53 protein-coding genes (2 of these 53 running past the window's edge) are annotated in these 57671 nt (G+C 74.4%); 32 read left to right on the top strand and 21 right to left on the bottom strand.

The features are described from left to right. The 14 genes from K329_RS0118200 to K329_RS0118265 form a co-directional block, all read left to right on the top strand. On the top strand, positions 1–59 hold the end of the coding sequence (locus tag K329_RS0118200) for a plantaricin C family lantibiotic (protein WP_028474165.1). 100 nt of this gene lie to the left of the window's left edge; 59 of the gene's 159 nt are visible here — the last part of the coding sequence; the start codon falls outside the window, past its left edge; its stop codon occupies positions 57–59. A gap of 65 nt (positions 60–124) precedes the next feature. Then, positions 125–289, top strand: a complete 165-nt coding sequence (locus K329_RS31315) for a class II lanthipeptide, LchA2/BrtA2 family (RefSeq protein ID WP_169721616.1) — start codon at positions 125–127, stop codon at positions 287–289. An 89-nt stretch (positions 290–378) separates the two neighbouring features. Then, positions 379–3318, top strand: coding sequence for a type 2 lanthipeptide synthetase LanM (gene lanM / locus K329_RS0118210; protein ID WP_028474166.1), 2940 nt, complete (start codon positions 379–381; stop codon positions 3316–3318). Further along, positions 3315–5429 carry a peptidase domain-containing ABC transporter gene (locus K329_RS27830; RefSeq protein ID WP_052337086.1) on the top strand — a complete coding sequence of 705 codons (2115 nt, stop codon included), beginning with the start codon at positions 3315–3317 and terminating at the stop codon, positions 5427–5429. Before lanM ends, K329_RS27830 begins: the two co-directional genes overlap by 4 nt. A gap of 9 nt (positions 5430–5438) precedes the next feature. Continuing rightward, positions 5439–8192: a DUF4135 domain-containing protein gene (locus K329_RS0118220; RefSeq protein ID WP_028474167.1), complete on the top strand. Its 2754-nt coding sequence runs from the start codon at positions 5439–5441 to the stop codon at positions 8190–8192. Further along, a complete protein-coding gene (locus K329_RS27835; RefSeq protein WP_052337087.1) occupies positions 8189–9190 on the top strand; it encodes an LLM class flavin-dependent oxidoreductase in 1002 nt (333 codons plus the stop codon). Before K329_RS0118220 ends, K329_RS27835 begins: the two co-directional genes overlap by 4 nt. Further along, on the top strand, positions 9187–10134 hold the full coding sequence (locus tag K329_RS27840) for an ATP-binding cassette domain-containing protein (protein WP_052337088.1): 948 nt from the start codon (positions 9187–9189) through the stop codon (positions 10132–10134). The genes K329_RS27835 and K329_RS27840 overlap by 4 nt, the downstream gene beginning before the upstream one ends. Next, positions 10131–10934, top strand: a complete 804-nt coding sequence (locus tag K329_RS29845; protein ID WP_028474168.1) for a hypothetical protein — start codon at positions 10131–10133, stop codon at positions 10932–10934. The genes K329_RS27840 and K329_RS29845 overlap by 4 nt, the downstream gene beginning before the upstream one ends. A gap of 99 nt (positions 10935–11033) precedes the next feature. Further along, a complete protein-coding gene (locus tag K329_RS0118240; protein ID WP_052337089.1) occupies positions 11034–12410 on the top strand; it encodes a M20/M25/M40 family metallo-hydrolase in 1377 nt (458 codons plus the stop codon). Continuing rightward, the gene (locus K329_RS27850; RefSeq protein WP_245596598.1) at positions 12407–13918 is read left to right on the top strand and encodes an MFS transporter; all 1512 of its coding nucleotides are present in this window, start codon (positions 12407–12409) and stop codon (positions 13916–13918) included. The genes K329_RS0118240 and K329_RS27850 overlap by 4 nt, the downstream gene beginning before the upstream one ends. Before the next feature lie 23 nt (positions 13919–13941). After that, positions 13942–14535 carry a DnaJ family domain-containing protein gene (locus K329_RS27855; RefSeq protein WP_052337090.1) on the top strand — a complete coding sequence of 198 codons (594 nt, stop codon included), beginning with the start codon at positions 13942–13944 and terminating at the stop codon, positions 14533–14535. A 99-nt stretch (positions 14536–14634) separates the two neighbouring features. Then, on the top strand, positions 14635–15741 hold the full coding sequence (locus K329_RS0118255) for an HpcH/HpaI aldolase/citrate lyase family protein (protein WP_028474170.1): 1107 nt from the start codon (positions 14635–14637) through the stop codon (positions 15739–15741). Position 15742: 1 nt separating this feature from the next. After that, the gene (locus tag K329_RS0118260; protein ID WP_028474171.1) at positions 15743–16630 is read left to right on the top strand and encodes an HpcH/HpaI aldolase/citrate lyase family protein; all 888 of its coding nucleotides are present in this window, start codon (positions 15743–15745) and stop codon (positions 16628–16630) included. 193 nt (positions 16631–16823) lie between these two features. After that, positions 16824–18830 (top strand): hypothetical protein, encoded by a 2007-nt coding sequence (locus K329_RS0118265; RefSeq protein WP_028474172.1) that lies wholly within the window; start codon positions 16824–16826, stop codon positions 18828–18830. Positions 18831–18848: 18 nt separating this feature from the next. Here the strand turns inward: K329_RS0118265 and K329_RS27860 are convergent, their stop codons facing one another. The 6 genes from K329_RS27860 to K329_RS0118295 all read right to left on the bottom strand — a co-directional run bounded on the left by K329_RS27860 (position 18849) and on the right by K329_RS0118295 (position 23451). Next, positions 18849–19880: a M48 family metallopeptidase gene (locus K329_RS27860; protein WP_043644168.1), complete on the bottom strand. Its 1032-nt coding sequence runs from the start codon at positions 19878–19880 to the stop codon at positions 18849–18851. A gap of 43 nt (positions 19881–19923) precedes the next feature. Then, a complete protein-coding gene (locus tag K329_RS0118275; protein WP_028474173.1) occupies positions 19924–20814 on the bottom strand; it encodes a universal stress protein in 891 nt (296 codons plus the stop codon). Next, positions 20811–22280 carry an amino acid permease gene (locus tag K329_RS27865; protein ID WP_043644171.1) on the bottom strand — a complete coding sequence of 490 codons (1470 nt, stop codon included), beginning with the start codon at positions 22278–22280 and terminating at the stop codon, positions 20811–20813. The genes K329_RS0118275 and K329_RS27865 overlap by 4 nt, the downstream gene beginning before the upstream one ends. 111 nt (positions 22281–22391) lie before the next feature. Beyond that, on the bottom strand, positions 22392–22688 hold the full coding sequence (locus K329_RS27870; protein ID WP_043644174.1) for a hypothetical protein: 297 nt from the start codon (positions 22686–22688) through the stop codon (positions 22392–22394). Further along, the gene (locus K329_RS0118290; RefSeq protein ID WP_211225904.1) at positions 22685–23041 is read right to left on the bottom strand and encodes a transcriptional regulator; all 357 of its coding nucleotides are present in this window, start codon (positions 23039–23041) and stop codon (positions 22685–22687) included. The genes K329_RS27870 and K329_RS0118290 overlap by 4 nt, the downstream gene beginning before the upstream one ends. 2 nt (positions 23042–23043) lie before the next feature. Continuing rightward, positions 23044–23451, bottom strand: coding sequence for a hypothetical protein (locus K329_RS0118295; RefSeq protein WP_028474175.1), 408 nt, complete (start codon positions 23449–23451; stop codon positions 23044–23046). A gap of 109 nt (positions 23452–23560) precedes the next feature. Here K329_RS0118295 and dtd point away from each other — a divergent pair, with 109 nt between their 5' ends. The 3 genes from dtd (at position 23561) to K329_RS0118310 (ending at position 26143) form a co-directional block, all read left to right on the top strand. After that, positions 23561–23992 (top strand): D-aminoacyl-tRNA deacylase, encoded by a 432-nt coding sequence (gene dtd, locus K329_RS0118300; protein WP_028474176.1) that lies wholly within the window; start codon positions 23561–23563, stop codon positions 23990–23992. A 427-nt stretch (positions 23993–24419) separates the two neighbouring features. Then, positions 24420–25649 (top strand): S1 family peptidase, encoded by a 1230-nt coding sequence (locus K329_RS0118305; protein WP_157571820.1) that lies wholly within the window; start codon positions 24420–24422, stop codon positions 25647–25649. 170 nt (positions 25650–25819) lie between these two features. Continuing rightward, positions 25820–26143 (top strand): hypothetical protein, encoded by a 324-nt coding sequence (locus tag K329_RS0118310; protein ID WP_028474178.1) that lies wholly within the window; start codon positions 25820–25822, stop codon positions 26141–26143. On the opposite strand, the gene K329_RS29850 is transcribed toward K329_RS0118310, so the two are convergent. The 5 genes from K329_RS29850 to K329_RS0118335 form a co-directional block, all read right to left on the bottom strand. Continuing rightward, entirely contained in the window at positions 26095–27849 is a 1755-nt protein-coding gene (locus K329_RS29850) for a sigma-70 family RNA polymerase sigma factor (RefSeq protein WP_028474179.1), read from the bottom strand. The genes K329_RS0118310 and K329_RS29850 overlap by 49 nt on opposite strands. 240 nt (positions 27850–28089) lie before the next feature. Beyond that, entirely contained in the window at positions 28090–29037 is a 948-nt protein-coding gene (locus K329_RS0118320; RefSeq protein WP_043644177.1) for an ABC transporter substrate-binding protein, read from the bottom strand. A 66-nt stretch (positions 29038–29103) separates the two neighbouring features. Further along, positions 29104–29901, bottom strand: a complete 798-nt coding sequence (locus K329_RS27880) for an ABC transporter permease (RefSeq protein ID WP_084541563.1) — start codon at positions 29899–29901, stop codon at positions 29104–29106. After that, positions 29898–30566 carry an ABC transporter permease gene (locus tag K329_RS0118330; RefSeq protein WP_043644180.1) on the bottom strand — a complete coding sequence of 223 codons (669 nt, stop codon included), beginning with the start codon at positions 30564–30566 and terminating at the stop codon, positions 29898–29900. The genes K329_RS27880 and K329_RS0118330 overlap by 4 nt, the downstream gene beginning before the upstream one ends. An 11-nt stretch (positions 30567–30577) precedes the next feature. Then, positions 30578–31624 carry an ABC transporter ATP-binding protein gene (locus tag K329_RS0118335; RefSeq protein ID WP_028474182.1) on the bottom strand — a complete coding sequence of 349 codons (1047 nt, stop codon included), beginning with the start codon at positions 31622–31624 and terminating at the stop codon, positions 30578–30580. Positions 31625–31836: 212 nt separating this feature from the next. Between K329_RS0118335 and K329_RS0118340 the strand changes: the two genes are divergently transcribed. Then, positions 31837–33300: an aromatic amino acid lyase gene (locus tag K329_RS0118340; protein WP_052337091.1), complete on the top strand. Its 1464-nt coding sequence runs from the start codon at positions 31837–31839 to the stop codon at positions 33298–33300. A gap of 175 nt (positions 33301–33475) precedes the next feature. On the opposite strand, the gene K329_RS0118345 is transcribed toward K329_RS0118340, so the two are convergent. Further along, the gene (locus K329_RS0118345; RefSeq protein WP_084541427.1) at positions 33476–34054 is read right to left on the bottom strand and encodes a cysteine dioxygenase; all 579 of its coding nucleotides are present in this window, start codon (positions 34052–34054) and stop codon (positions 33476–33478) included. After that, entirely contained in the window at positions 34051–35010 is a 960-nt protein-coding gene (locus K329_RS0118350; protein ID WP_245596599.1) for an amidohydrolase family protein, read from the bottom strand. Before K329_RS0118350 ends, K329_RS0118345 begins: the two co-directional genes overlap by 4 nt. A 147-nt stretch (positions 35011–35157) precedes the next feature. Here K329_RS0118350 and K329_RS0118355 point away from each other — a divergent pair, with 147 nt between their 5' ends. Further along, positions 35158–36192 carry a LacI family DNA-binding transcriptional regulator gene (locus tag K329_RS0118355; protein ID WP_028474186.1) on the top strand — a complete coding sequence of 345 codons (1035 nt, stop codon included), beginning with the start codon at positions 35158–35160 and terminating at the stop codon, positions 36190–36192. Here the strand turns inward: K329_RS0118355 and K329_RS27885 are convergent. Next, the gene (locus K329_RS27885; RefSeq protein ID WP_245596600.1) at positions 36155–37624 is read right to left on the bottom strand and encodes an aromatic amino acid lyase; all 1470 of its coding nucleotides are present in this window, start codon (positions 37622–37624) and stop codon (positions 36155–36157) included. The two genes, K329_RS0118355 and K329_RS27885, sit on opposite strands and share 38 nt — an antisense overlap. A gap of 4 nt (positions 37625–37628) precedes the next feature. Beyond that, entirely contained in the window at positions 37629–38660 is a 1032-nt protein-coding gene (locus K329_RS0118365; protein WP_043644186.1) for an ornithine cyclodeaminase family protein, read from the bottom strand. Between the two features lie 62 nt (positions 38661–38722). Between K329_RS0118365 and K329_RS27890 the strand changes: the two genes are divergently transcribed. Both K329_RS27890 and K329_RS0118375 read left to right on the top strand, forming a co-directional pair. Further along, positions 38723–39610, top strand: coding sequence for a MurR/RpiR family transcriptional regulator (locus tag K329_RS27890; protein WP_052337092.1), 888 nt, complete (start codon positions 38723–38725; stop codon positions 39608–39610). A 60-nt stretch (positions 39611–39670) separates the two neighbouring features. Continuing rightward, positions 39671–40333, top strand: coding sequence for a TlpA family protein disulfide reductase (locus tag K329_RS0118375; protein ID WP_028474188.1), 663 nt, complete (start codon positions 39671–39673; stop codon positions 40331–40333). Here the strand turns inward: K329_RS0118375 and hutU are convergent. Beyond that, positions 40311–42017 carry a urocanate hydratase gene (hutU, locus tag K329_RS27895; RefSeq protein WP_052337093.1) on the bottom strand — a complete coding sequence of 569 codons (1707 nt, stop codon included), beginning with the start codon at positions 42015–42017 and terminating at the stop codon, positions 40311–40313. The two genes, K329_RS0118375 and hutU, sit on opposite strands and share 23 nt — an antisense overlap. Next, positions 42014–43606 (bottom strand): histidine ammonia-lyase, encoded by a 1593-nt coding sequence (gene hutH / locus K329_RS0118385; protein WP_052337094.1) that lies wholly within the window; start codon positions 43604–43606, stop codon positions 42014–42016. Before hutH ends, hutU begins: the two co-directional genes overlap by 4 nt. 98 nt (positions 43607–43704) lie before the next feature. On the opposite strand from hutH, the gene aac(3) reads away from it, so the two are divergent. The 7 genes from aac(3) to K329_RS27905 all read left to right on the top strand — a co-directional run bounded on the left by aac(3) (position 43705) and on the right by K329_RS27905 (position 50054). Further along, positions 43705–44541: an aminoglycoside 3-N-acetyltransferase gene (gene aac(3) / locus K329_RS0118390; protein WP_043644190.1), complete on the top strand. Its 837-nt coding sequence runs from the start codon at positions 43705–43707 to the stop codon at positions 44539–44541. 65 nt (positions 44542–44606) lie between these two features. After that, positions 44607–44813 (top strand): twin-arginine translocase TatA/TatE family subunit, encoded by a 207-nt coding sequence (locus K329_RS0118395; RefSeq protein ID WP_028474191.1) that lies wholly within the window; start codon positions 44607–44609, stop codon positions 44811–44813. Between the two features lie 45 nt (positions 44814–44858). Beyond that, positions 44859–45611, top strand: a complete 753-nt coding sequence (locus K329_RS27900) for an alpha/beta fold hydrolase (RefSeq protein ID WP_052337095.1) — start codon at positions 44859–44861, stop codon at positions 45609–45611. 310 nt (positions 45612–45921) lie between these two features. Further along, positions 45922–47118, top strand: coding sequence for an MFS transporter (locus tag K329_RS0118405; protein ID WP_028474192.1), 1197 nt, complete (start codon positions 45922–45924; stop codon positions 47116–47118). Positions 47119–47222: 104 nt separating this feature from the next. After that, positions 47223–48344, top strand: coding sequence for a ferredoxin reductase (locus K329_RS0118410; protein ID WP_028474193.1), 1122 nt, complete (start codon positions 47223–47225; stop codon positions 48342–48344). A gap of 10 nt (positions 48345–48354) precedes the next feature. Further along, on the top strand, positions 48355–49602 hold the full coding sequence (locus K329_RS0118415; protein ID WP_028474194.1) for a fatty acid desaturase family protein: 1248 nt from the start codon (positions 48355–48357) through the stop codon (positions 49600–49602). Then, the gene (locus K329_RS27905; protein ID WP_043644193.1) at positions 49599–50054 is read left to right on the top strand and encodes a hypothetical protein; all 456 of its coding nucleotides are present in this window, start codon (positions 49599–49601) and stop codon (positions 50052–50054) included. Before K329_RS0118415 ends, K329_RS27905 begins: the two co-directional genes overlap by 4 nt. 12 nt (positions 50055–50066) lie before the next feature. Here the strand turns inward: K329_RS27905 and K329_RS0118425 are convergent, their stop codons facing one another. Further along, positions 50067–50630: a carboxymuconolactone decarboxylase family protein gene (locus tag K329_RS0118425; protein WP_028474195.1), complete on the bottom strand. Its 564-nt coding sequence runs from the start codon at positions 50628–50630 to the stop codon at positions 50067–50069. 172 nt (positions 50631–50802) lie between these two features. Between K329_RS0118425 and nhaA the strand changes: the two genes are divergently transcribed. Then, the gene (gene nhaA / locus K329_RS0118430; protein WP_211225905.1) at positions 50803–52050 is read left to right on the top strand and encodes a Na+/H+ antiporter NhaA; all 1248 of its coding nucleotides are present in this window, start codon (positions 50803–50805) and stop codon (positions 52048–52050) included. Between the two features lie 44 nt (positions 52051–52094). Next, positions 52095–52868, top strand: coding sequence for an IclR family transcriptional regulator (locus K329_RS0118435; RefSeq protein WP_028474197.1), 774 nt, complete (start codon positions 52095–52097; stop codon positions 52866–52868). On the opposite strand, the gene K329_RS29855 is transcribed toward K329_RS0118435, so the two are convergent. Next, a complete protein-coding gene (locus K329_RS29855; protein ID WP_084541429.1) occupies positions 52828–53730 on the bottom strand; it encodes a class I SAM-dependent methyltransferase in 903 nt (300 codons plus the stop codon). The genes K329_RS0118435 and K329_RS29855 overlap by 41 nt on opposite strands. A 391-nt stretch (positions 53731–54121) precedes the next feature. On the opposite strand from K329_RS29855, the gene K329_RS0118445 reads away from it, so the two are divergent. After that, complete coding sequence (locus K329_RS0118445) at positions 54122–55558, top strand: HNH endonuclease signature motif containing protein (protein ID WP_028474198.1); 1437 nt, start codon at positions 54122–54124, stop codon at positions 55556–55558. Between the two features lie 173 nt (positions 55559–55731). Here the strand turns inward: K329_RS0118445 and K329_RS0118450 are convergent, their stop codons facing one another. After that, positions 55732–56622, bottom strand: a complete 891-nt coding sequence (locus K329_RS0118450; protein ID WP_028474199.1) for a PhzF family phenazine biosynthesis protein — start codon at positions 56620–56622, stop codon at positions 55732–55734. Positions 56623–56716: 94 nt separating this feature from the next. Between K329_RS0118450 and K329_RS29860 the strand changes: the two genes are divergently transcribed. After that, positions 56717–57517, top strand: a complete 801-nt coding sequence (locus K329_RS29860; RefSeq protein WP_052337097.1) for a response regulator transcription factor — start codon at positions 56717–56719, stop codon at positions 57515–57517. A gap of 29 nt (positions 57518–57546) precedes the next feature. Here K329_RS29860 and K329_RS31990 read toward each other — a convergent pair whose 3' ends face one another. Beyond that, a protein-coding gene (locus tag K329_RS31990; RefSeq protein WP_043644197.1) for a peptidoglycan-binding protein crosses the window boundary here: on the bottom strand, positions 57547–57671 show its final stretch. It continues 823 nt past the right edge of the window; the window shows 125 of its 948 coding nt (coding positions 824–948); its start codon lies off the right edge, out of view; its stop codon occupies positions 57547–57549.

The following is a 57671-nucleotide window of genomic DNA, read 5'->3' on the forward strand; positions in this document are numbered from 1 at the left end:
ACGGCAACACCGGCGGTTGGTGCACGTTGTCGCAGGAGTGCATGAGCTGGTGCCCCTGAGCACCGGTCTCGCACACCGGCGGACGACATCACCCCTGCACCACCACCCAGAGAGGAACACCGTCATGAGCAAGAACCTGGAGCTCGGTCGCTACACCGACGACGAGCTCGTCGAGATCACGGAGGGAGACGCCCACGGTGGGGGAACCCCCACGATCGTGATCAGCGTCGTCTCGGCCTACGTCTCGACCAACACCTGCCCCACCACGTCCTGCACGGACGAGTGCTGAGGCTCGGCTCGAACTGATCGGCGATGCCGGCCGGTGTGGTGGGCCCCCACCACACCGGCCGGCTCCAATTTCACGAAGAGGGACATCCCATGACCGCCATGCTGTACCCGGAACTGACCTCGAGCGAGGTCCACGAGATCATCGAGCCGCTCGCCGAGCTCGCGCTGGAGCTCCCCGCACACCACGTGCTGGACCGGATCGGCAGCGCCGAGGTGCCCCTCTCGGAATTCGGCGCCGGCGCCGAGTCCTACACGTTCGGACGCGTCTGCGAATACGTCTCCGCTCGCGTGTGGGACGAATTATGGGAATCCGATCTCGACGTGCACGTCGCCGACGTCGACGCATTCCGCGCGGATATCGAGGTCATTCTCGTCCGCGATTTCTTCGGCCTGGCGGTGCGTCCGCTGGCCGCCATGCTCGAGCCCCGCGAGGGAGCCGACTCCCGCGTGCTCTACCAGGAGTTCTGCCGCGACCTGCTCGGCTCGTCGCTGCGCGACCTCGCGACCGCCCACCCCCTCACCTGGGGCCGGGCCGGCCTGCGCCTGGAGCGGCGCATGGCCGCGGCCGTGGAGACCGTCCGCCGCCTCGTCGCGGACGCCGCCGACCTGGAGCACGAGCTGGGCCTGGCCCCCGGCCGGATCGCCACGCTCGGCCTCGCGGGCGACACCCACGCCGGTGGCCGCTCCGTCTCGGTCGTCGGCTACGACCACGGCGGACGCGTCGTCTACAAGCCGCGTCCGGTCGACGCGGAGGCGGCGTACGCCGACCTCGCCCGCCACTGGAACGAGCGTGCCGGCACCCGCCTCGGCTCCGTCCGGGTGCTCGCCCGCGACGGCTACGGCTACGCCGAGTTCGCCACGGTCGACCCCGACGTCGAGCCCGACCTGACGGCGATCGGCGAGCTCGCCGCCGTGCTCTACTCCCTCAACGCCCGCGACATGCACTTCGAGAACATCCTCGCCACCCGCGAGGGGCCGGTGCCGGTCGACCTGGAGACGCTCCTCCACCCCCAGCGCCACAAGGCCCGCGGCCTGGTCGAGACCGACCTCAGCGCCTACCGCAAGATGGACACGTCCGTCTTCGCCATGGGCGTGCTGCCGATGATCATGGCCCGCGCGGACCGCGACGGCTACGTCGACGTCGGGTTCATGGGCGGCGGCGAGGCCCGCGGCTCCGGCCCGTTCAAGCGGTTCAGCGTCGAGCACCCCTTCCGCGCCGAGGTGCGGGTGCGGTGGGACCGGAGCGTCGCCCCCGAGCCGCAGCGCCGCGAGGAGCTGCCGGAGGCGGCGCACGCCCGCACCCGCGCCGCCATCACCGAGATGGTCGACGGGTTCACCCGGTCGTACCAGCAGATCGCCGACGACCGCGAGGCCTTCTTCGCCGCGGTGGTCGAGCGCTTCGGCACCGCCCGCCTGCGCTACGTGCACAACGCGACGGTCCAGTACGAGCAGGCCCTGCGCACCCTCACGGGCGCCCAGGCCGGGGCCGAGATGGAGCTCGCGGCCAGCCTCCTCAAGCGCATCGCGATCGCCAGCCGCGGCGCCGACCACCGTCTGGTCGCTTCCGAGTGCGAGCAGATGTGGACGACCGACGTCCCCTACTTCCTGGTGCGCGCCGACGAGCAGCACCTGACCGAGGCGCACGACGACACGCCCGTCGCCGACCTCGGGCGCAGCCCGCTCACCCAGCTGCGGGCGAAGATCGACCGCCTCGGCGAGCGCGACCTCGCCCAGCAGGTGAACCTGATCCGCATCGCGCTCAGCGCGAAGCTGCCCGACCCGCACGGGATGTACGACTCCGCGGAGGTCTTCGGCCGGGCCCCGGCCCGCCGTACCGAGCGCGGCGCCCTGCGCGACGCCGCCGTCCGGCTCGCGACCTCCATCGCGGACGAGAAGGTGGAGGACCGCTACCCGCACCTCCCCCACACCTGGATCGGGCCGGTCGCCTCGTCCGACAGCGAGCGCCCGTGGCCGCCCGGCGTCCTCGGCTACGACCTCTACACCGGCCGCACCGGGCCCGCCCTCGCGCTCGTCGCGGCGGGGGCCGCCCTCGGCGACGACGCCCTCGTGCGGGCCGGCCGCGCCGTGTTCGACCCGGTCGCCCAGATCATCGCCGCCGACTCCTACGAGTCCCGCAGCCTGGCCGCGGCCGGCGTCGGCGCCTACAACGGGTTCGCCGGTGCGACGTGGGGCCTCTGGCAGGCCGGGCGTCTCACCGGGGACGCCGCCCTCCAGGACGCCGCGGGCGCCGCCCACGGCCTGCTGCCCCACGGCGAGGTCGCGGACGGGTGGTTCGACATCGTCTCCGGCGGCGTCGGCCGCTGGCTGGTGCTCGGCGACGGCTCCGGGCCGGCCGGCCCCGCGCCCCAGCTCGTGGCCGCGCTCGACCACGCCCTCGCCTCGGACCTCCCCGGGCGCCTCGAGGCGTCGGGGTTCGCCCACGGCGTCTCCGGCCTCCTGTTCTTCGCCGCCCGCGCCCACGCCGTGACCGGCCTGCCGGCCGCCCGCGCCCTGGTGGAGCGCTCCCACGCGCAGCTGCTCGCCGGGTTCGGCGCCACCGGCTTCCCGCTCCGCACGAACCGCCGCGGCGTCGAGAACCACACCGACAGCTGGTGCAACGGCAGCGCGGGCACGATCGTCGCCCTCGCGGAGGCCGTGCGGGCCGGGGTGCTGCCCGACGACGCGCTCGACGCCCCGCTCGAGGGCCTGCGCGCCAGCCGCGTGGCCACCTCGCTCACGCTGTGCCACGGCGCGCTCGGGCTCCACGACGCGCTCGCCCAGGTGGGTGGCACCGCGGCCGCCACCGCGGAGGAGCTGCGGCTCGACCTCGAGGGCCTCGTGACCCCGGCACTCGTCGACGAGCGCCTGGCCGACCAGATGATCCGCTACAACCAGGGCCCCGGCCTCATGACCGGACGCTCGGGCGTGCTGTGGCACCTCGTCGACCGCCTGGAGCCGGGCCTGCTGCCCTCGCCCCTCGCGTTCGCGTCCGGGATCCAGACCGGGATCCAGACCGGGATCCAGCGATGAGCCGGGTGCCGACCACGCTCCAGGTCACGCAGACGGAGTGCGGTCTCGCGGTCGCCCGCTCGGCCCTCGCCCACCACGGGCGGGACCTCTCGGTCACCCAGCTGCGCGAGGTCGTGGAGCCCGGACGCGACGGTCTGGGCATGCGTCAGATCAAGGCGCTCCTCGAGCAGCAGGGGATGGACTGCACGATGGTGCGGGTCCGCCACGTCGACGGGCTCCAGGCCCTGCCCGCGCCGTTCATCGCCCACTGGAAGGGCTTCCACTTCGTCGTCGTCGAGTCCGTCGGCCGACGCGGCGCGGTGATCATGGACCCGATGGTCGGGCGCGTCCACGTCTCCGCCGAGGAGCTGGCCGAGAACTTCACCGAGTACGCGCTCACGCTGACGCCCGGCGAGGACTTCGAGCGGCACCGCCGCCCGGTCGCCTCGGCCTGGCGCGGCAAGCCGCTCGTCCCCGAGGCCTCCACGGGCGGGTTCGTGCTGCTCGGCGTGATGAGCCTCCTGGCCTTCGCGTTCACCTTCGCCATCCCGGTCACGACCCAGAAGCTGGTCGACCGCATCGCCGGCCCCGACTTCGGGCTCGGCGCCGCCCTCGGCGTGGTGGGCATCCTGGCGCTGGGCTACTCCGCCGTGCAGGTCGTGCGGGCGTACGCCGCGACCCACCTGGTGCGACGGGTGAGCTGGCAGCTGCTCGACAAGGCCTTCTCCCACATGCTCAAGCTGCCGCTGCGCTACTTCATGGTGCGGCCGCCGGGCGAGCTCATGTACCGCCTCAACAGCCTCAACCAGGTGCGCGACATCATCGCGACCCGGCTGATGCAGGGCGCGATCGACCTGCTGACCTCGCTGGTGCTGGTCGCCTACGTCTTCTGGGTCTCCGTGCCGCTCGGCCTGGTCGTGCTCAGCTGCTACGTCTTCATCGTCGCCCTGCTCGCCGCCAGCAAGAAGCTGATCCGCTCCGCCACCGACGACGAGGTCCACCACGCCGCCAAGGTCCAGAGCATCCAGCTCGACGCCACCGTCTCGGTCGCGAACCTGAAGATCGGCGGCTACTCCGACTCCTTCCTCGACGAGTGGCGCACGAGCTACCGCAAGATGCTCGACGCGATGACCCGGCGCATGCGGATCCAGCAGGCCTGGGTCGGCTCCCCGGTCGGCACCATCCAGGCCCTCGGCCCGCTCACCGTGATGCTGATCAGCCTCACCTGGGTGCAGTCGGGCACGGTCACGCTCGGCGAGGCCGTCTCGGTCCAGGGCGTCGCCGCCCTCGTCTTCGGCCTGGGCATGGCGGTCTACCAGGCCGTCATGGAGGTCTCCGTCGCCTCGCGCTACCTCGAGCGCTCGGAGGACATCTACGACTACGCCGAGGAGGAGGACACCGGCACGCGCCGCGACCTCGCCGCCGGCAGCCTGGTGCTCGACAAGGTCGGCTACAAGTACACCGACCACGCCGAGGACGTGCTCCGCGAGGTCTCCCTCGACATCGCCCCCGGCGCCAAGGTGGCCCTCGTCGGCGAGTCCGGCTCGGGCAAGACCACGCTCGGCAAGGTGCTCTGCAGCCTCTACGCCCCGACGTCGGGCTCCGTCACGTACGGCGGGGTGCCCCGCGACGACTACTCGCTCGCGGCGCTCCGCTCGCACATCGGCTACATCCCGCAGGAGGGCTACCTCCACAACAAGACGATCGTGGAGAACCTGGTGCTCGGCACCGACCTCGACGAGGCCTCGGCCATCGACGCGGCCCGCGCCCTGCCCTTCCTGGGCTTCATCGACGACCTGCCGATGGGCTACCACACGGTGGTGTCCGAGATGGGCACGAACTTCTCCGGCGGCCAGCGGCAGCGCGTCGCGATCGCGAAGGCGCTGCTGCGCCGCCCGCGGATCCTCGTGCTCGACGAGGCGACGTCGGCGCTCGACAACGAGAACCAGCGCCTCGTGCACGAGCAGATCGCCGGCATGAGCTGCACGCAGATCGTGATCGCCCACCGGCTCTCGACGGTGGTCGACGCCGACCAGATCATCCTGCTCGAGAACGGGCAGGTCACCGAGGTCGGCACCCACCTGGACCTGACCGCCAGGGACGGCGCCTACGCGCGCATGTTCCTCAGCTGAGGAGTGACCATGGACAAGATCACCGAGACCGTGGTGGCGTCGTACGACGACGTCGTGCGCACCCACGCCGGCCACGACCGTGACGGGGTCCCCGCCGCCGTCGTCGCCGAGGCGACCCGCGCCCTGCTCTTCCACCGGGTGACCACGATCGTGCCGCGCGTCATGGTGGTCGACTTCCACGCGTTCCGCGAGGCCCGCGGGCTGCCCGCCGATCCGGACGCGACCCTGGCGACCGACGCCTACCTCGAGGCGTTCGGCCCGGACGAGCTCGAGCGCTGGTTCACGACGTACCCCGTGCTGCGCACCATGCTCGACCGGGTCGCGCACAACACCGCGAGGTTCGTGGGCGAGGTGGCCGACCGGTTCGTGGCGGACCGCGAGGCCCTGGTCGCCCACGGGCTCCTCGACGCCGACGCCGGCGACGTACGACGCCTCGTGCCCTTCGACTCCGACCCCCACAAGGGCGGGACGATGGTGATGGGTCTCGACCTCGCCTCGGGCGAGCGGCTCGTGCACAAGCCCCGGAGCATGGCCGGCGAGGAGGCCCTGCGGGAGTGCGTGCGCCTCGTCGCGGAGGGCCTGCCCCACGACCTCGACGGCGTCGTGCCGCTCTCGCTGGACCGCGGCGCCTACGGCTGGCAGCAGCACGTGGCCGCCCGCGCCGCCCGCGACACCGCCGACGCCGCCGCCTACTACTGGCGCTTCGGCGCGCTGGCCGCCCTCCTGGGCGCCGTGGGCGCGACCGACCTCCACGAGGAGAACGTCGTGGCGGCGGGCGACCGACCGGTGCTGATCGACCTGGAGACGATGCTGCACGCCGAGAACGCGCTGGGCGCGCGCGACATCTCCGACGCCCTCGGCGACCGGGTCCGCCTCTCGGTCGCCGGCACCCTCCTCTTCCCGCAGCGCATGCCGAGCGGGCCCTACTCGGTCGTGCTCGGCGGCGTCGGCATCCCGTACGACCAGGAGTCGTCGCGCACGGAGTTCGTCGTCGTCGACGCGGGCACCGACGCGGTCGACATCGCCCGCCGCACCTACCGGTTCCTGCGCCGCCAGCACGTCCTGGCGCGCGCCGACGGCGTGGTCACCAGCGTGCTCGACCACTACGACGCCCTCGAGGCCGGCTTCGTCGCGGGCTACCGCCAGGTGCTCGCCCGCCGCGACGAGGTGCTCGCGGCCCTCGACGCCCGCCCCCTCACCCTGCGCCAGATCATCCGGCCCACCGGCTCGTACGCCCGGCTCCTCAGCGCCGCGACCCACCCCGACCTGCTCGCCGACCCGGCGGAGTTCGAGCGCTTCCTCGCCCGGGTGCGGCCCCCGCTCGGCCTCCGGCTGCCGCAGGTCGTCCCGTTCATCGAGCAGGTCGAGCGGGAGTCGTTGCGGGAGGGCGACATCCCCTACTTCAGCGTCGACAGCCGCGACTACCGGCTGCGCAGCGACGACGAGCTCTCCGTGCCGTTCACCGACCACACCCCCATCGACCGCGCCCGGCTCGGCCTCGCGCTGATGGACGAGGACCAGCTGCTCTTCGAGCGTCTCGTCATCGAGGACGGGATGTCGGAGATGCGCCGGCTGCGCGGCGAGTCCCCGGACCGCGACACCGCCCCGGCGCCCCTCGCCGACCTGGTCGGCGACACGCTGGACTGGCGCGGCGTCCGCGACGTCCTGCGCCGGGTCGCCGTGCGCAGCGCCGGCGTCGACGGCGAGCAGCAGGGCTGGATCACCGGGCTGCACGCCGACGTCCTGCCCACGTACGACGTCGGCTCGGCCGTCTCGCTGCACGACGCCGGCGGCATCGGGGTGTTCCTGCACCGCGCGGCCGCGGTCGCGCCGGACGCGCTCGTCGCGGCGGAGGTCGCGCGCGTCGACCGGGGCCAGGAGGCCCTCGTGCGCCGCTACCGCGAGTCGCTCCAGCAGCTGCCGTTCTCGGTCGTCTCCGGCCTGGCGTCGCTCACGTACGCCGGGGCGGGCCGCAGCCACGACCTCTCCGCGCTCGTGGCTCTGGTCAGTGACCTGGGCACCCGCGACGAGCCGGTCGACCTCGAGCGGCTCGCCGTCGACGACCTCACCCGAGGGCTGCCCGGCACGGGCCTGCTCCTCGCGAGCGACGGCGCCACGCCCCCCGACGTCCTCGGGCGCGTGCTCGACCTCACGGAGCAGACCGGCATCGACGGCCGCGCGTCGTACGACCTGGCGCACGGCACCCTGGGCGTCCAGTGGGCCCGCCACCGGATGGGCCGGCGGCTCGGCCTCGACGCCGTCGCCACGGCCGCGGCCCGCCGGGTGGTCGAGATCGCCGCGGAGCCCACGCCCCCGTCGTACCGGGGCTGGTGCTCGGGCGCCGCGGCGCTCGCCCTCGTGCTCGCCGAGACCGCACCGACCCACCAGGACGAGGGCCTCGTGCGGCGCCTCGCCGAGCGGGCCGTCGCCCCGGCCGGCGGAGGCCACGACGGTCCCGTCGACCTGAGCGTCTGCCACGGCGCCGCCGGGGTCGTGCAGGTGCTCCTCCAGGTCACCCAGCACCTCGACGCCCCGTGGGCCCTCGAGCTGGCGCAGGAGGAGTGGACCCGCAGCCTGGCCCGCGCCCGCACCGTCGGCTTCTTCACCGGCGACCGCGCCAAGACCGCCGTGCTCGGCTACTTCCACGGCTGGGCCGGCATCGCCGACACGGCGCTCCTGCTCGAGGAGGCGACCGCCGGACGCCGCGGCTGGGTCCCGGCCTCGCTCGCCCTCCCCACCTTCTCCACGGGGAGCCTGCGATGACCGTCTCCGTCATGCACGGCGCCCAGGTCGACGTCGCCGGCCTCGAGCCGCTCGCGCGGGTCGCCACCCTCGCCGAGGAGCGCGACCGGCGCCTCTGGCTGGGGCAGTCGTTCCAGCTCGACTCCCACGACGCGCTGAGCGCGCTGGCCGGCCGCGGCCACCGCGTCGAGACCGGGCTCGCCGTGGCGGTCGCGCCGCTGCGCACCCCGTTCGACGCGGCGCTGCGGGCCCGCTCGGTCGCCGCCCTCACGGGTCGGTCGATGACCGTCGCCTACGGCATCGGCACCATGAGCGCCGCGCGGTCGCTGCGCGGCGAGCCGCTGGAGCGGCCGGGCAGCTACGTCCGCGACTACGTGCGCGACGTGCGGAGCCTCCTGGACGGCGACGCCGACCAGCCGATGCTGCCCTACCCGATGGACGCCCCGCGCGTCGACGTCGGCTGCGGGGTGCTGCGCCCGCGGATGGCCCGGCTGGCCGGCCAGGTCGCCGACTTCGCGGTCACCTGGATGGTGCCGCTGCCCTACCTGGAGAGCGCGGTGCTGCCCGGCCTCGCGCGCGGCGCCGCGGAGGCCGACCGCGACCGCCCGCGGCTGGTGAGCGTGCTGCAGTGCGCCGTCGCCCGACCGGGTCGGGTGCCCCCGCGCCTCGCCGCGATCGCCTGCGGCACCCACCTCGGGCTCCCCCACTACCGCGCGATGCTCACCGACGCCGGGCTCGCCCTCGACGGTCACCGGGGCCACGACCTGCGCGCCGCGCTCGAGGCGGGGCTGTTCGCGTACGGCGCCCCGGCCGACGTCGCCGACGTGGTCGCCGCCCACCTCCGGGCCGGGGTCGACGAGGTCGTCCTCAACGTCGGGTCGGTCGCCCTCGAGCACGGCGCCGACGCGGCCGTCGTCGACCTCGCCGAGATCCTCGACGCCACCGACGCCCTCACCGACCCCGCCCACGGTGGGAGGACCACGCCCCGGCCGCTCGCGACCACCGGGGGCACCGCATGACCGCCCCGCACCTGGAGGTCCGCGGCCTGACGAAGCGCTACGGGCACCGCACCGTGCTCGACGACGTGAGCTGCTCGGTGCCGGCCGGCACGCTCGTGGGCCTCCTGGGCCCGAACGGGTCGGGCAAGACGACGCTGCTCCGGGTGCTGCTGGGCCTGGAGCGCGCGACGCGCGGGGAGGCGCTGGTGAACGGTCGTCCCCTGGCGCGGGTGGCCGACCCGGCCCGCCACGTGGGGGCGCTGCTCGACTGCACCTGGTTCCACCCCCGCCGTACCGGCCGCGACCACCTGCGCTGGATGTCCGAGGCGGCGGGCGTGCGTCGTACCCGGGTCGACGAGGTCCTGGAGCTGACCGGCCTCGCCGACCACGGCCGCGACCCCGTCGGCTCCTACTCCCTCGGCATGCGCCAGCGGCTCGGGATCGCCGGCGCCCTGCTCGGCGACCCCGACGTCCTGGTGTTCGACGAGCCGTTCAACGGGCTCGACCACGCCGCGACGCGGTGGCTCGCCGAGCTCGTCGCCGAGCGGGTCGCCGCCGGCGGCATCGTGGTGATGTCGTCGCACCAGCTCGCCGAGCTCGACCCCCTCGTCGACCGCCTGCTGGTGCTGGGCCGGGGCCGCCGGCTCTTCGACGGCCCCGTCGGCGACGTCGTCGCCGGCCTGACGTCGGAGGTGCTGGTGCACCCGTTGACGCCCGAGCGCGACCACGACGCCATCCGCCGCGCGGCCGAGACGGCCGGGCTGCTCGCCCGTCCGGACGCCGACGGCACCTGGACCTTCCCCGGCGCCACCGTCGAGACCGTCTCGACGACGCTCGCCGACGCCGCCGTCCCCGTGCGGCACATCGAGCAGCGCGGCGCCGGGCTGAGCGACGCCTACGAGCGCCTGGTGCAGGGGCAGTCGTTGCCCGGCACCCCCGTCCGCACCGGAGGAGGCACCCGATGACCGGTCTGCTGCGCGCCGAGCTCACGAAGGCGCGGTCGACCCCGCTGCTCGTCTGGACCGTGGGTCTCGCGCTCCTCCTGCCCCCGCTGCTCGCGGCGCTGCTCGGGGGCGCCATGGGTTCGCGCGAGTCGTACTGCGCCCGCAACAGCTGCGACAACGTGCTCGCACCGCCCGACGCGACCGTCGCGACGATCGGCGTGCTCGGCGACGGCATCCCCGGGGGCGCCCTCACGGTGCTCACGGCCTTCGCGGCGGCGCTCCTGCTGGTCGAGCTGCGCTACAACACGCTGAGCACCGCCTTCCTCGTGACGAGCCGCCGCACCCACGTGGCCGTGGCGAAGGTCGTGCTCCTGGTCGCGGTCGCGGTCCCGGTCGTCTTCGTGGCCACGATGGCCTCGGGCGTGGTGTTCGACCGCGTCGCGGGGCCTGCCGCCGCACGCGTCTCGCCGTTCTCCGCGGCCTCGTTCGACGTGGCCGCCCGCACCACGTCCGTGGTGGTGGCGTTCGCCCTGATGGCCTTCGGGATCGCGGCCCTCACCCGCCACATCTGGGTCACCGCGGCCGTCGTGGTGGCCTGGCCGAACTTCCTCGAGCCGCTGCTGCCGATGGTGCTCCCCGGCGGCGACGAGGTGGCGGCGTACCTGCCCTTCGCCAACGCCCGCCACTTCGTGGGCATCGAGGGCGGTCCCGTCACGTGGAGCCCGCTGGTCAGCGGCGCGTACGTCGCCCTGCTCGCCGTCGTGCTGCTGGTCGCCGGGGTGGCCCGGCTGTCGCGGGTCGACCTGCCGCGCTCGCCCTGAGGGACCCTCGACGGGGTCTTTGCCCGAGGGGCCTGCGGCCGTCCCCGGCGAGCGGTACGGTGCCGCCGGGAGCAGGCGGCGCACGAAGGGGAGCACCACGTGACGGAGCAGGACCAGGCGCGACGAGCCGCCGAGCAGGACCCGGTGGTGACCGCGCTGCGGGCGCTCGTGCGCGTGCCCAGCGTCTCCGACCGTGACCCCGCGCAGGTCGACACCGCGGTCTTCGACGAGCTGCTCGCCGAGCTCGCCCGGCAGTTCCCGCTCGTGCACGAGCGGCTCGAGGTCACCCGCATCCCGACCCACGCGCTGCTGCTGCGCTGGCGCGGCCGCACCGACGCCGACCCGGTGGTGCTGATGGCCCACCTCGACGTGGTGCCCGTCGACGGCGAGGCGCCCTGGACCCACCCGGCGTACGACGCCGTGCTCGCCGACTCCCCGGAGGGCCTCGCGGTCTGGGGCCGCGGCACGCTCGACGACAAGGGCTGCGTGGTCGGCATCTGCGCCGCGGTCGAGCGGCTGCTCGCCGCGGGCGTGACGCCCGAGCGCGACGTCTGGCTGTCGTTCGGGTGCGACGAGGAGGTCTCCGGGACCTCGGCCGTGGCCGCCGTCGACCACCTGCGCGCCGCGGGCGTGACGCCCTGGTTCGTGCTCGACGAGGGCGGCGCGATCGCGGGCAGCGCCTTCCCGGGCGTGGCGGCGCCCGTCGGCGTCGTCGGGGTCACCGAGAAGGGCACCTCGTTCTTCGAGCTGCGCGCCGAGGGCCGGGGCGGGCACGCGTCCACCCCGGCGAGGAACGGCCCGACCGCCCGCATCGCGCGGGCCGTCGTCCGCCTCGACCGCTCGTCGCTGCCGGCCTCACTGCCGGGCCCGACGGTCGAGCTGCTCCGCCGGCTCGCGCCCCACGCCCCGCTGCCGCTGCGCTCGCTGATGGCGGCCGCCTCCGGACGCCTCGCCCCGGTCGTCACCCGCGCCCTCGTCGCGGCCGGGCCCGAGCCCGCTGCCATGACCCGCACGACGCTGGCCCTCACCACGCTGAGCGGCTCCCCGGCCCACAACGTCATCGCCTCCACGGCCACCGCCGGCGTCAACGCGCGGATCATGGTGGGCGACACGGTCGCGAGCGTCACCGAGCACCTGCGGCGCACCATCCGCGACGACGGGGTCGAGGTCCGGGTCGTCGAGGCGGGCGAGCCGAGCCCGGTCTCGCCGTACGAGGACGACGCGGCGTTCGGCCTCGTCGAGCGCACGATCACGGCGGTCTTCCCCGACGCGGTCCCGTCGCCGTACGTGATGATGGCCGCCACCGACGCGCGCCACTTCACCGCGATCAGCGAGCGCGTCTACCGCTTCGCGCCCTTCCGCATGAGCAAGGCGCAGCGGGAGTCGATCCACAGCTACGACGAGCGGCTCACGGTGGCGGCGCTGCACGAGGGCGTCGACTGGTACGCGGCGCTGATCGAGGGGCTGCCGGCGTGAGCGCGCCGCCGCAGGTCCCGGGCTCGGCGGGCGACAAGGCCGTCGACGAGGCCGTCGACGCGACCCGCACCGTCGTGGTGCCCGGCCTCTGGGCCGTCGTCGGTTTCCTGGTGTTCGTCGAGATCACCAGCGGCATCCTGCAGGGCTACTACACGCCGATCTTCACCGACATCGCCGACCACCTGGGCATCGCCGAGGGCGACGTCAACTGGTTCGAGGCCGCCCAGCTGATGCTGTCGGCGCTCGCCGTGCCGCTGCTGTGCCGCCTCGGCGACCTGTGGGGCCACCGCAACGTCCTGCTCGTGTCGACGGCGATCACCGCGGCGGGCTCGTGGATCCTGGCGTTCTCGCCGGGCTTCACGACCTTCCTCGTCGGGTGGGCGCTCCAGGGCGCGTACGTCGTGTGGCTGCCCCTCGAGGTCGCGATCGTGCACCGCCGCACGGCGGGCAGCGGCCGCCAGGGCGTGCTCACCCGGCGCGCGGCGGGCTTCCTCGTGGCCGCGCTCGAGCTCGGCGTCATCGTCGGCGCGCTCACCAGCGGCGCCCTCGTCGAGGCCACCTCGATGACGACGCTGCTCACGCTGCCCGCGATCGCCGTGAGCATCTGCTTCGTCGTGATCTGGTTCGGCATCGAGCGCGCGCCGGGCGAGTCGAGCGGCACCTACGACTACGCGGGTCTCGGCCTGCTCACCGTCGTGCTCGGGCTCGTGATGGCCGGGCTCGTGCTCGTGCGGCTCGAGGGCGTGGGCTCCCCGTGGCCGTGGCTGCTCCTGCTCGCCGGGGCCGTGGCCCTCGCCGGGTTCGTGCGCTTCGAGGCGGCCCAGGCGGAGCCCCTGATCGACGTGCGCCTGTTCGCGACCGCGGGGCAGTGGCCGGTGCAGCTCACCGCGTTCCTGTTCGGCATGAGCGTGCTCGGGGCGCAGATCCCGCTGTCGACGTTCGCGCGCACCGATCCCGACGTCACCGGCTACGGGCTCGGGGCCGACGCCGGGTTCGTCTCGACGCTCGTCGGGGTCTACGTGCTCACCATGGTCGTCGGCGCGCTGCTGCTGCCGCTGGCCTCCCGGGTCTTCACGCCGCGGGGCGCGCTCGTGGCGGCGCTCCTGCTGGTCTCGCTGGGCTACGGCCTCTTCCTGCCGTTCCACGACTCGACCGCGCAGACGCTCACCAACATGGCGGTGGCCGGCGTCGGCTCCGGCATGCTCGTGGCGGCCCTGCCCGCCGCCGCGGCCGCCGCGGCTCCGCCCGACCGCACCGGCATCGCGGCCGGCATGACCAACGCGACGAAGACCGTGGGCGGCGCGATCGCCTCGGCCGTCTTCGCCATCGCGCTCGCCTCCACCGGCTCCCTCGACGAGCCCGGGCTCGGCCAGGCGCCGCTGTCGGGCTACCTCACGGTGTGGGCGGTCTGCTCGGTCAGCGCCCTCGTCGGTGCGCTGGCCCTGCTCGCCGTCCGCGCCGCAGGTCGCTCCCCCGCAGGGTCGGAGGCGCCACCAGCCGCGAGGTAATTTCGATCGCGGGGGTGAGACCCGTGACCGACCGAGACGACACACCCGACGCGCAGGACGCGCGTCGCCCACGCAGCCCGGAAGAGGCCCGCGACGAGCGCACCGGCGCCAGCGCGGCCGCCGCCCGGATCGCGAACCAGACGCAGTGGGTCGAGCTGCAGCTGCAGCGCGCCCGCGACCGCGGCGACTTCGACGACCTGGCCGGCTACGGCAAGCCGATCGCCGACCTCGGCGACCAGCACGACCCCGACTGGTGGGTGAAGCGGCTCGTCGAGCGGGAGAACATCACCGGCGTCCTGCCGCCCGCCCTCCAGCTGCGCAAGGACGACGCCGAGCTCGATGCCCACCTCGACCGCCTCGCGGTGGAGAAGGAGGTGCGGCGCGAGCTCACCGACTTCAACGAGCGCGTGCACAAGGCGCTCTACGGCAACCCCGGCGGTCCTCCGCTCATCACCCGCAAGCGCGACGTCGACGCCGAGGTCGCGGCCTGGCACGCCCGCCGCGAGGTACGACGCCGTGCCGCCGCCGAGCGCGCCGCCGCCCTCCGCACCGAGGAGCGCGAGGCCGCCGCCACCCGGCGCCGCTGGTTCCGGCGACGGGGCGACGGCGCGGCCTGACCGACCGGCCAGGGCCGCCCCGACCGACCTGGCGGGGCCTCCACCGTGAGGTGAGACACGCCGTACCGGCCGGTAGGTTCCGCTGCTAGGTTCGGCCGCATGCCCGCATCGTCACGTAGTGCCAAGGACTTCTTCGCCCCGCTCGCGGTGGGTGCGCCGGCTCCGGTACGCGAGGTTCCCGCGCGTCCGAGCCGGGCGATCCACTTCTTCGACCCGTCGAACCCGAAGATGGCCGCGAAGATCCCGGACATGGTCGGCACGGTCGACGTGCTGCTCGGCAACCTCGAGGACGCGGTCAAGGCCGACAACAAGGTCGCCGCGCGCGAGGGCCTGGTGAAGATCGCCCAGGACACGGACTTCGGTCCCACCCAGCTGTGGACCCGCATCAACTCCCTCGACAGCCCGTGGGTGCTCGACGACCTCACGACGCTGGTGCCGGCGATCGGCGACAAGCTCGACGTGATCATGGTGCCGAAGGTGCAGGGCGCCGAGGACATCCACTACGTCGACCGCCTCCTGGCCCAGCTGGAGGCCAAGGCGGGCCTGGACAGGCCGATCCTGGTGCACGCGATCCTCGAGACCGCCCGCGGCGTGGCCAACGTGGAGGAGATCTGCGGTGCCTCGCCGCGCATGCAGGGCCTCTCGTTGGGCCCGGCCGACCTGGCCGCGGACCGCCGCATGAAGACCACCCGCGTCGGCGGCGGCCACCCCGGCTACCTCGTGCGCCAGGACCCCCCGGTCGACGAGCTCGGCATCGCCCACATCGACGGGCCGCGCTCGATCTTCCAGCAGGACCTGTGGCACTACACGATCGCCCGCATGGTCGACGCGTGCGCGATGCACGGCATCTACCCCTACTACGGCCCCTTCGGCGACATCACCGACGTCGTCGCGGCCGAGGACCAGTTCCGCAACGCCTTCCTGCTCGGCTGCGTCGGCACGTGGTCGCTGCACCCCAAGCAGATCGCCATCGCGAACCGCGTCTTCTCGCCCAGCCCCGACGACATCGCGCACGCCCGCCGCGTCGTCGCCGCCATGGGCGACGGCACCGGTGCGGTGATGCTCGACGGCAAGATGGAGGACGACGCCTCCCTCAAGCAGTGCCTGGTGATGGTCGAGCTCGCCGAGCAGCTCGCCGCCATCGACCCCGAGCTGAAGAAGCAGTACGACGCCCTCGACGCCGACACGACCGGCCAGGAGGCCTGAGATGACCGCCACGTCCAGCACCTTCACCCCGCTCCGCTCCGTGCTCTACATGCCCAGCTCGAACGAGCGGGCGCTCGAGAAGGCGAAGTCGATCCCGTGCGACGGCCTGATCCTCGACCTCGAGGACGCGGTGGCCCCCGACGCCAAGGAGTCCGCCCGCGCGGCCGCCGCCGCCGCTGTCGCGTCCGGCGAGTACGGACGCCGCACCGTCACGATCCGCGTCAACGGCATCGGCACCGCGTGGCACGAGGCCGACATCGCCGCCGCCGCGCAGGCGGGGCCCGCCGCGATCGTCGTGCCCAAGGTCAGCTCGGCCGCCGAGGTGCACCAGCTGGTCGCCGCGCTCGAGCAGGCCGGCGCTCCCGAGCACACGAAGCTGTGGGCGATGGTCGAGACGCCGGTCGCGATGTTCAACGCCCTCGAGATCGCCACCGCCTCGGACCGCCTCACCACGCTCGTCATGGGCACGAACGACCTGGTCAAGGAGCTGTACGCCGAGCACGTGCCCGGCCGCCACCCCCTCCTGCCGGGCCTCGGGCTCGCCCTGCTCGCCGCGCGCGCCGCCGGCAAGGCGATCCTCGACGGGGTCTACAACGACGTGAAGAACGCCGAGGGCTACCTCGCGGAGTGCACCCAGGGCCGCGAGATGGGCTTCGACGGCAAGACGCTCATCCACCCCGGCCAGGTCGCCGGCGCCAACGAGTCGTTCGCGCCCAGCGCCCGGGCGGTCGAGGACGCCCGCGGGATGCTCGAGGCCTGGGAGGCCGGCAAGGGCTCCGGCGTCGTCACCTACCAGGGCAAGATGGTCGAGAACCTGCACGTCGAGTCCGCCGAGCGCACCCTCTCGATCCACGACGCCATCACCGCCCTCGAGGCCGACCAGGCCTGACGGCTCGCGGCGGCGCCCGTGTGGTCTGGACCACCGGGGCGCCGCCGGCCCCGTCGCGCCGCGCTTTTCCCCGTACGGCGCACCCTGCGGCCGCCGCGCGGCTCCCGGCTCGTAACGCCGTCCGCGTCCGGACGTTGGCGAGGTCAGGCCGCCCCTCCTACCGACCCTGCCGGGGCCGGCCAGGAGACGAGGCATGCCCGCTACCCCGACCGGCCCCGGTCCGCAGGACTCCGACGAGCCCTCCGGCCAGGCCCTGCAGCGCGCCCTGTTCGACATGTTCCGCGACGCCGCCGGGCGCGGGGAGGATGAGCGCGCGCCCGAGGCGGGGACGGAGGACGAGAGCCGGACGGCCGCCCTGCCCGAGGTCGCGCCCGAACCGGAGCGGGAGCCCGAGCCGGAGGAACCCACCGAGCCCGAGGTCGCGCCGCTCTCGCTCTTCGTCGACGAGCCGGCCGCCACGCCCGAGGCCGCCGAGCCCGTGATCGACCTCTACCCGGCGACCGCCACGCCCACCACGCCCGCCACCACCACGCCCGCCACCACGGCGTCCGCCGCCGAGGCGCCGCTGCGGCCCCTCACCCCCCGACCCGCTCCTGCACCCGCCCCCCAGCCGGTGAAGGCCACGACCGCGGTGAGCGCGACCGGCTCCACCGACGACCCCGCCCGCCGGGACCGCCGTCTCCTCACGGCCCTCGCCGTCGCCGTGGTGCTCACGCTCGTCGCCGGGGTCGGCAGCCTCCTCCTCACCCGTGGCGACGACGCCGACGAGCCGTCCGCGACGCCCTCACCCTCGGCCCCACCGTCGGCCGACCCGTCGGACTCCCCCGAGGCGGCGCTGCTGGCGCAGAGCCGGGCGACGTACGACGAGGTGGCCGTCGCCCTGAGCGAGACCCCCGACCTGGCGTCCCTGCCCGACGCCGTCGCCCTCGCCACCGCCGCGCTGCCCGCCGCCGACGCCCAGACGGCGGAGGCCGCGACGCTCGACCCGGCACCGAGCGAACAGGCCGTGGCCCTGCTCGCGGCGCGGCGCGCGTTCCTCGGTGCCGTCGCCGCCCTGGCCGACCTCGACACCGCCGGTCTGTCGAACTTCGGCGACCTCGCCACCGGCCTGCGCGCCTCCGCGCAGCAGCTCGACGAGGCCGAGGTGACCCAGGAGCTGGCCGCCGAGCCGGCCGGGACCCCGCTGCGGAGCACGCCCGAGCGGCTCGTGCTCGTGGCCGCCCCCACGGTCGCCGCGGACGTGGTCGCGGCGGCGCAGGCGGCCGACCACGTCGGCGACCTCGTGGCCGCGGAGGCCGGGCGCACCCTCACCGACCAGCTGACCTCGCTCCTGGAGCGCCTCACCTCGGCCGGCCTCACCGCCGACGTGCGCGGGGCCGCCGACGACGCGGGGGCACTGGCGTCGTACGCCGGGGCCGCCCGCGCGGGCTTCTCCGACGACACCGAGACGGCGGCCGCGCTCGACGCGCTGCTCGCCCTGCTCGACCCGATCGGCGGCCTGAGCCGTCTCGACGGGGAGAACCTCGACGTCTGGACGAGCAGCGGGTCCCTCCTCCGCGACGCCGCCGACGGCCTCCCCGACCCCCTCGCCGGAGCGGCGCGGGCGGCGTACGGGCACCTCGACGGTCTCGTCACCGACGCCCGCGCCACCCTCGCCGCGTGGGAGCAGGAGGTCGAGGCGGCCCGCGCCGCCGCACCGACGCCGAGCCCGACCGCCGACCCGGCCTATGCGACGTACGCCCGCGCGGTGGAGCAGGTGATCGCCCGCCACCGCACGCTGCTCGGCGGGCTGCCGACCCTCGCCGCGGACGGCCGGGCGGACTACACGCAGGGCACGCGGCTGTTCGACGCGGCCGGCGCCTTCCGCAGCCTCGGCCAGCAGGCCCGGGCCGTCAGCGTGCCCAGCGGGCTCGCGAGCGCCCACCAGACGGTGGTGGCCCTCGTCGACGCCGGGCAGTCCGCCGCCTACCAGGGCCACCTCACGTCGCTCGAGGCCGAGCAGTGCGCGGGCCGGGGCGGGTCGGCCTCCGCCTGCCGGCTGGGAGCGCAGCGCAGCTTCTCGGCGTACACCTCGGCGCTCGGATCGGCGCAGCGCACCGACGCGGTCGAGAGCGGGGTGCGGACGGCGATCGCCGCCGCCGGCACGGCGAGCGCCGCCCCCGCTCCGGACGTCACGCTCCCGCCCCGCCCCGAGGTCTGACCCCGCGGCCCTGCGACGTCAGCCCGGCTCGTCGCCCCGGCGGAACGTGTCGCCGAGCCAGGTGCGCACGGAGCCGACGACCCCGGCGGCGTCGTGCACCAGCTTGCCGATCGCGTCGCCGCCGTTGCGGAACGACTCGGAGTAGCTGCGGGCGGCGGCCTTCGCGGCGTCCGACATCGACGCCGACGCGTCGTCCTCGCGGCGCGGGTAGTCGCCGGCGAGGATCCGCGTGTACTCGCCGCTGTCGACCCACCGGCGCAGCTCGGTGGCGCGCACGACGGCGAACGGGTGGCTCTGCTGCTCGAGCATCATCAGCTTGATGAGGGAGTCGCGGAGGTCGACCGCGTCGTCGTACTCCTGGCCCTGGGCGAAGAACGACGTCGGGTCGAGGTCCTCGAGGTGGCCGCCGCTGGCGGTCTGCATGTGGGTGCGGAAGGCGCAGGCCGGGTCCTGCACGGCGAGCAGCCCGGCGCGGTCGGCGGAGAGCTCGGACTTGCGCTGCCACTCCAGCAGCGCGCCCACCAGCACGCGGAAGCCGAGGCCGCCGACCGGGACGGCGGAGAGCACGCCGGTGAGCTGGAGGAGCCGGCCGAGCAGCGTGCGGTAGAGGGCGTGGCCGCTCAGCGCGTGGCCGAGCTCGTGGGCCAGCACGAACCTCATCGCGTCGTCGTCGAGCAGGTCGACGAGACCGGAGGTGACGACGATGATCGGCTTGTTGATGCCGATCGTCATCGCGTTGACCTCCGGATTGGCGATCACGAACAGCTCGGGCAGCTCGGGGGCGTCCAGCACGCGGCCCGCCTCGGCGAGGGCGTGGTGGAGGCGGGTGAACTGCCGCTCGTCGACCCGGATCGCGGTGCCCAGGTAGAACAGGCGCACCGCCCGCTCGTTGACGAACGACGCCATCGCCTTCAGCGTCGAGTCGAAGCCCCGCAGCTTGCGCAGGGCGACGAGCGCCCCCTGGTCGGCCGGGTGCTCCCAGGCCCGCGAGCTGATCCCGTGCAGCACGGCACGCGCGCGTGCCGGTTCCTTCCCCGACGTCCCCGTCATCCGCTTCCCCCTGGAGCTCGTGCGACCCCCCTGGTCGCGCCGCTCAGGGTACGACGACGACCGGGACCGGCGAGCTCCGCAGGATCTTCGTGGCGTTGGAGCCGAGGAACACGCGCGACACCACGCCGGCCGGGGAGGAGCCGACGGCGAGCACGTCGTCGTCCGCCCAGGGCAGCGCCGTGAGCGCCTGGGTCCAGTCACGACCGGTGGCGGTGCGGCTCTCGACGGAGTCCGGCAGGCCCCCGGCGTCGCGGATCCGCTCGAGGGCGGCGGCCTGCGCCGTGCCCGCCTGGTCGACGAACGCGGCCAGCACGTCGGACTCGCCGCGCACCTCCGGCGGATACATGGTGCGGCCCTCGACGCCGAAGGTGACGACGCGCAGGGCCGCCCCGATCCGCACGCACATCATCGCCGCGCGCTCGAGCGCGGCCTCGCTCGCCTGGTCGCCGCGGAACGCGCAGGTGACCCGACCGACGCGGGCGTCCGCCGCACCCCGGAATCCGCGCGGCGCGACCGCGACCGGCAGCGGCGAGGAGTGCAGCAGGCGGTCGGCGGCCGAGCTGACCACGACCCGGCCCCAGCCGCCGTCGTCGCCCGAACCGACGGTGACGACGGACGCGTCCACGCGCTGCGCCTCCGTGAGCAGCGCCTGGGGCACCGACCGGCCGGGCACGGCGACGGCGTCGGTGACCAGGTCGGGCGCGACCTCCGCCAGCGCCGCGACCGCCTCCGCCACGGCCTGCTCGCCCAGCTCGCGCGCCCACGACGCGTGGTCGCGGTCCGGTCCGCCCGACAGCGGCGTGGGCCACGGCGCCGGTACGACGCTGACCGCGTGCAGCGCCACCCCGGCGCTGCGGGCGAGCATCGCGCCGTACGCCAGCGCGGAGCGCCCCGTGCCCCGAGTGCGCGGCGGGAAGCCGACCAGCACCGTCACGGCGCGACCCCCTCGTCGGCACCGGCGCCGTGGCTCGCGTTGAGCGTCGCGTGGCGGCGGCCCCACAGCAGGTAGAAACCGACCACGACGGCGAGCCAGACGCCGAAGATCGCCCACGTGATCGCCGCGAGCCCGGAGAGCACGTAGACGCAGACCACCACCGTGAGGATCGGGGTGACCGGGAAGAACGGCACCTTGAACGGCCGCTCGAGGTCGGGCTGCGTGCGGCGCAGCACGAGCACGCCGAGCGCCACGACGATGAACGCCCCGAGGGTGCCGATCGAGACCGTGTCCCACAGGTAGTCGCTCGGCACGAAGCCCGCGATCAGCGCCACGACGATCGCGACGACGACCGTGTTGTACGTCGGGGTGAGCGTGCGCGGGTTCACCTGCGCGAACCGCTTCGGGAGCATGCCGTCGCGGCCCATGGCGAAGAGGATGCGGGTCTGGCCGTAGAGCGTCACCAGGGTGACGGAGAAGATCGAGATGACGGCGCCCGCGGCCAGGATCGTGCCGGGGACCGCCGAGCCGGTGATGTTCTCGAGGATGACCGAGAGGCCGGCGCTCTGCTGCTCCGGCGACTCGAACTCCTCGACCGGCTGCGCCCCGACGCCGGCGAGCGCGACGAGCACGTAGATCGACACGACCACGACCAGCGCCCCCATGATCGCGCGGGGCAGCGCGCGCTGCGGGTCCTTCACCTCCTCACCGGCGGTCGAGACGGCGTCGAGCCCGATGAAGGAGAAGAAGATCGTGGCCGCCGCGGCCGAGACGCCCGCCGCCCCGGCGCCCCAGAAGTTCGAGAACCGGTCGCCCTCGAAGGCGGTGAACGCCAGCACCACGAAGAGCACGAGCACGCCCAGCTTGATGACGACCATGATCGTGTTGACCCGCGCGGACTCGCTCGCGCCGCGCACCAGGAGCAGCATGCAGAGCACCACGAGCACGACGGCGGGCAGGTTGATCAGGCCCGTCGTGCTGTCCTCGTAGGGGATCGGCGAGTAGGAGAGGCTGTCGGGCAGGGAGACGCCGAGGGTGGCGTCGGTCAGCTCGTTGAAATAGCCCGACCACCCCACGGCCACGGCGGCCGAGCTGACGCCGTACTCGAGCAGCACGCACGCCGCGATCACCATCGCGACCAGCTCGCCGAGCGAGTGGTAGGCGTAGGAGTAGGTCGAGCCGCTGACCGGGATCGCGCTCGCCAGCTCGGCGTAGCAGATCGCGGAGAGGCCGGCGGCGAGGCCCGCGACGAGGAACGCCACGACGACCGCGGGCCCGGCGTCGGGCACGGCCTCCTGCAGCACGAAGAAGATGCCGGTGCCGACGGTGGCGCCGACGCCGAACATCATCAGCTGGAACGTGCCGATGGTGCGGTCGAGCTCGGGCCCGTCGTGCGCGCCCTTCTGCCGGCCGATGGGCTTGCGACGCAGCAGCTGGGTGCCGAACGGCACCGGTGATCCGGCCATGGGTGGCTCCTCCCACACGAGTGAGCGCACGCTAGCCCCGTCACCTCCGCCGCGGGAAGCACCCCCGTGTCACGGCTGGGTTGCGGCCACGCAGGGTGCCGGCTCGGCGGGTCAGGCGTCGGGCTCCCAGCCCTCCAGGAACGCCAGCACCGTCTCCGCCGGCATCTCGCACGGGCGGAACGCCTCGCCTGTCCCGTCCGGCTGGTCCGGCGCTCCGGCTCCGCCGGTCAGGTAGACGTTCGCGCTGACGAACGCAGGTCCGCCGAGCTCCTCGGCCCACAGCTTGAGGCTGCGGCCGCCGGCGTACGACGTCGTGGTCACCGCCCAGCGCCGGCCGTCGTACCGCACCGTCGAGGCACCGGGCGGGAGCCGGGCCACGAGGTCCGCGACGGGCGTGCGGGAGGTCATGGCGCCTCCCGGCCCCGCGCCCGGGCCACGATCTTCTCGAGCTCGACGAGGTAGGCCCGGAAGGCCACGCGTCCCTCGTCGGTCAGCTCGACGACCCGGCCGCGGCGGTCCTTCTCGTTCTTCACCACCCGTACGACGCCCGCCCGCGCGAGCTGGGTGAGGTGCTTGGAGAGGGCCGAGTCGGTCGTGCCCAGGGACTCGCGCAGGAAGGCGAAGCCCACGCTCTCGGCGGGCGAGAGCAGCGAGAGGATCGCGAGCCGCGCGGGCGTGTGCAGGAACTCGTCGAGCCGCACCACCTGGGGCGGGTCGGCCGACGCCTCGAGCATCGCCCGCTCGTCGAGGTCGTCCCCCACGCTCAGGACCTCGCGATCATGCGGACGTAGCAGGGCCGCGCCACGAGCAGGATGACGGCAGCGGCCGCGAGCCCGCCGATCGTGTTCGGCACCGGCCAGTCGGCGTCGCGGGCGGGGAGCTGCACGAGCACGTACGCCGCGAAGGCCGCCAGGAGGCTGCCCGCGAAGAAGCCGAGCCAGCGCCGGTCGGCGTCGGCGGTGCGGGCCTTCACGGCGGAGCGGCCGAACGAGGCCGACCAGAGGACGACGAAGACCCCGACGAGCCAGATCATGTCGGCGTCGGTGACGATCCCCACCCCGACCGCGAGGCCGGCGAGGCTCCCCGCGATCGACCAGCTCGCCGCGCGGGCGGACGTGCGCTCCAGCTGTCGGTGCTCCTGCAGCCGGGCGGCTGCCTCCTGGTGGTCCATGTCGACTCCTCCGAGCTCGTCGCCAGTTACTGTCCTGAGAGGAAACTATCGACTAGTTGCCTTTGAGGCAACAAACGCTGCCGACCCGGTGCCTGCGAGACTCGCCCCCGTGCGTGCCGTCGTCCAGCGAACCCTCTCCGCGTCCGTCTCCGTCGCCGGCGAGGTCGTCGGGGCCACCGACGGGCCCGGACTGCTCGTCTACCTCGGCGTCACCCACGACGACGGTCCGGCCGACGTCGCGTGGATCGCCCGCAAGGTCTGGGACCTCCGCCTCCTGCGCGACGAGCGCTCCGCCTCGGAGGTCGGGGCGCCCGTGCTCGTGGTCAGCCAGTTCACGCTGTACGGCGACGCCCGCAAGGGCCGCCGACCCACCTGGCAGGCCGCGGCCCCCGGGCCCGTCAGCGAGCCGTTGTACGACGCCGTCTGCGCCGAGCTCGAGCGCCTCGGCGCCCAGGTCGCGCGCGGGACCTTCGGCGCCGACATGCAGGTCGCCTCGGTCAACGACGGCCCCGTCACCCTGGTGCTCGACTCGCCCCGCTGACCCTTGCGCCGACCCTCGAGGGCTATTCCCGAATCATCCAGGGAATTGATCCCGGATTCCTCGCCAGCCGGGCGGACGGAATTCGAGAGACCCGACCCTCAGGCAATTCTGGGCCGCTCCGCCCACCCCGCGCGGGCACCACGATCGACGCGCGTTCGTGATCCGGATCCGCGTCAGACCGCGGTCAGGGCGGCCTCGGAGGGCGTCCGCCAGTTTCTCTGACGCGGTTCTCGATCACGATTCCAGCACTTTCCCGAGAAATGGCCCGCATATCGTTCGACGCCGCTCGAACGGGCGTGCAGGAAAGTGTGCTGCACAAAGATGCAGAAACCTTCCCTGGCTGTGTGCGTCGATCACTCTTTACCTTTTCCCCACGTCGCCGAGACCCGGCGACGACCCCCGGAAACGGGCAGAGAGAGGAAGACACATGCGATCTCGGCGTCATGTGCGGTACATCGGTCTCGTCGCCGTCACGAGTGCTCTGGCACTCGGCGGCACCTCCACGGTCTTCGCGGCCTCGTCGGCCGGCGGTGAGGTCACCACCGTCGGCGGCGGCGCCGACACCCGGTCGTCGTTCAGCGCCCACGAGGTGCGCCTCATGGCGACGAGCAGCGGGCTCAGCTTCGCCGAGCAGGACCAGCTGCTCGAGCGCCAGGAGCAGTCGAACGAGGTCCTGGACGACCTCCGCTCCTCCGGGCTCGACTTCGACGGCGCCTTCCTCGACGGCGACGGCAGCCTCGTCGTGCGGGCCGAGAGCGGCTCGTCCGAGGCCCGCGCCGCCACCGCGGCCGGCGCCGAGGTGCAGGACGCGCGCTTCGGCGAGACCGACCTCGCCCACCTGCAGGGCCTGCTGGCCGCCACCGACCTCGGGGGCGTCGCCGCGCTCGAGCTCGACGTGCCCGGCGACCGCCTGGTCGTCCGCAGCTCCGACGACCTCTCGGCCGAGGTGCAGTCGCTCGTCGACCGGTACTCCTCCGCCGTCACCGTCGTCGACGCCCCCGCGAACACCACCACCGTGGGCTTCCGCGGCGGCGACGGCCTCTGGCAGGGCGGCGGCTACTGCTCCGCGGGTTTCCCCGCCCGCAACTCCGCCGGCACCCGGTTCATGATCTGGGCCGGCCACTGCAACGAGGGCGGCGGGTCGTTCACCCTCGGCAACGGCGGCCCCCGCGTGATGACGTCGGTCGCCTCGGCGTTCCGGAGCTACGACGGCCAGCCCGACCGCGACATCGGCTACACCCGGATCGACGCCGAGGACTCGCTGTCGACGAACGTGAACCCGTACGGCTCCGGTCGCAACGTCAACGCCCCCAACGGAGCCTCGCGGCCCGCCGTCGGCACCCAGCTCTGCAAGTCCGGCGCCACCACCGGCGTCACCTGCGGGCAGATCCTCAGCTACAACAACACCGTCAACTACGTCGACTCCTCCGGTCGCCAGCAGGCGTCCGTCAGCGGTCTCATGCGCTCCAGCGTGTGCACCGACCAGGGCGACTCGGGCGGCGCCTACACCGCCGGCGGCTTCGCCGTCGGGCTCACCTCGGGCGGCCCCGTCGGCCAGACCTGCACCTTCGACGGCGGCTTCCAGTCGGGCAAGTCGTCCTACGTGCAGCCGGTCACCGACGCGCTCAACTACTACGGCCTGACGTACGGCGGCTGACGCCCCCGACCGACCAGGTCACTCGTCCGACGCGGCCCGCGTCGCCGGCCCACCGCCGGCGGCGCGGGTCGTCGTACGCCACCACGGACGGCGTCACGATCGTCGCCCACCTCCCTCCACCACCACGGGGGTCCGCGTCGGGCGCCCGTCGCCGCACCGAAGGAGCCGCCATGCCCGTCACCCCGCTCCGGACCCGGCAGCACGTCCGCGACGGCCTGCTGGAGGTCCGGCTCCTGCACCCCCCGGGGGTGGCCGCGGACGTGGTGGCCGGCGCGGTGGAGGTGCTCCGCGAGCGCTTGGCGCAGGTGCCCCGCACCTGGGTGACCATCGCCCGCGGGAGCGGCTGGCCGCACGACGACCCCGAGGACCCCCGCTCCCTCTACGTCACGGCCTCCGGCGACATGGCCGCACTGGGGGAGCTGGCCCGGCGGGCCGTCTCGTTCCCCTACGCGGGTGGCGTCGACGTGTCCGTGGTCGAGATGCCCTGCTCCTGAGGCGCGGCGCCCCGGGGTGCGACCTCGGGCGGCTCCTCCGCGCAGACGAACGGCGCCACCAGCGGGACCGCCGTGACGCTGTGCTCGGTGTCGGACGAGGTCGACGACACCGAGGCCTCGGACCCGTCGGTGAAGTACGTGGTCGTCAGCGTGGTCGTGGTGACGACCGTGGTCACGACGGTCTCCCGCGCGCCCTCGACCACCTCGATCCCGCAGCGGACCTCCGACGGCCCCTCCGCCTCGCTCACGACGGTCTGGGAGATCGTGACCACCTCCACCACCTGCGAGGTCGTCACCAGCCGCACGTCACCGGCGCCGCCGTCGTACGACGGCATCCGCGCGTCCGACCGGCCCTGGTCCTCGTCGGTCGTGGTGCTGCTCGCCTGCTCGGTGGTGGGCGGTGACGCCTCGACGATCGTCCAGGACGGCTCGGTCGGCGAGGGCTCCCCGACGGTCCACACCTCCCACGCGGGCTCGGGCGACGCCGGGGCGGCGCCGGCCGGCAGCGGTGCTGGCGTGGGGGCGGGCGTGGGTGTCGACGGCGTCGTCTCCGGCTCGGCCGGGAGGGGGGCGCGCCGCGGCTGCTCCGACGGGGACGTCGGTGCTCCGGTCGGCGCCGCGGCCGCGTCCGGCGACGGGACCGCCGGCGTACCGCTGTCGTCACCCCCGTCGGACGGCCGTGCCCCCGTCGTCGGCGGCACGGGCGTCGGCAGCACCGGGGCTGGCGCCGCCGACCGCGGCGGCTCGGGCGCGGCCTCGCGCTGCAGGGGCGGTACGACGACGACCGCCACCGCGGTCGTGGTCGCCACGGCCGCCACCGCGACCGGGGTCGTGACCGACGACAGCGAGCCCTTGAGGCTCAGCAGGGCCCCGGTCACCCAGGTCGTCGCCGCGGCCACCGGGAGGGCTCCGCCACCGGCGGCGGAGAGCACGCCCACCGCCACGACCGGCACGAGCCACACGCCGATCCGCTCGTCCACCTCGCGCAGCTGGAGGTGCACGGAGGTGCACTCCACGCACTCCGCGAGGTGGTCGCCCACGCGGGTCGTCTGCCGTGCCGTCAGGTGGCCCCGGACGAGTCCGGGCAGCCGCGCACGGACGGACCGGCACCCGCGGCGGTCGTCGCCGACGACGGCCTGCACGTGCTGGGCGAGGTAGGCCTCCCGCAGCGCGCCGCGGGCCCGGTAGACGAGGGCGGAGACCGCGTTGGCGCTCGTGCCCGCCGTCGCGGCGACCTCGTGGGGCTTCAGGCCCTCGACGTCGACCTGCCACAACACCCGGCGCCACCGCTCGGGCAACGCGTCGAAGGCCCCGACCACCAGCTCGCGCTCGAGGCCGTCCATGTGGAAGGGGTCGAGCGGCGCCGCCTCGGTGAGCACCTCGTCGTCACCGGTGACCACGACGCGGCCGCCGAGGCGGTTCACCCGTGCGGCCTCGTGCCGGACCGCGGCGAGGAGGTAGCCCCGGAACGACTCCACCGGACCGCGGCCCGCGGACAGCTGGCGCAGCACCTGCAGGAACGCCTCGGCCGCGACGTCCTCCGCGTCGACGCGGCTGAACCGGCGTGCGAGCCCCAGCGCGGCCGGATGGTGGCGGCGGAAGAGCTCGGCGACCGCTGCGGCGTCGTGCCGGCGGGCGCGGGCGACGAGGGCGCCGTCGCCGTCCTCGTCTGGTTCCGACGTGCTCGTGGGTCCTGCTGCGTTCACCGTGGTCCGTTTCCCGAGAGACGTACGTGGCCCGTCCCTCCGACGGACCGTCGCGCGCGGTCACCCGTGGGAGTGACCACCCCGCACGTGTACCGAGTCGGACCAGGGTGCCCCATGACGCGAAAACGCCGCTCCTCGTCGTACGACGTGGCGCGCCCTCGCCGTACGACGCCCGACGGGGCCGGCGCGTGGTGCGCCGGCCCCGTCGGGTCGTGCTGGTCGTGCTGGTCGTGCGGCTGCTCAGAGCAGGTCGTACTCCTCGAGGAAGGCCTGCGCGACGCTGACCGGGTCCTCGCGGTCGACCTGCACGCGGGCGAGGTACTCCGTGAGGTTCTCCGTGGTGAGGGCCTCGGAGACGCCGTTGAGGGCGTCCTCGACGTCGTCGGTCACCTTGTCGGAGTTGATCAGCGGGATGATGTTCTCGGAGAGGTAGAGGTTCTCCGGGTCGTCGAGCACCACCCAGTCGTTGGTCGCGATCGCCGAGTCGGTGGAGAAGACGTTGGCGACGTCGATCGTGCCGTCCTGGAGCGCGGCGACGGTGAGCGGGCCACCGGCGTCGAGCGGGCGGAACTCGCCGAAGACGACGCCGTACTTGTCCTCGAGGCCGATGAGGCCCTGGTAGCGCTCGCGCCACTCCGGGCCGGCGCCCACGACGAGGTCGCCGGCGACGGGCTCGAGGTCGGCGATGGTCTCCAGGCCGTACTCGTCGGCCGTCTCCTGCGTGACGGTCAGGGTGTCCTTGTCCTCCGCGTCGGACTGCGGGAGGGTCTCGGAGCCCTCGGGCAGGACGTCCTGCAGCGCCGCCTCGACGTCCTCGGGCGACGTGACGTCCTCCGGCACGCCGTCGGGCATCAGGTAGGCGAGGAGCGCGCCGTTGTACTCGGGGAGCAGGTCGATGTCGCCGCTCTCGAAGGCCTCCATGTAGACCTCGCGCGCGCCGATGTTCGGCGTGGTCTCCACGTCGACGCCCTTGGCCTCGAGGGCCTGGGCGTAGATCTGCATGAGCAGCTCGCTCTCGGGGAAGTTCGCCGAGCCGACGACGATGGTGTCGCCGTCGCCGCCCCCGCTCGAGAACGCGTCGTCGCCGCCGTCGTCCGAGCCGCAGGCGGAGAGGACGAGGCCGGCGGCGAGGCCGGTGACGCTGAGCAGCGCGAGCGAGCGTCGGCTGCGGTGGTGGGTGTGGAACATGGGTCTACCTCTCGGGGTCAGGCACAGCGGGGGGAACGGTTCGCCGATGTGGACGAAGGCTAGCGACTAGAGCGACTTGCGGGGGGCTTTGTCCATTCCGACACCTCCAGGGGTGGGGGCGTCGTCCGCGACGTCGGGCACGTCCTCCGACGCGGTGAGGGCCGCGGGCGCGTTGCTGCCGCGGCGGGGACCGCGCGAGGCGCGGCCGTCGACGCCCGGCGAGACCACGAGGCGCTGCACGAGGCTGAACACGAGGTCGACCACCACGGCGAGCACCGCCAGCACGATCGCGCCGGCGACCACCCGCGGGTAGTCGCGCAGCGCGAGCCCGTCGAAGAGGTAGCGGCCGAGGCCGCCGAGGCCGACGTACGCCGCCAGGGTCGCCGTCGAGACCACCTGCAGGGCCGCGTTGCGCAGGCCGCCGAAGACGATGGGCCAGGCGTTGGGCAGCTCGACCTGGAAGACGATCTGCCATTCCTTCATGCCCACGCCGCGCGCCGCGTCGACCGTCGCGCCCGACACGGCGCGCATCCCGGCGTACGTCGTGGTGAGGATCGGCGGGATCGCCAGCACCACCAGCGCGACGGTCACCGGAGTGAGGCCGACACCGACGATGGCGAGCACCAGCATCACCACGCCCAGCGTGGGCAGGGCCCGACCGGCGTTGCCGAGGTTGATGGCGAGGAAGGCCCCGCGGTTCGTGTGGCCGATGAGGAGCCCCAGCGGGAAGGCGACGACGAACGCGATCACGAGCGCCGTGGCCGAGTAGCCGAGGTGCTCGATCGTGCGGTTGACGAAGCCGTCGTTGTTGCCGGGCTGCCAGTTGGTGGCGTCGAGCAGGAAGCTCAGGATGCCGTCGTTCATCGCGCGCCCCCGACCCGGGCCCACGGCGTGACCAGCCGCTGGACCAGCACGATGATGCTGTCGGCGAGCAGCGCGAGGAGCACCGAGAGCACGAGGCCGATGACGATCGGCGGCGCGTAGAAGCCGAGCTGGAAGCCGCGGGTGAAGAGCTGGCCGAGGCTCTGGATGCCGATGAGGGCCGACACGGTCACCATGCTCACGTTCGCGACCGTGGTGATGCGCAGCCCGGCCATGATCACCGGCAGGGCCAGCGGCAGCTCGACGGTGAACCAGCGACGGGCGGGCTTGTAGCCCATCGCGGTCGCGGCCTCCACGACCTGCTGGTCGACCGAGGCGAGGCCGTCGGCGGTGGTGCGCACCAGCAGCGCGAGGCTGTAGAGCGTGAGCGCGATGACGACGTTCAGCGGGTCGAGGATGCTCGTGCCGATGATCGCCGGCAGCGCCAGGAAGAGGGCGAGCGACGGGATCGTGTAGATGACGCTGCTGAGCGTCAGGATCGGGTGCTTGAGCCAGCCGTAGCGCACCACGGCCCAGCCGAGCGGCAGCGCCAGCACGAACGAGATCGCGACGGGCAGCAGCGCCAGCCAGATGTGCTGCACCAGCGACTCGAGCACCGTCTCGTGGTTGATCTCGAGGTAGGTGCGGACGTCGGAGAAGAACTCCATGGCAGCCGGCCTCAGCCGTCCGTGCCGCTGAGCCGCTCGAGCTGGCGCACCCGCACGAACTCGGCGACGGTGGCGTGCCGCACCAGCCCGTCGGCGCGCCCGTCGGCGTCGACCCGGACCGCGGCCCCCGCCGGCGAGAGGATGGCGAGGTCGGTGACGGCCCGGAGGCTGTCACCGGCGCTCCACGAGCCCTCGGTCGGCAGCGCCCGGCCGTGGCCGGTCCAGCCGGTCGGGCGGCCCGCGTCGTCGACCGCGAGGCGCAGGCCCTCCACCTCGGTGTCGACCGGCTCCACCGGCAGGTCGGCGCTGGCGGCGAAGGAGAGCCCGCGGAACCCGCGGTCGCGCCCCACGAAGCCGGCCACGAAGTCGTCGGCGGGGTTGGCGAGCAGGTCCTCGGGGCCGGCGAGCTGGGCCAGCCGGCCGCCCTCGGCGAAGACGGCCACGTTGTCGCCGAGCTTGATGGCCTCGTCGATGTCGTGGGTGACCATCACGATGGTCTTGCCGAGCTCGCCCTGCAGGCGGAGGAACTCCTGCTGGAGGCTGTCGCGCACCACGGGGTCGACGGCCGAGAACGGCTCGTCCATCAGCATGACCGGCGGGTCCGCGGCGAGCGCGCGGGCGACGCCGACGCGCTGCTGCTGGCCGCCCGAGAGCTGCACCGGGTAGCGGTCGGCCATGCCCGTCGTCAGACCGACCCGCTCCAGCAGCTCGTAGGCCCGCTTGCGGGCCTCCTTGCGCGAGAGCCCCGTCAGCACCGGCACGGTCGCGACGTTGTCGACCACCGTGCGGTGCGGGAAGAGCCCCGCGTGCTGGATGACGTAGCCGATGGAGCGGCGCAGCAGCGCCGGGTCCTGGGCGGTCACGTCCTTGCCGTCGATGCGGATCGTGCCGGACGTCGGGTCGATCATCCGGTTGATCATGCGGAGCGAGGTCGTCTTGCCGCAGCCCGAGGGGCCCACGAAGACGGTGATCGCGCCCGTCGGGATGGTCAGCGAGAGGTTGCCCACCGCCACCGTCCCGTCGGGATACTGCTTGGTGACGTCGTCGAACTCGATCACCGGTGTCCTCCTCGTCGGAGCGGCTCTCGGTCGAGCAGCACCAGGGTCGTCGTCCGCCGTCAGGCGCGCGGATCGAGATGCTACCCAGCGTCGCATGACAGCGGGCCCGTATGAATGGTTCCATTCATTGTTAACACGATCGTGAATAGGACGACCCAGGGCAGGAGGGCTGTGTAATGCCGGCGAAACGAGCGACCCGGACGCTGAGGGACGTGACCCACCGCCACGTCTCCGCACCGGGCCTGCGCCCGCGCGACGTCGCTGCCTACGCGGCGTCGTACACGGGACCGCAGGGCACCTGGATGAGCATCGGCGGCCCCGACGTGACCGTCCTGCCGGTGCACCTCCTGCCCGTGCTGCGCGGCCAGGCCGACCTCGAGCGGGCACGTGCCGAGGGCGCCGTCTACGGCCTCACCACCGGGGTCGGCGCCCTGCGCCACGTGCCCGTGCCCGACGGCGTCGGCACCGGCGAGCGGGCGCTGCGCCTGTGGCGCAGCCACGCCGCCGGCATCGGCCCCGAGCTCGACGACGGCCTCGCCGGGGCCACCATGCTCGTGCGCCTCCACCAGCTGCTCCAGGGCGGCTCCGGCGCCGGACCCTCGCTGGTCGAGGCCCTCGCCGCGGCCGTCGCGAGCGGCGCCGTGCCCCGTCTGCACCGCTGGGGCGGCATCGGCACCGGCGACCTGACCGTGCTCTCCGAGCTGGCGCTCACGCTCGTCGGCGAGCTGCCGTGGCGCAGCGGCTCGGCCCCGGTCGCCGACATCGCCGACGGCGACGCCCTGCCCTTCATCAGCAGCAACGCGATGACGATCGCCCTCGGCTCGCTCGCCGTCACCCGCCTCGGCCGGCTGGCGCGGGCCGCGGAGCAGGTCTCCGCGCTCTCCCACCTGGCCCTGCGGGGGTCGGTCCAGGCGTACGACGCCCGCGTGCACGCCGCCAAGGACGACCCGGCCGCGTCGGGCGTCGCCGCCCGGCTCAGCGCGCTGCTCGACGCCGACGCGCGCCCCTCCGCCCGGGTGCAGGACCCGTTCGGCCTGCGCGCGATCCCGCAGGTCCACTCCCCGCTCGAGGAGGCGCTCGAGATCGCCGAGCGCGCCCTCACCGCCGAGATCGGCGCCTCCACCGAGAACCCGCTCGCCGTCCAGGGACGCGCGCTCCACCACGGCCAGTTCGTCACCCAGCGCCTCGCCGCCACGCTCGACGCCGCCCGCGCCGCCGTCGCCCCGGCGATGACGCTGTCGGTGGCGCGCCTCTCGGCCCTGCTCGACCCGGCGCTCTCCGGCCTCCGTCCGTTCCTCGCCGAGGGCCCGCCGGCCAGCTCGGGGCTGATGATCGTGGAGTACGTCGCGAGCGACCTGATGGCCCAGGTGCGCACGGCGACCGCACCGGTGACGAGCGTCCGCACCGTCGTCTCGCTGGGCCTCGAGGAGCACGCCAGCCACTCGACCCAGGCCGCGTGGGCCGTGCAGGACCTCGTCGACCTGGTCCCCGACCTCCTGGCGTGCGAGCTCGTCGCCGCCGTGCGGGCGCTGCGCTTCGACCCCGAGCGCCTCGTCGACTGCCCGGCCCGCGAGCTGTTCGACATCGCGGCCGCGCACCTCCCCGACGTACGCCCCGACCACATCCTCGGCCCGGAGCTCACCGCCGCCGCCGAGATCGTGCGCGCGCTGGCCTGAGGGGGCCGCGGACGCCGGGGGTGCTCACGCCGGGTGCGGACCCACGCCCCCGGAACGTGACCGCCTCCGACCGCACCCGGTCGAGGGCACGGGGCGCTCACGCCGGGTGCGGACCCACACCCCCGGAACGTGCCCGCCTCAGACCGCACCCGGTCCGTGGCACGGGGCGCGGGGCTCAGTCGCCGAGCGGCCGCAGCTCGTCGGCGTACGAGACCGAGAACCGGCGCATGACGCCGGAGGGGCTGATCGAGTACTGGCCCATGCGCCACAGCGGCGGCGAGTAGGCGTGGATCGAGACGGAGCCGTCGACGGCGCCGGCCATGCGGTGGATGTGGTCCGGACCGAACGAGAAGTCGCGCCCCTCGGTGACCACGCGGCCCACGGCGTCGCCGCCGAGCCGCGGTCGGTTCTCCGCCACGGCGCCCCGGGTCACGGCGACCGCGCCCGACGACGTGTCGTGGTCGTGCCAGCCCGTGTCGTCGCTCGTGTTCCAGCACAGCAGCCACACGTCGACGTCGCTGTCGCGGTAGAGCGAGACGAAGTGGCGCCCGTCGGTGTCGTGGCGCACGTGGGCGGCCCAGAGCTCGGGGTCCGCCGCGATCTCCCGCACCCAGGCCCGCAGCTCGGCGGCGTCGAGGACGCGTCCGGGCACCGAGGGCAGGTCCTCGGCACGCAGCACGCTGGCGACGGTGGGGACGGGCCCGTCCAGGGTGGTGGAGGGGGTCTCCGGCTCGAGGGCGGGAGCGGCGGTCATCGGGGTGCTCCGTTCAGGAGGTGGGCGGGGTTGGTGACGAACAGGGCGCGGCTGAACGCGTCGCCGAGGCCGGGGTCGGTGGGGGCGGCGTACGGCCGGTCGGACCCGTGCACGACCGGGTCGATGCCCACGACGCGCACGACCGCGTCGATCGCGCGGGTGCCGTACGACGAGGTCTCGTAGTGGACGAGCTGGTCGATCGCGCCGAGGTGGCCGCCGCGCTGGGCGAGCCGCTCGTGGTGGAGCGGCGCGAGGCCGGCGAGACCGACGAACGCGATGCGCAGGGTGGGCAGCAGGCGGCGCCCGGCCACGTGCCAGGCGAACCAGGCGGCGGTGAGCTGGGCGGTGTACGACGTGAGGGCCGGCCACCAGGACGGCACGTCGCCGTCCGTCGGGGCCGCCGGTCCGGGGTGCACCAGCACCGGCAGGTCGGCCGCCTCGACGACGGCCAGCACGGGCGCGAGCCGCTCGAGCGCCGCCGGGGTGGCGAGGGCCGTCGCCGGCACCTGGAGGCCGTGGACGCGGGGGTGGCGCAGGAGCGTCGCGAGACCCTCGAGGTCGGGCTCGACGACCGACGCTGCGGCCCAGACGCCGTACCCCTCGACGTCGCCGCGCTGGAGGTCGTCGGCCAGGGAGTGCCACGCGTCGAGCAGCGGCTGCGCGTCGTCGGGGGCGAGGGTCTCGATGCCGAGCGGGCTCGAGAGCGACAGCAGCGCGAGGTCGACGTCGTCGGCCACGTCGACCGCCCGGCGCGCCGTCAGGTCGTGGGCCGCGGGGTCCACCTCGTACGTCGGCTCGCCGTCGAGGTGCAGGGTCCACCCGGAGAGCCGGGGACCGCGCGAGCGGGTGCGGAGCGCCTCGACCAGCGCCTGCGGCCAGAGGTGCTGGTGGCAGTCGACGGCGGGGCCGACCTCCAGCAGACGACTCGGGTCGGAGGGAGAGGGGAAGCGCTTCACATCCCCTAGTGAAGCGCTTCACGCGACTGCCCGCAAGTCATGCTGCCATGTGAGACGGCGCCGAAACAGAGTCGTCGCCCGGCGACCCCACCGGGGCGGGGCGCGACACCTGCCCGACACATCCGGGCGCGCCGTATGCTCGCCCGCGTGCCGAAGCGCCCCACGTTGCAGGACGTCGCCGACGCGGTGGGCCTGGCGCCCGCGACCGTGTCGTACGCGCTGCGCGGCGAGCGGGGCTCCGACGAGACCGTCGCCCGGGTGCGCGCCGCGGCGGCCCGGCTCGGCTACGAGGTCAACCCGATCGCGGCGGCCCTCGCCAGCGGCCGCTCCCGCACCGTGGCGGTGCTCTGCGGCTCGACCCGCGACCTCTGGCAGCAGTCCCTGGTCGCCGCCCTCGCCCGCGAGCTGATGAACCGTGGCTGGCACGCGATCGTGGCCGACGCCGACGGCCACCCCGAGCGGGAGGACGCCCTGCTCGCCCAGCTGCGCGCCCAGCGGCCCGCCGGCCTGCTGGTCGCCCCGCTCGACCCGTTCGCCGAGCAGTGGGAGGCGGTCGCCAGCCAGCTGCCGCTCGTCGCCATCGGCGACCGGCTCTCGCGGGCGCCCTCCGCCGGGGCCGTCGTGTTCGACAACGCGAGCGGGGTCGCCGCCGTGTTCGACCACCTCGCCGAGCTCGGCCACCGCCGCGTCGCGGTGGTGCTCCCCCGCCGCCCCAGCACCCCCGACCGGCCCGCGGAACGGCTCGTCGCCCGCGAGGCGAAGCGGTGCCGCATGAGCGTCGACCTGGTCCGCACGCCCCCGGCCACCGCCGACCGCGGCGAGATGACCGCCCACCTGGCGGCGGCGCTCGCCCCCGGCCCGGCGGGCACCGACTCCCCCGACCGGCCCACCGCCGCGTTCTGCCTCACCGACTCGTTCGCGTTCGGCGTGCTGCGGGCGGCCCGCTCGCTCGACCTCGAGGTGCCCCGCGACCTCTCCGTGGTGGGGTTCGAGGACGTCGACTTCGCCGACCTCGCCGGCCCCGGCCTCACCACCGTCGACTGGGGCCGCGACGCGGTGGTCGGCGCCGCCGTCGGTCAGCTGCTCACGGCGCTCGAGTCCGGGCGTGGGCTCGAGGTGCGCACGATCGCCCCGCGGCTCGTCGTCAGGGGGACGACGGGACCGGCGCCCACCCGGCGCTGAGCAGCCCCCGCAGGCGCTCGACGTCCTCGCCGAACGGCCGGTCGTCGGCCCCCGGCGGGAGCACCGCGGCCACCTCGTCCAGCAGGTCGACCAGCGGTCCCGGCGGGACGCGCCCCGGGTCGAGCGTGCGCGCCTGGTGCACCGCCAGCAGCTCGCAGAGCAGCACGGTCTCGGCCGCCTCCAGGGCCCGCAGCAACCGGTCGGCCGCCTCGAGGGCGAAGGTCTGCACGTCCTCCTGGCCGAGCGACGTCTCCACCGGGAACGCGGTGCTCGCCGGCCAGCCGGCCACCTCGTGCAGGGTCGCCGCCGCCCGCTTGTGCAGCGGCGCCAGGCCCGCGAACGGACCCGGGTCGGCGCTCAGCTGGGCGGGCAGCCCGGTGACGCCCGGGTCGAGCAGGCGGTGCAGCCGCGCGGCGCTCACCGCGGCCGCGTGCACCACCGCGGCCCGGGCCCCGTCGAGGGCGGCGGCGAGGTCGAGGCCGTGGAAGCCGGGGGTGCCGACGAAGCGGCTCCCGGTCTGCGTCGCCAGGTACGCCGGGGAATCGCCGACCGTGCCCAGCGCCCGCTCCGCGGTGGCGGCCAACCGGTCCGCCTCCCGCTGCAGGTGGGCGAGCACCGGGCCGACGACGCGGAACGACACCGGCGCCTGCAGGTGGCGCGGGGCGGGCTCGGGCCCGACGAGCGCCCGCAGGTCGGCGAGCACGACGGCCAGCTCGGCGTCGCCGCGGGCGACCGCGTCGTCGTACGGGTCGCGCTGCGCGCGTGCCACGACCACCGAGCCCGCCGCGACGACCCCGGCCCGCCGGACGAACCGGTGGAGGTCGGCGGCGCGCAGCAGCGCGAGACCGGTGGCGACGGGCACGCCCGCCAGCAGCGCGATGCCCTCCTTGGGACCCAGGACCGGCGGTGCCAGGTCGCCGAGGGCGAGCGGGCCGAGGCCCGCGAGGTGACCCCACGCGTGGGCCAGCGGGAGGATCTCGCCGGCAGCGCCCGAGCCCGTGCGCGGCACCGGCGGCAACAGGTCGTGCGCGAGCAGGGTCGTCAGCCAGGAGCACAGCTCCGCCGACACCCCGGCGTCCCCCTCGAGGAAGGTCCGCAGGCGGACGGCGAGCAGCGCCCGGGTCTCGGCGGCGTCGAGGTACGGCGGCCCGCCCACCGCCCGGGCGAGCATGAGGCGGCGCGAGTGGTCCGCCTGCTCGGCGGGGGTGAGCCGGGTGTCGCTGAGCGCGCCCATGCCGGTGGTGACGCCGTACACGTCGACGTCGTCGGCCAGGGCCGCCAGCACCTCGTCGCGACGCCGCGCGACCGCCGCGAGCAGGTCGGGGTCGAGCTCGACCCGGGCGCCCGCCGCGACGGCGAGCACCGCCGGCCCGTCGAGGTCGGCCGGGCCCGCGACCCGGACCACGGCGGCCCCCGCCGTACCGCCCGTCACCGGCTCACCGGAACCGGACCATCGTGCCGAGGTCCCGGCCCTCGGCCCGCTCGAGGATCAGGTGGCCGACGGCCACGTCGAGGATGGAGAGGCCGCGGTGCCAGAAGAGGATCCGCTCGTCGTCGGTCTCCCGACCGGGTCGCGCCCCGGTGACGACCTCGCCGAGCTCGGCGTGCAGCGTCTCCCGGCGCAGCGCGCCCGAGCGCATGTGGGGGCGCAGGGCGCCGAACTCGCCCGAGCCGGCCTCGCGCCAGTCGTCGACGACGACCTTGTCGACGACGTCGAGCAGGTCGGGGTCGAGCGCGCTGACCGTGCCGTACGGCACCAGCAGCGAGCCGGGTGCGAGCAGGTCGGGCGTGACGAGCGACGCCGGCTCCGTGAGGCGGGTGGCCTCGACGGCGATGTCGGCGCCGTCGATCGTCGCGGCGACGCTGTCGGTGACGACCACCGGCGTCGAGATCTCGGCGCGCAGCCGCTCGGCGAACGCGTCGCGCGACTCCGGGCGCCGGCTCGTCACGCGGATCTCGTCGAGGTCGAACATCGCGTCGAGCATGACGATGTTGGCGTGCGCCGTGCCGCGGGCGCCGACGTGGCCGAGCACCTTCGCGTCGGGCCGCGCGAGGTGGCGGGCGCCGACGGCGGTCATCGCCCCCGTGCGCACCTCGGTGATGAGCGTGGCGTCGAGGATCGCGCGCGGCACGCCCGTCCAGGGGTCGTAGAGCGTCAGCAGCGCCAGCTCGCTGGGCAGCCCGAGCTCGTAGTTGGGCACGAAGTCGCCGACGACCTTCACGCCGCTGACGCCGTGGTCGCCGAGCGTCGAGACGTGGCCGCGCAGCACGTTGAAGTGGCCGCGCCCGCCGTTGTCGGGCACCAGGTGGGTGCGCGGCTCGAACACGGTCTCGCCCCGGCCGTGGGCGGCGACGACCTCGCCGGCGGCCTCGACGATGTCGGCGGCGGTCAGCTCGAGGGCGTCGATGTCGGGTCCGGAGACGAAGCGCAGCCAGAGGCCGTCGGGCGGGCGGGGGGCGGTCGTCACGAGGTGCTCACTTTCGGTCGGGGCACGGTCACGGAGGGACGGGGACGGGGGATGATGCTGCGGTGACGGAGCAGGGTCAGACGGTCGAGCACGGCCGCGGCGAGGACGGCGGACGGCAGTGGCTCGTCGAACGCTGCCACAGCCAGCGCCTCTCGCCGACGCAGCGGCGGGTCGCGCAGTCGTTCATCGACACCATGCCCGACGCCGCCTTCCTCTCGACCTCCGAGGCCGCCCTGCGCGCCGGGGTCAGCCAGCCGACGGTCACCCGCTTCGCCTCGACGCTGGGCTTCTCGACGTACGGCGACTTCCGCGGCGCCCTGCGCCAGGTCATCCTCGGCGGCGGCGAGCCCCCGGCGGCCCCCGGGCCCGACGTGTCCGACCCGGTGCTCGAGGCGCAGGCCAACCTGGGCGACCTGCGGGGCACGCTCGGGTCGCCTGCGATGGCGGCGGCGGTGCGCACGCTGGCCGAGGCGGGGGTGCTGGGGATCGTGGGCATCCGGGCGTCGGCGGCGCTGGCGTCGTACGTCGGGTACTTCGCCCGGCGGGTGCTCGACGACGTGCGGGTGGTGACCGACGGCGACGCGGCCACCGACGCGATCACCCAGATGGAGCGGGCCGGCGGGGCCGCGCTGCTCGTCTTCGCCATGCCGCGCTACCCGTCGTCGACCGTGCGGGCGCTCCGGCACGCGCGCACCGTCGGGGTGCCGACGGTGCTGGTGGTCGACACCCCGTTCGTCGACCTCGCGAACGAGGCCGACCACGTGCTCGTCGCGCCCGTCGGCACGGGTCTCGTCTTCGACACCCACGCCGCCCCGGTCGTGCTCGCCATGGCGCTGCTCGACGGGGTCGCGGCCGCCCACCCGCGTCGTACGCAGGACCGGCTCGAGGCCCACGAGTCCCTCGTCGACACCTGGGTGCACCAGCCGACGGACCCCGACCGCACCGACTGAGACGGGGGTCGCCCGCCTACAGTCGACGCCAGCCCCGCCCCCCGCTCCGGAGAACCCGCCGTGCCCGCACCGACCGCTCCCGCCGACGCCACCGCGCCCGCCGGCCCGCCCGCCCGCGGGCGTCTGCGCCGTCGGCTCGCGGTCGGCCTGGCCGTCGTGGTCGCGCTCGTCGCGACGCTGCTGGTGCTCGACCGCTTCCTGCCCGGCACGGAGGAGATCAGCAGCCCGATCGCCGACACCGACCTGCCGGGCGTCGCCCCGAGCTCGGGCTGGGTCGAGGCGTCGGTGCCGCTCCGCGCCGACCTGCTGGCCGGGCTGCCCCGCCTCGACGGTGACGACGCACCGACCGGCACGGGCACCGAGAAGCCGCTGTTCGTCAACGTCTGGGCGTCGTACTGCGGCCCCTGCGCCCGCGAGCTGCCGCTGGTCGAGGAGCTGGCGCTCACGAGCGACGACCTCGAGGTCGTCGGCGTCTCCCGCGACGTGCGCCGGGGGTTCGCGGAGGACGTCGTCGACGACTACGACCTGACGTTCGCCAACTACCTCGACGAGGACTCCCGGTTCGCCGAGGAGCTGGCGCCCGACGTGCCCTACCAGTTCCTGCCCGCGTCGTTCCTCGTCGAGGACGGGACGATCACCTGGGTGCACATCGGCCCCTTCGACTCGGTGGCGGAGATCCAGGACGACGTGCGCGCCCGCGTCAGTCCCGCACCCGCGGCGTGACCGGGACCGTGACGCCGCGCTCCTCGGCCACCTCGACCGCGCGCGAGTAGCCCGCGTCGACGTGCCGGACGACTCCCATGCCCGGGTCGTTCGTCAGCACGCGCTCGATCTTCTCGGCGGCGAGCGCCGTGCCGTCCGCGACGCACACCTGGCCCGCGTGGATCGAGCGGCCCATGCCGACGCCGCCGCCGTGGTGGATCGAGACCCAGGACGCCCCGCTGGCCGTGTTCACGAGCGCGTTGAGCAGCGCCCAGTCGGCGATCGCGTCGGAGCCGTCGAGCATGGCCTCGGTCTCCCGGTACGGCGACGCGACCGACCCGGCGTCGAGGTGGTCGCGGCCGATGACGACCGGTGCGGAGAGCTCGCCGGAGGCGACCATCTCGTTGAACTTCAGCCCGGCGAGGTGGCGCTCGCCGTACCCCAGCCAGCAGATGCGCGCCGGCAGTCCCTGGAAGGCCACGCGCTCGCCGGCCATGGTGATCCACTTGTGCAGGCGCTCGTTGTCGGGGAAGAGCTCGAGGATGGCGCGGTCGGTGGCGGCGATGTCGGCCGGGTCGCCCGACAGCGCGGCCCAGCGGAACGGGCCCTTGCCCTCGCAGAACAGCGGCCGGATGTAGGCGGGCACGAAGCCGGGGAACGCGAAGGCGCGGTCGTAGCCGCCCTTGCGGGCCTCGTCGCGGATCGAGTTGCCGTAGTCGAAGACCTCGGCGCCGGCGTCCTGGAACTCGACCATGGCGCGCACGTGGGCGGCCATGGACTCCTGCGCGCGCTTGGTGAACCCGACCGGGTCGGCCTCGCGCTGCGCCTGCCACTCCTCGAACGGCACGCCGACGGGCAGGTAGAACAGCGGGTCGTGCGCCGAGGTCTGGTCGGTGACGACGTCGATGGGGGCGCCCGACGCGAGCAGCGCCGGCAGCACCTCGGCGGCGTTGCCGAGCACGCCGATCGAGAGCGGCTTCCGGGCGTCGCGCGCCTCGACGGCCATGCGCACGGCCTCGTCGACCGAGGGCGCGAGCACGTCGAGGTAGCGGTGGTCGATGCGGCGCTGGATGCGGTCGGCGTCGACCTCGATGCAGATGGCCACGCCGTCGTTCATCGTCACGGCCAGCGGCTGGGCGCCGCCCATGCCACCGAGCCCGGCCGTCAGGGTGATCGTGCCGGCCAGCGTGCCGCCGAACTTCTTGTCGGCCACGGCGGCGAACGTCTCGAACGTGCCCTGGAGGATGCCCTGGGTGCCGATGTAGATCCACGAGCCGGCCGTCATCTGGCCGTACATGGTGAGGCCGAGGTCCTCCAGGCGGCGGAACTCCTCCCAGTTCGCCCAGTCGCCCACGAGGTTCGAGTTGGCGATGAGCACGCGCGGCGCCCACTCGTGGGTGCGCATGACGCCGACCGGCTTGCCCGACTGCACCAGCATCGTCTCGTCGTCGCCGAGCGTGGTGAGGGTGGCGACGAGCGCGTCGTACGCCTCCCAGCTGCGGGCGGCCTTACCCGTGCCGCCGTACACGACCAGGTCGTCGGGCCGCTCGGCGTTCTCGGGGTCGAGGTTGTTCATCAGCATCCGCAGCGGGGCCTCGGTCTGCCACGAGCGCGCGGTGAGGGTGGTGCCGCGGGGGGCGCGGACCGGGCGGGGGCCGCTGGCGGGCGTCGGCTCGGGGGTGCCGGCGGGGGTCGTCTCGGTCATGCGAGGTCTCCGATCTGGGTGGTGACGGCGTCGAGGACGGCCCCGGAGTCGACGAGCGCGACGGCGAGCTCGATCTCGGGGGCGAGGTGGCGGTCGGGTCCGGGGCCGGCGATGCCGGCGTCGCGGAGGGTGCGGACGACGGCGCCCGTGGCGGGCGACGGCTGCAGGGGCGCGCGCAGGTCGAGCGCGCGGGCGGCGGTGAGCACCTCGACGGCGACGACCCGGGTGAGGCCGTCGACCGCGCGGCGCAGCTTGCGCGCCGCGCTCCAGCCCATCGACACGTGGTCCTCCTGCATGGCGCTGGAGGGGATCGAGTCGACGCTGGCCGGTACGGCGAGACGCTTGAGCTCGGAGACGATCGCGGCCTGGGTGTACTGGGCGATCATGTGGCCGGAGTCGACGCCGGGGTCGTCGGCGAGGAAGGGCGGGAGCCCGTGGTTGCGGGCCTTGTCGAGGAAGCGGTCGGTCCGGCGCTCGCTCATGCTCGCCACGTCGGCGGCCACGATGGCGAGGAAGTCGAGCACGTAGGCCACGGGGGCGCCGTGGAAGTTGCCGTTGGACTCGACGCGACCCGTGCCGTCCTCGTCGACGACGACCACCGGGTTGTCGACGGCGCTCTCGAGCTCGCGTCCGGCCACCGTCGCGGCGTGCTCGACGGTGTCGCGGGCGGCGCCGTGCACCTGGGGCGAGCAGCGCAGCGAGTAGGCGTCCTGGACGCGGTTGCAGTCGGGGCCCCGGTGGGAGGCGACGACACCGGAGCCGGCGAGCACGGCCGTCAGGTTGGCGGCCGAGGCGGCCTGGCCCGGGTGGGGGCGGATGGCCTGCAGCTCGGGCGCGAAGACCCGGTCGGTGCCGAGCTGGCCCTCGACGCTCATCGCGGCGGCCACGTCGGCCGTGCGCAGCAGGCGGCGCAGGTCGGTGATCGCCAGCACGAGCATCCCGAGCATGCCGTCGGTGCCGTTGATGAGGGCCAGGCCCTCCTTCTCCTCCAGCACGACCGGCTCGAGACCGGCGGCGGCCAGCGCGTCGGCCGCGGGCATCAGGGTGCCGGCGGCGTCGCGCACCGTGCCCTCGCCGATCAGCGCGAGCGCGCAGTGGCTCAGCGGCGCGAGGTCGCCCGAGCAGCCGAGCGACCCGTACTCGTGCACCACCGGCGTGATGCCGTGGGCCAGCAGGTCGGCGAGCAGCCGGGCGGTCTGGCGCCGTACGCCCGTGCGACCCGTCGCCAGCGTCGAGAGCCGCAGGAGCATCAGCGCGCGGGTGACCTCGCGCTCGACCTCCGGGCCGGAGCCCGCCGCGTGGGAGCGCACCAGCGAGCGCTGCAGCTGGCGGCGCTGCTCGGTGGGGATGTGGCGGGTGGCGAGGGCTCCGAAGCCGGTCGAGATCCCGTACGCCGGGACCGGCCCCGCGGCCAGCCCCTCGACGACGGCCCGGGCCCGGTCGATCGCCGCCAGGGCCTCGTCGGTGAGCGTGACGGGCGCGCCGTGCCGGGCGACCGCGACGACCTCGTCGAACGACACGGGCCCGACGCCCACGGCGACGGGGGCGGGCGCGGGGGTCGCGGGGATCGGGCTGAGCGGTGGGGCCATGCGCCTATTCGACGCCCCGGGGCGGCGCGGCAACCAGGGGCGACGGACGTCGGTCGTCTCGGATCCGAGACGCGGTCGAGCCTGGGCGATGATGAGGCATGAGCTCCTCCTCGCCACCTGACGTCGCCCCTGCGACGCGCTCGAGCCTGGCCGACGATCTCCGCACTCTCAGCGTGGCCGAGGGCGACACCGTGATGGTGCACGCCGCGTTCCGCCGGGTCGGGACGGTGCTGGGCGGCCCGGACGCCCTGGTCGACGCCCTGCTCGACGCGGTCGGCCCCCGGGGATCGGTCGTGTCGTACCAGGACTGGGAGCTCGGTCTGGACGTCTGGGACGACACCGGCGCGGTCCGCTCCGAGCTGAGGCCGCACGTGCCGCCGTACGACCCGACCACCGCCCGTCCCGCGCGCGACCACGGCGTCCTCGCCGCGACGATCGGCACACGACCCGGGGTCCGACGCAGCGGCAACCCGGGGGCCTCGGTCGCCGCGCTCGGCGCACGGGCGGAGGAGCTGACGCACGACCATCCCCTCGACCACGGGTATGGCGAGGGCTCGCCGCTCGCACGTCTCGTCGCGCTCGGCGGGCGGGTGCTGATGGTGGGCGCCCCACTCGACACCATGACGCTGCTGCACCACGCCGAGGCCCTCGCGGACCTGCCCGACAAGCGCCGGGTGCGGGTCGAGTACCCCTTGGCGGCCGCCGACGGCGGCGTCGCGTGGCGCTGGGCGGAGGAGCTCGACACCTCCCGCCCGGTGGTCGCGGGCCTCGCCGACGACTACTTCGCCGACGTGGTCGCCGCGTTCCTCGACGCCTCGACCGGGACGCAGGACGCACGACGCGGACGGGTGGGGGCAGCCGACAGCGTCCTCGTCGACGCGGCCGCGATCACCTCGTACGCCGTCACCTGGCTCGAGGAGCGGCATCGCACCTGAGGCCGGCGCGCTGGGGCGGGTTCGTACGGTGGGAGCACCGAACCCCACCGAAGGAGCTCGCCGCAGTGCGCACCGTCAGCCCGGCCCAGATCATGATCGTCCTCACCGTCGCGTTCCTGCTGTTCGGCGGCCGTCGCCTGCCCGACATCGCACGGAGCACCGGGCAGTCGCTGCGGATCTTCCGATCGGAGATCAAGGGCCTGCAGGACGACCGCGAGGCGGACCGTGCCGCCGGGGCCACCGACGCCGCCCGCGACGACCGGGCCGCCTGACCCGCCGACATCCGGGCAGTCCGACCGACCCTCCGAGGAGACCCCGTGCGCCCCGTTCTCGTCTGCCTGCACGCGCTGGGCTCCAGCGCCCGTGAGTTCGACGCCCTGGCGGCCGCCCTCGGCGACGACGTCGAGGTGCTCGCGATCGACCTGCCCGGGTTCGGCGGCGCGGCCTCCGAGCCGCCTGCGGACGTCGCGGGCACGGCCGACCGGGTGGTCGCGCGGATCGCCGAGCGTGACCCGGAGCGGTGGTTCCTGCTCGGCCACAGCATGGGCGCCAAGGTGGCGAGCGTCGTCGCGGCCCGCGCGGCCGACGGTGACGACACCCTGGCCGGACTGGCGGGAGTCGTGCTCCTCGCCGGGTCACCCCCGAGCCCGGAGCCGATGGACGAGGACCGCCGCGCCCGAATGCTCGCCTGGGCCGACCCGGGCCCCCTCAGCCCCGGCGCCGCCCGCGCGTTCGTCGACGCCAACGTGGGCGGCCCGCTGCCGCCGGCGCACGACGCGGAGGCTGTGGTCGACGTACGTCGCAGCTCACCCGCCGCGTGGACCGCATGGCTGGAGAGCGGGTCGCGGGAGGACTGGTCCGACCGCGTCGGCCCCCTCGACCTCCCCGCACTGGTCGTCGCCGGCGGCGAGGACGGCGACCTGGGACCCGACGCCCAGGCCCGCGTGCACGGCCCGGTCTACCCACGGGCCCGGTTCGTGACGCTCGACGGCGCCGGACACCTGCTGCCGCGCGAGCGGCCCGACGAGGTGGCCGCGCTCGTGCGGGAGCTCGTGGGATCGGCAAGCTGATCGGCGACACAGCCAGCAGGTGGTTTCGAGACGCTCGCTGGCGCTCGCTCCTCAACCACCGCTGCCACACGGGGTGACGTCCACGCTGGCTCTCACCGCGGCGGACGGCCGGCGCTGGTCCGACGAGCTGCGGCGACCTCCCTGGACGGTCGTGGAGGATCATGACGAGGGATCGGGACGCTGGTACATGGGCTGGGGCGATCCGGACGACCGGAGCTGATCCCGGTACGCGTCCGCTTGGTGGACTGATTCGTCTCATCCAACGGACGATCGACGTGACCGCTTCCCTTCTCCGCGCTTCACTGGTCCGGTGACGACCGAGACCCCCGCCCACGAGCAGGTCACGCCCGCCCGCCGCTGGGCGATGCTCGGCGCGGGCACGGGCGCCCAGCTGTCGTCGTCGGCGATGGTGCACGGGCCGGCGTTCCTCATCCCCGCGCTGCACCTGCAGCAGGGCATGTCGCTGGCGCAGGCCGGGCTCGTCGCCTCCGCGCCGCTCGCCGGGATCATGGTCGCGCTCATCGCGTGGGGCCTCGTGGTCGACCGGCGGGGCGAGCGGTTCGCCCTCCTGGCCGGCCTCGTCGGCGCGACCGTCGCGGGCGGCGTGGCCACCCAGCTGACCTCGGTGCCGGCCCTCTGCGTCGCGCTCTTCGTCGCCGGCGCCGCGTCGGCCTCCACCAACTCCGCGTCGGGTCGCGTGGTGGTCGGCTGGTTCCCGCCCGAGCGGCGCGGCCTGGCGATGGGCATCCGGCAGACCGCCCAGCCCCTCGGCGTGGGGCTCGCCGCCGCGTCCATGGCCGTCATCGCGGAGACGCACGGCATCGCCACCGCCCTCTGGGTGCCGACCGCGGCCACGGCGGTCGCCCTCGTGGTCGTCGCGGTCGTGGTGCTCGACCCGCCCCGGCCGCCCGGCGGCCCGGCCGAGGCCCCGAACCCCTACCGCGCCGACCGCTTCCTCACCCGCATCCACGGCGTCTCGATGCTGCTCGTCGTTCCCCAGTTCCTCGTCTGGACGTTCGCCCTCACCTGGCTCGTCGACGACCTCGGCTGGTCGGCGGCCGCCGCCGGCGCCCTGGTCGCGGCGACCCAGTTCGTCGGCGCCGCGGGCCGCGTCGCCTCGGGGTGGCTCTCCGACGTGGTCGGCAGCCGGATGCGCCCGCTGGCCTGGGTGGCGGTCGCCGCCGCGGTCACCATGGGCCTCCTCGGGCTCGCCGCCGAGGTCGCCCCCGCCGCCGCGGTGGTGCTCATGGTGGCCGCCTCGGCCATCACGGTCGCCGACAACGGTCTCGCCTTCACCGCGGTCGCCGAGCGCGCCGGACCGTTCTGGTCGGGCCGCGCCCTGGGCCTGCAGAACACCGCCCAGAACATGACCGCCGCCCTCGTGCCCCCGGTCGCCGGCCTGCTCGTCACGCAGGGCGGGTACGCCGCGACGTTCGCCCTGGCCGCCCTCTTCCCGCTCCTCGCCGTACCCCTCGTGCCCACGAAGGGCGAGCGCGCGCTGGCGTGAGAGCCACCCGTGCGGGTGACCTGCTTCACACGGCTGGACGCTGGGTGTACAACTGACCACTGAACTCGTCAGTAGCAAGAGACCCCTCGCCCCGGGAGCCGCTCATGGCCGTCCGTTCCGCAGTCCGCGAGCTCGACCCGACGAAGCAGCACCGGGACTGGCACGCCGTCCGGTCGCTCGCCGACAAGCTGACGACGCCGCTGCACCCCGACGACTACCTGCGCTACGTGAACCCGCTGTGGACCTCGCGGGAGTTCCGCGGCCGCATCGAGTCCGTCGTGCGCGAGACCGAGGACGCGGCCACCCTCGTCATCCGGCCGGGCTGGGGCTGGCGCTTCGACCACCAGGCCGGGCAGTACGTCGGCATCGGCGTCCCCGTCGAGGGGCGCTACCAGTGGCGCTCCTACTCGCTGACGAGCACGCCGCGACGCCGGGGCCGTCGCATCACGATCACCATCCGGGCGATGCCCGAGGGCCTGCTCTCCGACCACCTCATCAACGGCCTCGAGCCGGGCACGATCGTGCGCCTGGCCGCGCCGGCCGGCGACTTCGTGCTGCCCGACCCGCCGCCCGCGAAGATCCTCTTCCTCGTCGGCGGCTCCGGCATCACGCCGGTGATGGCGATGCTGAAGACGCTCACCCGCCGGGCCGGCCAGCACTGGCCGCTGCCCGACGTCACCCTCGTCTACTCGTCGCCGACGCCCGACCGGATGATCTTCCGCGAGCGCCTCGAGCAGCTCGCCGCCGAGCACGAGGCCGTGACGTTCCACCCCGTCTTCACCGACGAGGCGGGCATGTTCACCCTCGACCGGCTCGACGAGGCCGTGCCCGACTGGCGCGACCGGCAGACCTGGGCGTGCGGCCCGGGCCCCATGCTGGACGCGGCGACCGAGCACTGGGAGGCCGCCGGCCTGCCCGACGCCCTGCACCTTGAGCGCTTCTCGCTCGAGGTCGGCGACGACGTCGGCGAGGGCGGCACGGTCTCGTTCCGCGACTCCCACAAGGAGGCCGAGGCCGAGCCCGGTACGACGGTGCTCGAGGCCGGCGAGTCCGCCGGTGTCGGCATGCCGTTCGGCTGCCGGATGGGCATCTGCCACACCTGCACCCTCACGCTCGTCTCCGGCTCGGTCACGGACGTCCGCAACGGCGACCGCTACGACCAGCCCAACGAGCAGATCCAGACCTGCGTGACCGTCCCCAACGGCGACTGCACCGTCGCCATCTAGGAGGAACCCCGTGGCCATCGCCGACGTGAAGGAATACACCCACCTCAGCGCGGAGCAGGTGGAGGAGCTGGGCGCGAAGCTGGACGCGGTGCGCGCCCGCGTGGAGGCGTCGCGCAACGCCGCCGACGCGGCGTACATCCACCGCATGATCAAGCTGCAGCGCGGGCTGGCCTTCGGCGCCCGCGTCGCGATGCTTGCCGGTTCGTACGCCCCGAAGGAGCGCAAGCTCTTCCGGCGCGGCGCGATGGTGACGGGCTCGGCCATGCTCGGCGCGGCCAAGATCCTCGAGAACATGGAGATCGGCCACAACGTCATGCACGGCCAGTGGGACTGGATGAACGACCCGGAGATCCACTCCTCGACGTGGGAGTGGGACACGGCGCAGCCGGCCGAGCAGTGGAAGCACTCGCACAACTACGTGCACCACCAGTTCACCAACGTGCTCGGGTTCGACAACGACATCGGCTACGGCATCCTCCGGATGGCGCGCGAGCAGAAGTGGAGCCCGGTCAACCTCGGGCAGCCCGTCTACAACGCGCTCCTGGCGACGCTCTTCCAGTGGGGCGTCGCGCTCCACGACCTCGACATCGAGCGCATCCGCAAGCTCGAGAAGGACCCGAAGGAGATGAAGCGCCAGCTGCGCCAGATCCTCCGCAAGGGCCGCAACCAGGTGCTCAAGGACTACGTGGTCTACCCCGCGCTGTCCGGCCCCGGCTGGAAGCAGACGCTGCAGGCCAACGTCGTGTCGAACCTGACCCGCAACGTGTGGTCCTACGTGATCATCTTCTGCGGCCACTTCCCCGACGGTGCGCTGCACTTCACCGAGGAGGAGGTCGAGGACGAGACCCGCGCGGAGTGGTACCTGCGCCAGATGCTCGGCTCCGCGAACTTCGAGGGCGGGCGGGCGCTCCACATCGCCTCGGGCAGCCTCGGCTACCAGATCGAGCACCACCTCTTCCCCGACCTGCCGAGCAACCGCTACCCGGAGATCTCGGTCGACGTGAAGAGGCTCTGCGCGGAGTACGGCATCCCGTACACGATCGGCCCGCTCTACAAGCAGTACGGCCAGGCGCTGCGGACGATCACGCTGCTGAGCCTGCCGAACTCGTGGACCGACCACGCCTCCGAGAAGTACGGCGACCAGGCCGTCCCCACCGCGGAGGTCGCCGACCGTCGCCGCCGCAGCGACTCCGAGCGGCCGCACCGTCGCTCCGAGCTGGGGGGCTGGTCACGCGCCGGGGCGAGGGCCGAGGCGTGAGGCTGCAGCAGCTCTCGGCGCAGCTCACCGCGGCCGGGCTCCACGCGGACGCCCGGCCCCCGGTCGACGGGGTCGCGGTGCCGTTCGTCTGCACCGACGACAGCGGCGCCGGGAACGTGCGCGAGCTGCGTCGGCGCCGGGTGCTGCAGTGCGCGCTGAGCCGGGTGTGCGCGGTGTGCGCGCAGACCCTCGACAACCCGCTGCACCTGGTGGGCACGACCGACGAGGCCGACGACAACGCCTTCCGCATCCCGCCCGTGCACGCGGAGTGCGTCGCCGGGCTGCTCACGGTGCTGACGTCGACCGACGGCGCGGCCGTGGGTCACCCGGCGGGGCTCGACCGGCGCTGGGCCGTCGTCACCACGGGCGGGTTCGACCTGGTGCGGCCGACCGGCCGCGACGGGCTGCACCTCTTCCGGCCCAACGCCGTCACGGCCCGTCGGGGCGCCTGACGCCGCCGCGGGTCACACGACGGAGGCCGGCGCCTGCCGCCACGGGGCGAGCACGGCGTCGGCCTCGGCGTACTCCTCGGGCAGGTCGTCCGTCATCGCCAGGGCCGAGCCCATGCGCCCGTAGCCGACGAACGTGGCGACCTGGAAGCAGAGGTCCATCCGCTCCTCGTCGGTGAAGTGCCGGGCGAGGAGGGCGAAGGTGTCGTCGTCGATCGCGAGATGGTCGGTGGCCATCTTGTCGGCGAAGGCGAGCGCGGCCTTCTCGGCGTCCGTCAGGTCGGGCGCCTCCGACGGCTTCTCGAGCGAGCAGACCAGGTCCTCGGTGATGCCGTCCTCGAGTCCGTCGGCGTACCGGATCGCCATGCAGCTGCGGCACTGGTTGTGGAACGAGATGCGCAGCCGGACGAGCTCGACGAGACGGCGCGGCAGCACCGACGCCTCGCGCAGCGCCTTCATGTACGTCAGGTACGGCCCGGCGATGGCCGGCGCCTGGGCGTAGACCCGCTGACGGAGCGGGGCGTCGACGCCGACCACCGGCGCGTAGACCTCGGGCGGGGCGGGCGGGATGCGCGACATGGGTTCCTCATCATCATCGTCAGGGATTGGTGGCGCGCAATATTCACCTCCCCGACCGATCGCGCAAGGGGTCCCGCGACCCACCCGATAGAGTCCTCCCCGGAGTGCCGGGAAGTCTGGTCGGCGGTCACCCCGGGCCCGACCGGGCCTTGACCCGACCCCGAGGAGCCGCATGACTCCCTCACCGATGACCCAGCGCGTCTCCCGCGTGCGCAGCTTCGTGACCGACGACCGCACCGGCGGCGTGATGCTGATGGTGGCCGCCGCCGTCGCGCTGGTGCTCGCGAACTCACCCTGGCGCGACGCGTACGCCGAGCTGTCGTCGTACGTCGTCGGACCCTCCGCCCTGCACCTCGACCTCTCCCTGGCCACCTGGGCCGCCGACGGCGTGCTGGCCGTCTTCTTCTTCGTCGTGGGCCTCGAGCTGAAGCACGAGATCGTCGCCGGGTCGCTGCGCAACCCCCGCGAGGCGGCCGTGCCGGTGATCGCCGCCGTCGGCGGCATGGCCGTGCCCGCGCTCCTGTACGTCGGGGTGGTGCTCGCCCTCGGCGACGGTGCGGCGCTGCACGGGTGGGCCATCCCGGCCGCCACCGACATCGCCTTCGCCGTCGCCGTGCTCGCGGTCTTCGGGCGCGGCCTGCCCGTCGCGCTCCGCGTCTTCCTGCTGACGCTCGCCGTGGTCGACGACCTCCTCGCGATCGTCGTGATCGCCCTCTTCTACAGCGCCGACCTGCAGCCGCTCTGGCTGCTGCCGGCACTCGCGCTCGTGGCGCTCTTCGGGTGGCTGGCCCGGCGTCGTACGCCGCCGTGGTGGCTGATGGTGCCGGTCGCGCTGGCCGCCTGGGTCGCGGTGCACGAGTCGGGCGTGCACGCGACCGTCGCGGGCGTGCTGCTGGGGCTGGTGGTGCCGGCGCTCGCCCGGCACGGCGAGGCCCACGGGCGTGCCCACTCCTTCGCCGACGGCGTGAACCCCTGGTCGTCGGGTGTCGCGCTGCCGGTCTTTGCGTTCTTCGCCGCCGGCGTGACCGTGGTCGACGACGGCGGCCCGCTCCGCGTTCTCGGGGAGCCCGTCGCGCTCGCCGTCATGGCCGGTCTCGTGCTCGGCAAGGTCACCGGAGTGCTGACCACGACCGCGCTGATCACGCGGTGGACCCCGTTCCGGCTGCCCCAGGGCATCGGCGTGCGCGACCTCCTGCCCGTCGGCTTCCTCTGCGGCATCGGCTTCACCGTCGCGCTCCTGATCTCGGAGCTCTCGTTCGACGACGAGCTGCTGATCTCGGAGGGCAAGGCCGGCGTGCTCACGGCGTCGCTGCTCTGCGCCGTGCTCGGCGCGCTGCTGCTGCGCTGGGACGCCCGCCGCGCACGGAGTCGCGACATGAACCGCGACGGCATCGACGACGGGGACCTGCCGCTCCTCTGACGTCGAGTTGTCGCATCTGCACGCGCCTGCGGCACCATTCCCCCATGAGCCAGGTGCCGGCGGCGACGCGGACGATGCGGGTGCTGCGCTTCCTCGCCAGCCAGCCCGACCCGGTGCCGCTCGACCGGATCACCCGCGCCTGCGACCTGCCGCGCTCGACGGCCTACCACCTGCTCGGCGCCATGGTCGACGAGGGATTCGTCGTGCACCTGGCCGACGAGCGCCGCTACGGCCTGGGGGTGGCGGCGTTCGAGGTCGGCAGCGGCTACACCCGCCAGGCCGGGCTGCAGCGCCTCGCCCGCCGTCCCCTGGCGACGCTCGTCGACGAGACCGGCCACAGCGCCCACCTCGCGGTCTCGCACGGGCGCGACGTGCTGTACGTCGTGGAGGAGCGCGCCCCGGGCCGCCCCCCGCTGGTGACGGACGTCGGCGTCCGGCTGCCGGCCTCGCTCACCGCGAGCGGTCGCGCGATCCTGGCGGCCCTGCCGGCGGCGCAGGTGCGCGCCCTCTTCCCCGACCAGGACGCGTTCGTCGAGCGCCACGGGCAGGGCCCGCGCTCGCTCAGCGCGCTCCGGGTCCTGCTGACGGAGACCCGCCAGCGGGGGTACGCCGTCGAGGACGGCGAGGTCACCCCGGGCCTGGCCAGCGTCGCCGTGCCCGTGCTCGACCACAACGGCCACCCGGTCGCCGGCATCGCGCTCACCTACCCCACCGACGCCGCGCCCCACGGCCCGGACGCCGCCCTCGTGGCCGCGGTCCGCCGTACGGCGGGAAGCCTCACCCGTCGGCTGGGCGGACGGGCCGGGAGTCCCCCCTGACGATCTTGCGGAGCACGCGCCGCACGGGCTGCGGCAGCCGCCGGAGCACCCGGCCCTTCATCCGGGCGTGCCACGGCCGGACCGGACGCCGGGCGGGCTCGGCCAGGTCGACCCGGCCCAGGAGGTCGAGCCGGGCGATCCCGAGGTCGCCCGCCCGCAGGAGCCGTCCCGGCGCCTCGGCCGCGGGTCGCACGAGCCAGGTGACCTCGTCCTCCATCAGGCCGTAGCGGGCGCGCGTGGCGGGCGGCACGAGGTCGACGCACCGCAGCCGCAGGACGTCGAGTCCGGCGGCCCGCAGACGGTCCTCGACGTCCCACCCGTAGAGGCGCACGTGGTCGGCCTGGCCGAATCGGCGCGTCCGGGTCTCGGCGTCGGCGCCCGGGTCCTCGACGGTGGGCCGGTGCTGGTCGAGCGGCACCTGCACGAGCCCGAGCCCGTCCGACGCCAGCACGCGGCGGATCTCGGCCATGGCCACCGCATCGTCCGGCACGTGCTCGAGCACGTGGTAGCAGATCATCAGATCGACCGAGCCCGCTGCCAGCGGCACCTGCGTCAGGCTGGCCTGCACCGAGACGTCCCGCCCGTCGGCGGCCGGGTCGAAGTCCATGGCGATCGCTCGGGCGCCCAGCTCGTGGAGCACGTGGGTGGTGTGCCGGCTCGGGGCGACGTCGAGCACGAGGCCGGCGCTCGACACGAACGGGCCGAACGCGCGCAGCACCAGCGCGAGGAACCGGTGCCGCTCCAGGGCCTGGCACCGTCCGCAGCGCGCCCCGGGCCGCCCTCCGGGGCCGGGCAGGAACCCCTCCGGAAGCCGCGCTCCGCATGCCGGGCAGCGCTGTGTGTCGATCTGGTCCCCCACCATGTGCGGAGCCTAGGGGTGCCGGAGGTCGGCGACCAGGAGCGCGCGAGCCGGGAGCCGGACGGGGTCCGCGCGTACGGCGGGCCGCGAGGGGTGCCCGGTGGTCGAGGAGCGAGCGCCGCCCCGGTGGTTGAGGAGCGAGCGCCAGCGAGCGTCTCGAAACCACGGGACCCGGTGGTTGAGGAGGGCCGCCAGGCCCGTCTCGAAACCACGGCCCCGGCGGTCGAGGAGCGAGCGCCAGCGAGCATCGCTCGGGGGTTGAGGAGGGCCGACAAGATCGTCTCGCAACCACACCACCCAAAGCGATCGAAGGTCGCCTGACCTGCTCAAACAGTTCTCCACAGATCGTCAAGCGGCCCTGGTGATCGAACGCCTGATCGAATAGAATCGGAGCATGAGCCAGCCCATCGCCACCTCCGAGCGCACCGCCTTCCCGGCCGCGCTGCTCAACGGTGCGCGGGATGCGTTGGTGCGTCAGCGGGCGGCGGAGGTCGACGTTCTCGTCGCCGTCGCCGACTGGGCGGACGCGCACACCGAGGGCGGCGTGGTGGCTGACCGGTACGGCCCGTTCGGGCTGCTCCGTTCCGACGCACACCTGCTCCCGGGTGCGGACGTGTTCGGTGAGCTCGGTGGACCGGGCGCGCCGCTCGTGTCGGAGTTCTGCGTCGTCGAGATCGCCACCGCCCTCGGTCTGTCGACCGACTCGGGCCGGCGCCTGGTCGGTGAGGCGGTCGAGCTGCGCCACCGGCTCCCCAGGTTGTGGAACCGGGTGGTCGCGGGGGTGTTGCCGGTGTGGCGGGCGAGGAAGATCGCGCAGGAGACGACCCAGCTCACGGTCGAGGGTGCGGACTTCGTCGACCGTCATTTGGCACCCGTGGCCCACAAGACCGGGATGGTCACCGCCCAGAAGCTGGTCGCCGAGGCCATCGCTCGGTTCGACCCCGAGAAGGCCGAGCTCGACCGCGCCGACTCCGACGCCACGCGCCGCTTCGACATCGACCTCCAGGGCCAGGTCGACCCCGCCCGCGGCGTGGTGCCGGTGTCCGGCACCCTCGACCTCGCCGACGCCCTCGACCTGGAGAACGCCGTGTCCCGGGTCGCCGCCGACCTCGCGCTCGCGGGGTCGCTGGAATCTCTCGATGCACGGCGGGCGTCCGCGGTCGGTGAGATCGCGCGGCGACAGACGACCCTCGACCTCAGCGGGTGCGACTCCGACTCGAACGTCGCCAGCGACAGCGCAGGCGGGGCAGACGGCACGGCACCGAGCGCGACGCGGTCGAAGGCCCGTCAGGTCGTGCTCCACGTGCATCTCTCCGAGACCGCTCTCACCGACCTCGACCCGAACGCGTGCGGCGGGGTCGACCTGGCTCGGGTCGAGAAGACCCGCAGCTTCGTGCTCGCCGAGCAGGTCCGCGAATGGTGCCGCGCCACCTCCACCCAGGTCGTCGTGAAACCGGTCATCGACCTCCGAGACCAGATCGCGGTCGACGCGTACGAGATCCCCGACCGGATCGCCGACCGCGTCCGCCTCACCAGGCCCACCTGCGTGTTCCCGCACTGCACGAGGCCGGCACGGGGTTGCGACCTCGACCACGTCGACGAGTACGTCAAAGCAGATAACGGCGGGCCACCGGGTCAGACCTCCACGACCAACCTCGCCCCACTCTGCCGGCGACATCACAGGGTCAAGACCCACCCCTCACCCAGCGGCATCGGGCGAGAACGCAGGTGGCGCTACCGCCGCCTGCCCGACGGATCGTTCGTCTGGACCAGCCCGCACGACCAGCAGTACCTCGTCGACCCGCACGGCACGATCCCGCTACCCGCCTGACCGCGCCCACCCGTCATACCCACCCGATCGCGCACCTCAGCGACACCACCGTCGCTGGGGTGTGCCGTCATGCCCGGGGACGCGGGTGGCTTCGAGACGCTCGCTGCGCTCGCCCCTCACCCACCGGACGCGCTGCGCTCGCTCCTCACCCACCGGAGCGTCGCGCTAGCTCCTCACAGCTCGACCGTCCCCCGCACCGTGGAGCGGGTGGCGCCTCCGACCCAGATCCGGCCGTCGTCGCCCGTGGTGACCGACACGCGGCCGTCGCGTCCCAGGGCGGTGCCCTGGCGGGCGACGTACGACGGGGGCAGGGTGCCGTCGGCGGTGAGCCAGAGCGCGAGCCCGGCGTTGAGCGACCCGGTGACGGGGTCCTCCGCCACCGCCAGGACGGGCACGAAGGCGCGCACCTCGACGTCGGCCGGTCCACCGGGCTCGTGCGGGCCGACGACCCCGATGCGGAGGTCACCCATGACCGCCATGTCGGGCCGGAGGCCGAGCACGGTCGCGGCCGAGTCGAGCCGCACGCCGAGCCAGCCGGGGCCGTTGTCGACCCACGCCAGGTCGATCACGGCAGCCGGGTCGACACCCAGCGCGGCCACCGCCTGCTCCCGGTCGGCCGCGTCGACCGGCCCCGAGCGCAGGAGCGCAGGGGCGGCGAAGGCCAGCTCGCCGCCGGCCCCGGCCTCGTCGCCCGCACCACCAGCCGCGCCGCCGCCCCGCCGTACCTCGACGAGCCCCACCCCGCACTCCTGCACCACGACGCCGTCGCGGGCCGGCACGCCGCCGGCCTCGAGCCACGCGTGGGCGGTGCCGAGCGTCGGGTGACCGGCGAAGGGCAGCTCGCGGCTGGGCGTCCAGATGCGCACGCGGTAGTCCGCGCCCCCGGCCGCGCCCTCCGCGGTGGGCGGCAGCAGGAAGGTGGTCTCGGAGAGGTTGGTCCAGTTCGCGAAGGCGGCCATCCGGGCGTCGGTGACCTCGCCGGCGTCGTGCACCACGGCGACGGGATTGCCCGTCAGCGCGCGCGGCGCGAAGACGTCGACCTGGGTGAAGGCGTGCTCGCTCATGCCCTCACCGTAGGGGGCCGCCGGGGAGCGTCCGCCTATGCTCCGACTCGCGCTGCGCGCGGCCGCGCGGGAGGCCAGGAGGAGGCGAGGTCCGATGACCGGCTCGGGACCCCTCACCCCTCCCCTGTCGGTGCTCGTCGTCGACGACCACGCCGTGTTCGCCGATGCCCTCGCCTTCGCCCTCTCGACCGACCCGGTCTTCGGTCGGGTCGGCACCAGCGGTGACGCCGCCGGCGCCGTGGCCGCGATGGAGGACGACCCGTACGCCCTGCTGGTGGTCGACGTCGACCTCGGGACCGCGCGCGGCGACGGGGAGGACGGCATCGCCCTGGCCGCCCGGCTGCTCGCCCGGTGGCCGGCGAGCCGGGCGGTCGTGCTGACGGCCCACCCGCTGCCGCAGGTCGTGCGGCGGGCGACGGCCGCCGGCGCCGTGGGCGTCCTGGCCAAGGGCGCCGGGCTCGACGAGGTGACGGCGGCCCTGCTGGTGGCGGCCGGCCGCAGCGACGTGGCGGCCCCCTTCGTCGCGGCCGGAGCCGACGACGAGGGCGCGTCGCTCACGACGCGGGAGGTCGAGGTGCTGCAGCTGCTGGCCGACGGGCTCGACGTGCGCGACGACGGGGCCGCCGAGAACGCCCACGGGACGGCGTCGATCGCGCTGCACGTGGTGACCGGGCTCCTCACCCTCAGCCTGGGCGTGCTCGCGAGGTCGACCGGTCGCGGCTGGTGGGCCTGCCTCGTGGCGGGAGTCGTGTTCGTCCACACCTTCGTCCAGGGCTCCCTCAGCGACGCGCTCGCCTACCACGTGGTCGGCGGCCTCCTGGTCGCTGCCGCGCCCCTGGTCCTCCTGACCTGGCTGATGACCGCGCGCCCGCGGACGAGCGGCGCCCCCGCCTGACCCGACGCGGGCAGGGGCGCCGCTGCGGATCAGCCGATGCAGCCCGAGGTGGGCAGCGAGGACGGCGACGGCGGCGTGCCCCCGTCGTACAGCGCGAGCGCGAACGACTGCGGGCACCGCTGGGCGCCGCCGGCGTTGATCTCGAAGTGCAGGT

This window comes from Nocardioides alkalitolerans DSM 16699, assembly GCF_000426525.1.
Lineage (GTDB): Bacteria > Actinomycetota > Actinomycetes > Propionibacteriales > Nocardioidaceae > Nocardioides > Nocardioides alkalitolerans.

Excerpts from the sequence above, each read along its gene's own strand:
- K329_RS31315 (WP_169721616.1), top strand. The coding sequence starts at position 125 with ATGAGCAAGAACCTGGAGCTCGGTCGCTACACCGACGACGAGCTCGTC.
- lanM (WP_028474166.1), top strand. The coding sequence starts at position 379 with ATGACCGCCATGCTGTACCCGGAACTGACCTCGAGCGAGGTCCACGAG.
- K329_RS27830 (WP_052337086.1), top strand. The coding sequence starts at position 3,315 with ATGAGCCGGGTGCCGACCACGCTCCAGGTCACGCAGACGGAGTGCGGT.
- K329_RS0118220 (WP_028474167.1), top strand. The coding sequence starts at position 5,439 with ATGGACAAGATCACCGAGACCGTGGTGGCGTCGTACGACGACGTCGTG.
- K329_RS27835 (WP_052337087.1), top strand. The coding sequence starts at position 8,189 with ATGACCGTCTCCGTCATGCACGGCGCCCAGGTCGACGTCGCCGGCCTC.
- K329_RS27840 (WP_052337088.1), top strand. The coding sequence starts at position 9,187 with ATGACCGCCCCGCACCTGGAGGTCCGCGGCCTGACGAAGCGCTACGGG.
- K329_RS29845 (WP_028474168.1), top strand. The coding sequence starts at position 10,131 with ATGACCGGTCTGCTGCGCGCCGAGCTCACGAAGGCGCGGTCGACCCCG.
- K329_RS0118255 (WP_028474170.1), top strand. The coding sequence starts at position 14,635 with ATGCCCGCATCGTCACGTAGTGCCAAGGACTTCTTCGCCCCGCTCGCG.
- K329_RS0118260 (WP_028474171.1), top strand. The coding sequence starts at position 15,743 with ATGACCGCCACGTCCAGCACCTTCACCCCGCTCCGCTCCGTGCTCTAC.
- K329_RS0118265 (WP_028474172.1), top strand. The coding sequence starts at position 16,824 with ATGCCCGCTACCCCGACCGGCCCCGGTCCGCAGGACTCCGACGAGCCC.
- K329_RS27860 (WP_043644168.1), bottom strand. The coding sequence starts at position 19,880 with ATGACGGGGACGTCGGGGAAGGAACCGGCACGCGCGCGTGCCGTGCTG.
- K329_RS27865 (WP_043644171.1), bottom strand. The coding sequence starts at position 22,280 with ATGGCCGGATCACCGGTGCCGTTCGGCACCCAGCTGCTGCGTCGCAAG.
- K329_RS27870 (WP_043644174.1), bottom strand. The coding sequence starts at position 22,688 with ATGACCTCCCGCACGCCCGTCGCGGACCTCGTGGCCCGGCTCCCGCCC.
- K329_RS0118295 (WP_028474175.1), bottom strand. The coding sequence starts at position 23,451 with ATGGACCACCAGGAGGCAGCCGCCCGGCTGCAGGAGCACCGACAGCTG.
- K329_RS0118305 (WP_157571820.1), top strand. The coding sequence starts at position 24,420 with ATGCGATCTCGGCGTCATGTGCGGTACATCGGTCTCGTCGCCGTCACG.
- K329_RS0118310 (WP_028474178.1), top strand. The coding sequence starts at position 25,820 with ATGCCCGTCACCCCGCTCCGGACCCGGCAGCACGTCCGCGACGGCCTG.
- K329_RS0118320 (WP_043644177.1), bottom strand. The coding sequence starts at position 29,037 with ATGTTCCACACCCACCACCGCAGCCGACGCTCGCTCGCGCTGCTCAGC.
- K329_RS27880 (WP_084541563.1), bottom strand. The coding sequence starts at position 29,901 with ATGAACGACGGCATCCTGAGCTTCCTGCTCGACGCCACCAACTGGCAG.
- K329_RS0118330 (WP_043644180.1), bottom strand. The coding sequence starts at position 30,566 with ATGGAGTTCTTCTCCGACGTCCGCACCTACCTCGAGATCAACCACGAG.
- K329_RS0118345 (WP_084541427.1), bottom strand. The coding sequence starts at position 34,054 with ATGACCGCCGCTCCCGCCCTCGAGCCGGAGACCCCCTCCACCACCCTG.
- hutU (WP_052337093.1), bottom strand. The coding sequence starts at position 42,017 with ATGACCGAGACGACCCCCGCCGGCACCCCCGAGCCGACGCCCGCCAGC.
- hutH (WP_052337094.1), bottom strand. The coding sequence starts at position 43,606 with ATGGCCCCACCGCTCAGCCCGATCCCCGCGACCCCCGCGCCCGCCCCC.
- K329_RS0118410 (WP_028474193.1), top strand. The coding sequence starts at position 47,223 with ATGGCCGTCCGTTCCGCAGTCCGCGAGCTCGACCCGACGAAGCAGCAC.
- K329_RS0118425 (WP_028474195.1), bottom strand. The coding sequence starts at position 50,630 with ATGTCGCGCATCCCGCCCGCCCCGCCCGAGGTCTACGCGCCGGTGGTC.
- nhaA (WP_211225905.1), top strand. The coding sequence starts at position 50,803 with ATGACTCCCTCACCGATGACCCAGCGCGTCTCCCGCGTGCGCAGCTTC.
- K329_RS0118435 (WP_028474197.1), top strand. The coding sequence starts at position 52,095 with ATGAGCCAGGTGCCGGCGGCGACGCGGACGATGCGGGTGCTGCGCTTC.
- K329_RS29855 (WP_084541429.1), bottom strand. The coding sequence starts at position 53,730 with ATGGTGGGGGACCAGATCGACACACAGCGCTGCCCGGCATGCGGAGCG.
- K329_RS0118445 (WP_028474198.1), top strand. The coding sequence starts at position 54,122 with ATGAGCCAGCCCATCGCCACCTCCGAGCGCACCGCCTTCCCGGCCGCG.
- K329_RS0118450 (WP_028474199.1), bottom strand. The coding sequence starts at position 56,622 with ATGAGCGAGCACGCCTTCACCCAGGTCGACGTCTTCGCGCCGCGCGCG.
- K329_RS29860 (WP_052337097.1), top strand. The coding sequence starts at position 56,717 with ATGACCGGCTCGGGACCCCTCACCCCTCCCCTGTCGGTGCTCGTCGTC.